The 56574-nt window shown below is 44.4% G+C and carries 63 protein-coding genes and 1 riboswitch (1 of these 64 only partly in view); of the genes, 33 read left to right on the top strand and 30 right to left on the bottom strand.

Going from position 1 to position 56574, the window contains the following annotated elements; genetic code table 11:
- From AMICO_RS00310 to AMICO_RS00290, 5 genes are all read left to right on the top strand, one after another.
- Window positions 1-585, top strand: the 3' portion of a protein-coding gene (locus AMICO_RS00310) for an energy-coupling factor ABC transporter ATP-binding protein (RefSeq protein WP_013047477.1). Its footprint begins 72 nt before the window's first position; only the last 585 of its 657 coding nucleotides appear in the window; its start codon lies off the left edge, out of view; the stop codon is at window positions 583-585.
- Window positions 586-641: 56 nt separating this feature from the next.
- Window positions 642-1022, top strand: coding sequence for an ArsR/SmtB family transcription factor (locus tag AMICO_RS00305; RefSeq protein WP_013047476.1), 381 nt, complete (start codon window positions 642-644; stop codon window positions 1020-1022).
- Complete coding sequence (locus AMICO_RS00300) at window positions 982-1224, top strand: thioredoxin family protein (RefSeq protein ID WP_013047475.1); 243 nt, start codon at window positions 982-984, stop codon at window positions 1222-1224. Before AMICO_RS00305 ends, AMICO_RS00300 begins: the two co-directional genes overlap by 41 nt.
- An 87-nt stretch (window positions 1225-1311) precedes the next feature.
- Window positions 1312-2475 carry a permease gene (locus AMICO_RS00295; RefSeq protein ID WP_013047474.1) on the top strand — a complete coding sequence of 388 codons (1164 nt, stop codon included), beginning with the start codon at window positions 1312-1314 and terminating at the stop codon, window positions 2473-2475.
- 38 nt (window positions 2476-2513) lie between these two features.
- Window positions 2514-4640 (top strand): heavy metal translocating P-type ATPase, encoded by a 2127-nt coding sequence (locus AMICO_RS00290; protein WP_013047473.1) that lies wholly within the window; start codon window positions 2514-2516, stop codon window positions 4638-4640.
- A 132-nt stretch (window positions 4641-4772) separates the two neighbouring features.
- Here the strand turns inward: AMICO_RS00290 and AMICO_RS00285 are convergent, their stop codons facing one another.
- Both AMICO_RS00285 and AMICO_RS00280 read right to left on the bottom strand, forming a co-directional pair.
- On the bottom strand, window positions 4773-5315 hold the full coding sequence (locus AMICO_RS00285) for a phosphoribosyltransferase family protein (RefSeq protein ID WP_013047472.1): 543 nt from the start codon (window positions 5313-5315) through the stop codon (window positions 4773-4775).
- A 7-nt stretch (window positions 5316-5322) separates the two neighbouring features.
- Window positions 5323-6426, bottom strand: coding sequence for a guanine permease (locus AMICO_RS00280; protein ID WP_013047471.1), 1104 nt, complete (start codon window positions 6424-6426; stop codon window positions 5323-5325).
- 192 nt (window positions 6427-6618) lie between these two features.
- Between AMICO_RS00280 and AMICO_RS00275 the strand changes: the two genes are divergently transcribed.
- Window positions 6619-7230 (top strand): FmdE family protein, encoded by a 612-nt coding sequence (locus tag AMICO_RS00275; protein ID WP_013047470.1) that lies wholly within the window; start codon window positions 6619-6621, stop codon window positions 7228-7230.
- A 1-nt stretch (window position 7231) separates the two neighbouring features.
- Here the strand turns inward: AMICO_RS00275 and AMICO_RS00270 are convergent, their stop codons facing one another.
- From AMICO_RS00270 to AMICO_RS00255, 4 genes are all read right to left on the bottom strand, one after another.
- Window positions 7232-7987, bottom strand: coding sequence for an ABC transporter ATP-binding protein (locus tag AMICO_RS00270; protein ID WP_013047469.1), 756 nt, complete (start codon window positions 7985-7987; stop codon window positions 7232-7234).
- A complete protein-coding gene (locus AMICO_RS00265) occupies window positions 7984-9054 on the bottom strand; it encodes a FecCD family ABC transporter permease (protein ID WP_013047468.1) in 1071 nt (356 codons plus the stop codon). The genes AMICO_RS00270 and AMICO_RS00265 overlap by 4 nt, the downstream gene beginning before the upstream one ends.
- Before the next feature lie 10 nt (window positions 9055-9064).
- Window positions 9065-10189, bottom strand: a complete 1125-nt coding sequence (locus AMICO_RS00260; protein WP_013047467.1) for an iron ABC transporter substrate-binding protein — start codon at window positions 10187-10189, stop codon at window positions 9065-9067.
- A 117-nt stretch (window positions 10190-10306) separates the two neighbouring features.
- Window positions 10307-11431, bottom strand: coding sequence for an MGDG synthase family glycosyltransferase (locus tag AMICO_RS00255; RefSeq protein ID WP_013047466.1), 1125 nt, complete (start codon window positions 11429-11431; stop codon window positions 10307-10309).
- A 126-nt stretch (window positions 11432-11557) separates the two neighbouring features.
- On the opposite strand from AMICO_RS00255, the gene AMICO_RS00250 reads away from it, so the two are divergent.
- Window positions 11558-11980: a PaaI family thioesterase gene (locus AMICO_RS00250; RefSeq protein WP_013047465.1), complete on the top strand. Its 423-nt coding sequence runs from the start codon at window positions 11558-11560 to the stop codon at window positions 11978-11980.
- On the opposite strand, the gene msrA is transcribed toward AMICO_RS00250, so the two are convergent.
- On the bottom strand, window positions 11977-12720 hold the full coding sequence (gene msrA / locus AMICO_RS00245) for a peptide-methionine (S)-S-oxide reductase MsrA (RefSeq protein WP_013047464.1): 744 nt from the start codon (window positions 12718-12720) through the stop codon (window positions 11977-11979). The two genes, AMICO_RS00250 and msrA, sit on opposite strands and share 4 nt — an antisense overlap.
- Window positions 12721-12984: 264 nt before the next feature.
- On the opposite strand from msrA, the gene AMICO_RS00240 reads away from it, so the two are divergent.
- The 4 genes from AMICO_RS00240 (at window position 12985) to AMICO_RS00225 (ending at window position 15976) form a co-directional block, all read left to right on the top strand.
- Complete coding sequence (locus tag AMICO_RS00240) at window positions 12985-13740, top strand: transporter substrate-binding domain-containing protein (RefSeq protein WP_013047463.1); 756 nt, start codon at window positions 12985-12987, stop codon at window positions 13738-13740.
- A 115-nt stretch (window positions 13741-13855) separates the two neighbouring features.
- On the top strand, window positions 13856-14530 hold the full coding sequence (locus AMICO_RS00235; protein WP_013047462.1) for an amino acid ABC transporter permease: 675 nt from the start codon (window positions 13856-13858) through the stop codon (window positions 14528-14530).
- A 2-nt stretch (window positions 14531-14532) separates the two neighbouring features.
- Complete coding sequence (locus AMICO_RS00230) at window positions 14533-15312, top strand: amino acid ABC transporter ATP-binding protein (RefSeq protein WP_013047461.1); 780 nt, start codon at window positions 14533-14535, stop codon at window positions 15310-15312.
- A complete protein-coding gene (locus tag AMICO_RS00225; RefSeq protein WP_013047460.1) occupies window positions 15305-15976 on the top strand; it encodes an amino acid ABC transporter permease in 672 nt (223 codons plus the stop codon). The genes AMICO_RS00230 and AMICO_RS00225 overlap by 8 nt, the downstream gene beginning before the upstream one ends.
- Before the next feature lie 141 nt (window positions 15977-16117).
- Here AMICO_RS00225 and AMICO_RS00220 read toward each other — a convergent pair whose 3' ends face one another.
- On the bottom strand, window positions 16118-17035 hold the full coding sequence (locus tag AMICO_RS00220) for a ketopantoate reductase family protein (protein WP_013047459.1): 918 nt from the start codon (window positions 17033-17035) through the stop codon (window positions 16118-16120).
- A 142-nt stretch (window positions 17036-17177) separates the two neighbouring features.
- Between AMICO_RS00220 and AMICO_RS00215 the strand changes: the two genes are divergently transcribed.
- The 7 genes from AMICO_RS00215 to AMICO_RS00190 all read left to right on the top strand — a co-directional run bounded on the left by AMICO_RS00215 (window position 17178) and on the right by AMICO_RS00190 (window position 22561).
- Window positions 17178-18059 (top strand): phosphate ABC transporter substrate-binding protein, encoded by an 882-nt coding sequence (locus AMICO_RS00215; protein ID WP_013047458.1) that lies wholly within the window; start codon window positions 17178-17180, stop codon window positions 18057-18059.
- A gap of 86 nt (window positions 18060-18145) precedes the next feature.
- On the top strand, window positions 18146-19015 hold the full coding sequence (pstC, locus tag AMICO_RS00210) for a phosphate ABC transporter permease subunit PstC (RefSeq protein WP_013047457.1): 870 nt from the start codon (window positions 18146-18148) through the stop codon (window positions 19013-19015).
- Complete coding sequence (locus AMICO_RS00205) at window positions 19009-19851, top strand: PstA family ABC transporter permease (RefSeq protein ID WP_013047456.1); 843 nt, start codon at window positions 19009-19011, stop codon at window positions 19849-19851. The genes pstC and AMICO_RS00205 overlap by 7 nt, the downstream gene beginning before the upstream one ends.
- Before the next feature lies 1 nt (window position 19852).
- The gene (locus tag AMICO_RS00200; protein WP_013047455.1) at window positions 19853-20611 is read left to right on the top strand and encodes a phosphate ABC transporter ATP-binding protein; all 759 of its coding nucleotides are present in this window, start codon (window positions 19853-19855) and stop codon (window positions 20609-20611) included.
- 41 nt (window positions 20612-20652) lie between these two features.
- A riboswitch (Fluoride riboswitch) is annotated at window positions 20653-20719 on the top strand.
- Between the two features lie 2 nt (window positions 20720-20721).
- On the top strand, window positions 20722-21198 hold the full coding sequence (locus tag AMICO_RS10220; protein WP_211204280.1) for a cation:proton antiporter domain-containing protein: 477 nt from the start codon (window positions 20722-20724) through the stop codon (window positions 21196-21198).
- Between the two features lie 38 nt (window positions 21199-21236).
- The gene (locus AMICO_RS10215) at window positions 21237-21569 is read left to right on the top strand and encodes a cation:proton antiporter domain-containing protein (protein ID WP_244392413.1); all 333 of its coding nucleotides are present in this window, start codon (window positions 21237-21239) and stop codon (window positions 21567-21569) included.
- Window positions 21570-21589: 20 nt separating this feature from the next.
- The gene (locus AMICO_RS00190) at window positions 21590-22561 is read left to right on the top strand and encodes a biotin--[acetyl-CoA-carboxylase] ligase (RefSeq protein ID WP_013047454.1); all 972 of its coding nucleotides are present in this window, start codon (window positions 21590-21592) and stop codon (window positions 22559-22561) included.
- Window positions 22562-22698: 137 nt separating this feature from the next.
- On the opposite strand, the gene AMICO_RS00185 is transcribed toward AMICO_RS00190, so the two are convergent.
- From AMICO_RS00185 to AMICO_RS00175, 3 genes are all read right to left on the bottom strand, one after another.
- The gene (locus AMICO_RS00185) at window positions 22699-24312 is read right to left on the bottom strand and encodes a Na/Pi cotransporter family protein (protein WP_013047453.1); all 1614 of its coding nucleotides are present in this window, start codon (window positions 24310-24312) and stop codon (window positions 22699-22701) included.
- A 140-nt stretch (window positions 24313-24452) separates the two neighbouring features.
- A complete protein-coding gene (locus AMICO_RS00180; protein WP_013047452.1) occupies window positions 24453-25235 on the bottom strand; it encodes an inositol monophosphatase family protein in 783 nt (260 codons plus the stop codon).
- A 21-nt stretch (window positions 25236-25256) separates the two neighbouring features.
- The gene (locus AMICO_RS00175; protein ID WP_013047451.1) at window positions 25257-25517 is read right to left on the bottom strand and encodes a hypothetical protein; all 261 of its coding nucleotides are present in this window, start codon (window positions 25515-25517) and stop codon (window positions 25257-25259) included.
- 217 nt (window positions 25518-25734) lie between these two features.
- On the opposite strand from AMICO_RS00175, the gene AMICO_RS00170 reads away from it, so the two are divergent.
- From AMICO_RS00170 to AMICO_RS00150, 5 genes are all read left to right on the top strand, one after another.
- The gene (locus AMICO_RS00170; RefSeq protein ID WP_013047450.1) at window positions 25735-26040 is read left to right on the top strand and encodes a DUF6262 family protein; all 306 of its coding nucleotides are present in this window, start codon (window positions 25735-25737) and stop codon (window positions 26038-26040) included.
- A gap of 101 nt (window positions 26041-26141) precedes the next feature.
- Entirely contained in the window at window positions 26142-27164 is a 1023-nt protein-coding gene (locus AMICO_RS00165; RefSeq protein ID WP_013047449.1) for an ABC transporter substrate-binding protein, read from the top strand.
- Complete coding sequence (locus tag AMICO_RS00160; RefSeq protein ID WP_013047448.1) at window positions 27161-28081, top strand: betaine/proline/choline family ABC transporter ATP-binding protein; 921 nt, start codon at window positions 27161-27163, stop codon at window positions 28079-28081. The genes AMICO_RS00165 and AMICO_RS00160 overlap by 4 nt, the downstream gene beginning before the upstream one ends.
- A 31-nt stretch (window positions 28082-28112) precedes the next feature.
- Window positions 28113-28913: an ABC transporter permease gene (locus AMICO_RS00155; RefSeq protein WP_244392411.1), complete on the top strand. Its 801-nt coding sequence runs from the start codon at window positions 28113-28115 to the stop codon at window positions 28911-28913.
- An 86-nt stretch (window positions 28914-28999) separates the two neighbouring features.
- Window positions 29000-30583 carry a DEAD/DEAH box helicase gene (locus AMICO_RS00150; protein ID WP_013047446.1) on the top strand — a complete coding sequence of 528 codons (1584 nt, stop codon included), beginning with the start codon at window positions 29000-29002 and terminating at the stop codon, window positions 30581-30583.
- A gap of 63 nt (window positions 30584-30646) precedes the next feature.
- Here AMICO_RS00150 and AMICO_RS00145 read toward each other — a convergent pair whose 3' ends face one another.
- Window positions 30647-31081 (bottom strand): MOSC domain-containing protein, encoded by a 435-nt coding sequence (locus AMICO_RS00145; protein ID WP_013047445.1) that lies wholly within the window; start codon window positions 31079-31081, stop codon window positions 30647-30649.
- A 75-nt stretch (window positions 31082-31156) separates the two neighbouring features.
- On the opposite strand from AMICO_RS00145, the gene AMICO_RS00140 reads away from it, so the two are divergent.
- Complete coding sequence (locus tag AMICO_RS00140) at window positions 31157-31588, top strand: thioesterase family protein (protein ID WP_013047444.1); 432 nt, start codon at window positions 31157-31159, stop codon at window positions 31586-31588.
- Window positions 31589-31640: 52 nt separating this feature from the next.
- On the opposite strand, the gene AMICO_RS00135 is transcribed toward AMICO_RS00140, so the two are convergent.
- Window positions 31641-32513: an NAD(P)-dependent oxidoreductase gene (locus AMICO_RS00135; protein WP_013047443.1), complete on the bottom strand. Its 873-nt coding sequence runs from the start codon at window positions 32511-32513 to the stop codon at window positions 31641-31643.
- A gap of 96 nt (window positions 32514-32609) precedes the next feature.
- On the opposite strand from AMICO_RS00135, the gene AMICO_RS00130 reads away from it, so the two are divergent.
- From AMICO_RS00130 to AMICO_RS00120, 3 genes are read left to right on the top strand one after another with little or no spacing between them, the layout of a single operon-like run.
- Entirely contained in the window at window positions 32610-33674 is a 1065-nt protein-coding gene (locus AMICO_RS00130) for a class I fructose-bisphosphate aldolase (RefSeq protein WP_013047442.1), read from the top strand.
- A gap of 2 nt (window positions 33675-33676) precedes the next feature.
- Window positions 33677-34444 carry a polysaccharide deacetylase family protein gene (locus tag AMICO_RS00125; RefSeq protein ID WP_013047441.1) on the top strand — a complete coding sequence of 256 codons (768 nt, stop codon included), beginning with the start codon at window positions 33677-33679 and terminating at the stop codon, window positions 34442-34444.
- Window positions 34445-34484: 40 nt separating this feature from the next.
- The gene (locus AMICO_RS00120; protein WP_013047440.1) at window positions 34485-35360 is read left to right on the top strand and encodes a diacylglycerol/polyprenol kinase family protein; all 876 of its coding nucleotides are present in this window, start codon (window positions 34485-34487) and stop codon (window positions 35358-35360) included.
- Here AMICO_RS00120 and AMICO_RS00115 read toward each other — a convergent pair.
- Window positions 35357-35968 (bottom strand): PHP domain-containing protein, encoded by a 612-nt coding sequence (locus tag AMICO_RS00115; RefSeq protein WP_274531985.1) that lies wholly within the window; start codon window positions 35966-35968, stop codon window positions 35357-35359. The two genes, AMICO_RS00120 and AMICO_RS00115, sit on opposite strands and share 4 nt — an antisense overlap.
- 227 nt (window positions 35969-36195) lie before the next feature.
- The gene (gene iadA, locus AMICO_RS00110) at window positions 36196-37377 is read right to left on the bottom strand and encodes a beta-aspartyl-peptidase (protein ID WP_013047438.1); all 1182 of its coding nucleotides are present in this window, start codon (window positions 37375-37377) and stop codon (window positions 36196-36198) included.
- 189 nt (window positions 37378-37566) lie between these two features.
- On the opposite strand from iadA, the gene AMICO_RS00105 reads away from it, so the two are divergent.
- Entirely contained in the window at window positions 37567-38346 is a 780-nt protein-coding gene (locus AMICO_RS00105; protein WP_013047437.1) for a creatininase family protein, read from the top strand.
- A 125-nt stretch (window positions 38347-38471) separates the two neighbouring features.
- Here AMICO_RS00105 and AMICO_RS00100 read toward each other — a convergent pair whose 3' ends face one another.
- The gene (locus AMICO_RS00100) at window positions 38472-38906 is read right to left on the bottom strand and encodes a response regulator (protein ID WP_013047436.1); all 435 of its coding nucleotides are present in this window, start codon (window positions 38904-38906) and stop codon (window positions 38472-38474) included.
- A 140-nt stretch (window positions 38907-39046) separates the two neighbouring features.
- Window positions 39047-39616, bottom strand: a complete 570-nt coding sequence (locus tag AMICO_RS00095) for a Fur family transcriptional regulator (RefSeq protein ID WP_013047435.1) — start codon at window positions 39614-39616, stop codon at window positions 39047-39049.
- A 98-nt stretch (window positions 39617-39714) separates the two neighbouring features.
- On the opposite strand from AMICO_RS00095, the gene AMICO_RS00090 reads away from it, so the two are divergent.
- From AMICO_RS00090 to AMICO_RS00070, 5 genes are read left to right on the top strand one after another with little or no spacing between them, the layout of a single operon-like run.
- Window positions 39715-40005 (top strand): DUF5320 domain-containing protein, encoded by a 291-nt coding sequence (locus tag AMICO_RS00090; RefSeq protein ID WP_013047434.1) that lies wholly within the window; start codon window positions 39715-39717, stop codon window positions 40003-40005.
- 15 nt (window positions 40006-40020) lie between these two features.
- Window positions 40021-40371, top strand: a complete 351-nt coding sequence (locus tag AMICO_RS00085; RefSeq protein ID WP_013047433.1) for a NifB/NifX family molybdenum-iron cluster-binding protein — start codon at window positions 40021-40023, stop codon at window positions 40369-40371.
- A 9-nt stretch (window positions 40372-40380) separates the two neighbouring features.
- Window positions 40381-41226 (top strand): nucleotide-binding protein, encoded by an 846-nt coding sequence (locus AMICO_RS00080; protein ID WP_013047432.1) that lies wholly within the window; start codon window positions 40381-40383, stop codon window positions 41224-41226.
- Window positions 41223-42101 (top strand): ATP-binding protein, encoded by an 879-nt coding sequence (locus tag AMICO_RS00075; RefSeq protein ID WP_013047431.1) that lies wholly within the window; start codon window positions 41223-41225, stop codon window positions 42099-42101. The genes AMICO_RS00080 and AMICO_RS00075 overlap by 4 nt, the downstream gene beginning before the upstream one ends.
- A 10-nt stretch (window positions 42102-42111) precedes the next feature.
- The gene (locus AMICO_RS00070; RefSeq protein ID WP_013047430.1) at window positions 42112-42429 is read left to right on the top strand and encodes a NifB/NifX family molybdenum-iron cluster-binding protein; all 318 of its coding nucleotides are present in this window, start codon (window positions 42112-42114) and stop codon (window positions 42427-42429) included.
- A gap of 106 nt (window positions 42430-42535) precedes the next feature.
- Here AMICO_RS00070 and AMICO_RS00065 read toward each other — a convergent pair whose 3' ends face one another.
- The 13 genes from AMICO_RS00065 to dnaA all read right to left on the bottom strand — a co-directional run bounded on the left by AMICO_RS00065 (window position 42536) and on the right by dnaA (window position 56434).
- The gene (locus tag AMICO_RS00065) at window positions 42536-43750 is read right to left on the bottom strand and encodes an aspartate kinase (RefSeq protein ID WP_013047429.1); all 1215 of its coding nucleotides are present in this window, start codon (window positions 43748-43750) and stop codon (window positions 42536-42538) included.
- A 17-nt stretch (window positions 43751-43767) separates the two neighbouring features.
- Window positions 43768-44466, bottom strand: a complete 699-nt coding sequence (gene dapD, locus AMICO_RS00060; protein WP_013047428.1) for a 2,3,4,5-tetrahydropyridine-2,6-dicarboxylate N-acetyltransferase — start codon at window positions 44464-44466, stop codon at window positions 43768-43770.
- Entirely contained in the window at window positions 44436-45098 is a 663-nt protein-coding gene (locus AMICO_RS00055) for a 4-hydroxy-tetrahydrodipicolinate reductase (protein ID WP_013047427.1), read from the bottom strand. The genes dapD and AMICO_RS00055 overlap by 31 nt, the downstream gene beginning before the upstream one ends.
- Window positions 45098-45982, bottom strand: coding sequence for a 4-hydroxy-tetrahydrodipicolinate synthase (gene dapA / locus AMICO_RS00050; protein WP_013047426.1), 885 nt, complete (start codon window positions 45980-45982; stop codon window positions 45098-45100). Before dapA ends, AMICO_RS00055 begins: the two co-directional genes overlap by 1 nt.
- A 14-nt stretch (window positions 45983-45996) precedes the next feature.
- Window positions 45997-46977, bottom strand: a complete 981-nt coding sequence (locus AMICO_RS00045; RefSeq protein ID WP_013047425.1) for an aspartate-semialdehyde dehydrogenase — start codon at window positions 46975-46977, stop codon at window positions 45997-45999.
- A gap of 444 nt (window positions 46978-47421) precedes the next feature.
- Complete coding sequence (gene panC / locus AMICO_RS00040; RefSeq protein ID WP_013047424.1) at window positions 47422-48273, bottom strand: pantoate--beta-alanine ligase; 852 nt, start codon at window positions 48271-48273, stop codon at window positions 47422-47424.
- Window positions 48274-48306: 33 nt separating this feature from the next.
- Complete coding sequence (locus AMICO_RS00035; RefSeq protein WP_013047423.1) at window positions 48307-49185, bottom strand: YitT family protein; 879 nt, start codon at window positions 49183-49185, stop codon at window positions 48307-48309.
- Window positions 49186-49227: 42 nt separating this feature from the next.
- A complete protein-coding gene (locus AMICO_RS00030) occupies window positions 49228-49980 on the bottom strand; it encodes a hypothetical protein (RefSeq protein ID WP_013047422.1) in 753 nt (250 codons plus the stop codon).
- Window positions 49981-50280: 300 nt separating this feature from the next.
- Entirely contained in the window at window positions 50281-50754 is a 474-nt protein-coding gene (locus tag AMICO_RS00025; protein ID WP_013047420.1) for a DciA family protein, read from the bottom strand.
- The gene (mnmG, locus tag AMICO_RS00020) at window positions 50732-52630 is read right to left on the bottom strand and encodes a tRNA uridine-5-carboxymethylaminomethyl(34) synthesis enzyme MnmG (protein WP_013047419.1); all 1899 of its coding nucleotides are present in this window, start codon (window positions 52628-52630) and stop codon (window positions 50732-50734) included. The genes AMICO_RS00025 and mnmG overlap by 23 nt, the downstream gene beginning before the upstream one ends.
- Before the next feature lie 38 nt (window positions 52631-52668).
- Window positions 52669-53730 (bottom strand): DNA replication/repair protein RecF, encoded by a 1062-nt coding sequence (gene recF / locus AMICO_RS00015; RefSeq protein ID WP_041459283.1) that lies wholly within the window; start codon window positions 53728-53730, stop codon window positions 52669-52671.
- The gene (dnaN, locus tag AMICO_RS00010) at window positions 53727-54878 is read right to left on the bottom strand and encodes a DNA polymerase III subunit beta (protein WP_013047417.1); all 1152 of its coding nucleotides are present in this window, start codon (window positions 54876-54878) and stop codon (window positions 53727-53729) included. Before dnaN ends, recF begins: the two co-directional genes overlap by 4 nt.
- A 227-nt stretch (window positions 54879-55105) precedes the next feature.
- Window positions 55106-56434: a chromosomal replication initiator protein DnaA gene (gene dnaA, locus AMICO_RS00005; RefSeq protein ID WP_013047416.1), complete on the bottom strand. Its 1329-nt coding sequence runs from the start codon at window positions 56432-56434 to the stop codon at window positions 55106-55108.
- Window positions 56435-56574 lie beyond the last annotated feature (140 nt).

Raw genomic sequence — 56574 nt, 5'->3', positions numbered from 1 at the left:
TCTTTTGAAATTTTTGAGAAAGAAAAAATTTATATTCGAGGGGAAAATGGTGCGGGTAAAACAACTCTTTTCTCTCTGATAATGGGCCTGCTTCGCCCACAGAAGGGAGACATTATTGTTAAGGGGAAAGTTATTAAAAACCAAAAGGATCTTCGATATTTACGTCAAACCATAGGCTTTCTTTTTCAAGATCCCGATGACCAGCTCTTTTGCCCGACCCTGCTTGATGATGTGCTCTTTGGCCCTCTCAATGGAGGAATAAATAAAGAAGAAGCCTATGAACAAGCTATAAATGTTTTGAAAACCCTTAACATAGACAACCTCGCTCATACCCCTCCTTACGCCCTTTCCGGAGGACAAAAGAGACTCGGGGCCTTAGCTGCTGTTCTTGCAATGAAACCAGACCTATTGTTGCTCGACGAACCTTCAAGCGGTCTCGATGAAAGGGCCTGGCAAAACCTTGTAGACGTTCTAAATCAACTTGACATGGCTCTCATCATTGCCTCACATGACATTCCCTTTCTAGAACATGTAACCCGCCGGGGATATGAGCTCTCCTCTGGAATGCTTACATTTGCACAATAGGCATTGACAGGTACCCCTCCTTATGTGGTAATATCGCCACATAAGGAGGGGTTGACTTGGACGCAAGCCTACAACAGGAAAAAGCAGCTATTTTCAAAGCCCTAGGTCATCCTGTTCGTCTTTCTATTGTGGAAACTCTGGAAAAGGGTGAGATGTGCGCCTGTGAAATAGCGGAACTTTTTCACTTTGACAGGACGACGATCAGCAAACATTTAGCCATACTCCGCGATCTCCACATTATTGAAGACCGAAAAGACGGGCTGCATATTTACTATTCTCTGAAAATGCGCTGCCTCGCTTCAATGCTTCAATGTGTTGAGCGCGTTATCCAGGGGCATCCAGTTTATGAGGAACATCACTTACAGTGTTTTTGTGCGGCGAGAAAGGAGAGGGAAGATGAAAATACAGATATTGGGAACAGGTTGCCCAAAATGTAAAAAACTTGCTGAAATGGCAGAAAAAGTGGCTCAGGAGCTAGACCTCGATTACGAAATTGAAAAGGTAACAGATATTAAAGAGATTATGTCCTTTGGAGTGCTGGGAACTCCCGGCCTTGTTGTAGACGGGAAGGTTCTTTTATCCGGTCGGGTTCCAACAGAAGCAGTTCTGAAAGACCTTCTTCGCGAGAAGGCAAAATAAAAACATACCCCCGATTAGCCGTCGGGGTTTATTTTAGGCCCTTATGTGAACTATCCGCCACCTATAAGTGAAAGGAAGTCTTTTGTTATGAGTGACCGCAAAAAATTTATATGGATCGTTGCAGCTTTCCTTTTCTTTTATTTTTTACCAGCCAACAATCCCCGAGTACATGGAGCCGCTATAGAAGCCTTCGCCATGCTTCATGAATATGCCAGGGAGCATGTACTGCTTTGCCTTGTTCCCGCATTTTTTATTGCTGGAGCGATTTCTGTTTTCGTCAGTCAGCAGTCAGTGATGAAATATCTTGGAAACCAGGCGCAAAAAATCGTTTCATACTCTGTCGCTGCTGTTTCAGGCACTATCCTTGCGGTCTGTTCATGCACCGTCCTTCCCCTTTTTGCGGGAATTTACAGCCGTGGAGCCGGTATTGGCCCTGCTTCTGCCTTTCTCTATTCAGGCCCGGCCATCAACATCCTCGCCATTATATTGACAGCCCGAGTTCTCGGTTTTGAAATGGGGCTCGCCCGTGCCATTGGCGCTATCTCTTTCAGCATACTTATAGGACTTGCAATGGCTTTCATTTTTAAAGAAGAAGAAAAGAAGCGGCAAGAAGGGTTCGCTTCTCTACCTATTGAAGAACCAGCCCGTCCCCTATGGAAAACCCTATGGACTATGGCCAGCATGGTCTTCTTTCTTATATTTGCCAACTGGGCCGCCCCCAAGGTAGAGTCCGGAACATGGGCCGCGATATATGATGCAAAGTGGATCTTGGCAGGAACTGCCCTTGGTTCTACTCTTTTGACAACAATGAAGTGGTTTTCCCGTGATGAGCAAACTGAATGGCTCAGCGCTACATGGGGATATGGGCTGCAAGTATTACCCCTGCTTTTTTCGGGGGTTCTTCTTGCGGGCTTCTTGTTGGGCCGTCCCGGCTACGAAGCCCTTATTCCAAGTCATTATGTTGCGGCCCTTGTCGGAGGGAACTCAATCTTTTCGAACTTTTTTGCCTCCGTTGCCGGAGCTTTCATGTATTTCGCCACATTGACAGAAGTCCCCATTCTCCAAGGGCTTATGGGAGCCGGTATGGGCAAAGGCCCTGCTCTTGCGCTCCTTCTGGCAGGACCTGCCCTTTCCCTTCCCAACATGCTGGTGATCCGTAACATTATGGGAACAAAAAAAACAGCAGCCTACGTTGCCCTTGTTATTTTTTTATCCACTGTGGCAGGAAGCATTTACGGCGCTTTCTTTTAGCATTGTTCTAAAACTGGCCAAAAAGGATGTGAGTACCGATGCCGCTCTATAGAATTAAGAAACTGAACTGTCAGAGTTGCGCTTCTCGAATAGAGGCAGACATATCCGCCCTTCCAGGAGTAAGTGGGGTATTGTTTGATATCGATACAAAAATATTGAGAGTTGAGAACGATGGAAGTGACCTTGAGGAAAAGATCAGGGCCATTGTAACTCGCATAGAACCAGGGGTAACAGTAACACCCGTTAATAATGTGGAAAATGCTTCTTCAGAAAAGCCCTCTTCAGGCAAGAGTTTTTTAATAAAGAGATTTAAGGAAGAAGGAAAGGGCCTTGGAATTGCCGCCATCCTCTTTATCATAGGACTTGCTTTTAGAGAACAGCTGGCAGCAACACCTTATAGCCTAGGTGAATATTCCATCTTCCTCGCCGCTTACTTTCTTAGCGGACAGGAAGTGCTCTGGAGTACCGTTAAAAATCTAAAGGGCCTGAAAGGCATGGACGAGTTCTTCCTAATGTCTATCGCCACAATCGCTGCCATTCTTATTGGGGAACTTCCAGAGGCTGTAGCAGTTATGCTTTTTTATAGAACTGGAGAACTATTCCAGGAATTATCAGCATCAAGGTCCCGCAGCTCTATCCGCGCCCTTCTTGCTGCTCGCCCTCAATTTGCCAGACTCCTTAGCGGCGGAGAAGAAAGAAATGTCAAACCCGAAGATGTTGCCGTAAACGACCATATCCTGGTTCGGCCGGGAGAAAAAATCCCCCTGGATGGAATTATTGAATCGGGAATTTCCCAAATTGATCAATCCCCCCTCACCGGGGAATCGATACCTGTAACGGCAGAACCTGGCAAAAGGGTATATGGCGGAAGCATAAACCTACGAGGGGCTCTCACCATTCGTGTAACATCTGCCTTTGAAGAAACAACTATTGCGCGAATTCTTGAAATGGTCGAGTTCGCTGTAGCGCGGAAATCGCCAACTGAACGGTTTATTACAACCTTTGCCCGCTACTACACTCCTGCAGTAGTTATGGGAGCTTTAGCAGTAGCCGCCATTCCACCCCTTCTCGGAAATGGTTCGTTTATGAATTGGATTTATCGGGCGCTGGTCCTTCTCGTTATTTCATGCCCCTGCGCTTTGGTGATCAGTATTCCTCTTGGATATTTTGGAGGAATAGGGGCTGGATCGCGCCATGGCATCCTCATAAAGGGTGGAAATGTCCTTGATGCTATGAATTCTGCGAAAGTGGTGGCTTTTGACAAGACAGGAACCCTGACACAAGGGGTTTTCTCTGTAACAAAGATTGTGCCCCAGCAGGGAGTTTCAGAAGAAGAGATACTTTCCCTAGCCGCCTCGCTGGAACAAGGCTCGAATCACCCCATCGCCCGTTCAATTACTGAGGCGGCGGGAGGAATAGAACTTTTACCTCCAAAAGATCTCGAAGAAATCTCCGGAAAGGGCTTACGGGGCATTGTTGAAGGTCATCGGATCCTTGCTGGGAATAAAAAATTCTTAGAGGGAGAAGGTTTCCAGAACCTTTCAGACCCGGAGCGGGGAACCGTAGTCCACATAGCAAAGGGCGGTCAGTACCTCGGTTATATTATTGTTTCTGATGTGATCCGTCCTGACGCGCACAGCACATTGAAAGCCCTCAAGAAGGCCGGATTGGCGGCTACGATCATGCTGACAGGCGATACCGAAAAGGGAGCGGAGTGGGTAGCTCGTGAGATAGGCGTAGATCAATACGTCGCCAGCCTTTTGCCCCAGGATAAGGTTGCGGAGCTGGCCAGGCTGAAATCAGGGCTGTCTGCCAATGAAACAACCATCTTTGTGGGTGATGGCCTCAACGATGCCCCTGCTTTAGCCGCTGCCGACATCGGCATAGCTATGGGAGGCCTTGGCTCAGAAGCAGCAATAGAAACAGCTGACGTGGTCATCCTCGACGATAATCCATCCAAGGTTGCGGATGCCCTTGTTCTGGCTCGCCGAACCCGTAAAATCGTCTGGCAGAATATAATCCTGGCCCTTGCTACAAAAGGCTTTTTCATCGCCCTTGGAATAGCTGGAATGGCAGGAATGTGGGAAGCTGTATTCGCCGATGTAGGGGTTGCCTTGCTTGCTGTTTTGAACTCTATGCGTACGATCCGGTTTGAGCCGGCATAAGTGCTCCTTCCTCTGAATTATCTCTGAGCGACACCCTATTTTCCTGGAAAGAGTGTTTCGAACAGACGTTCGAACAGCATAAAAGCTCAGCTTTTTCGAAAAAGCTGAGCTTTTATGCTGTCTAAAAAGTAACTATTCTTTAAATACGGGCAACCTCGCGAGATAGACCAGATCCTTACTTTCGTAACCGCCTTCCTCGAGAAGAACGGCAACCTTGGTCACCACTGTGCAATTAACGTGGGAAAGAAGGCTCTCAAGGGCTTTGAGGGATCCCCCTGTGGAGACCACGTCGTCTACAATACACACCCGCTTGTTTTCCAGCTTTTGGGCATCCAGGCCGTCGAGAACTATAATCTGCGGCTCACGGGTAGTAATGGACTGCACCTTTTCTATCACGGGATTTTCCATATATCCCTTTACAGACTTACGGACTATAACGTAATTAATGCCTAAACGTCTGGCAATAGCATGAGTAAGGGGAATTCCTTTTGCCTCAGGACAGACTAGATAATCAATGCCATCTGGAAGTTTACGATAAAGGTCCTCAGCCGTCCGTTCAATGAGTTCTGTATCTCCAAGCATTACAAACGATGCTATAACAAGGTCATCTGCGACTCTCACCTTTTTTAGATTCCTGGTTAATCCAGAAATATGCAGTTCGTAGGTGTCGTTCATTTTTGCATCACACTCCAAAATAAAATTTTATCGCCAACCCGGCCAAGAGGCCAAAGAATGGGTTCCACCGGGCAGAGACAAGGGTCGTCGCCCCAATCACCATGCCCCAGGGACCAAACCCGTAAGGACCGGCAAATTCCGGAGCGGAAGCAATGGCTCCCTGAATGTTGGTAGCAAAAGTAACAAAAGTACCAAGAATAAACAGAAACCCGGCAATAGACGAACGATGGACGTACTGGCCAATAATGGGAAGAAGTTTCATAAGAAGGATCACGGCCATAATGCCCATCATAAGCACAGAAGCTAGAATGGGCTTAGGTGCTGTAGCTGTCCCAGAGATAATAGCTTCCACAGGACCGCCGCCAAAAAGAGAAGACCCCATATCGGCCAGACTGGAGTAAATGGCAAGGTGGTCGATATTTGTCTCGGCCCCGGCAATGCTTCCTGTGATCTTTCCAAAACTGATATTAGCTCCGATGTTAAGACAAGCGAGAGCAAGGGCTCCTACAAAAACACGGGGGTTTTTCCAGAAACGCCACTCAATGTCACCAAAGTTAAAGCGCTCTCTGGAAAGGTCAATTTTTGTTTCCTCAATAGCAACTTTTTTGCTGACTCGAAGGTAGTTATAGACGGCAGTAGAAACAAGAACAGATATAATAATTGTCCATGCCAGATCTTTTGTTACAAGCCAGACAGCAAGCCCCGAAATCATAGAAGCAGTTCCAGACCACCGTTCAGCATTGAAAAGTTCAATGGCCACATAGGCCAGCATAATTCCAACGCCTGCCATCATAGATGTTACGATGGTAGGGCCAATAAAGGCAACAATGGCTTCATTCAATCCGAAAACAGAGGGGATAAAAAGAAAAGCCGCGCCCCAGAAAACAAGGCTAAGGCGTTCGCGGACGTTACGTCCCATTGTTCCTGCCAAAGTGATCGTTTCTGCCTGGAAAGAGATGGTGGCAACAGAGTTAAATGCAAGAGAGCCAGCAATACCAATAATAAAAGCGATAGCCGTGGGGAAGGCAGCAAAACCAAAACTGAGTGCCAGCAATCCCTGAGGGATACCATTCACAACAACAGCCAAGGCGGTGAGGATATTAGTAAGCATAGGGGTCACATTCTCCTTAATTAATTTTTTAATTTCTTTTCAGGTCTTCCCTGAACGCAAACATTTTTACCTAAAAATCTTTTTTTGTAAAGTTTTAAAACTCAATAAAGGGTTTTTCTTTTCACTGCTTGATATATAATAGTGTTATGATTTTAAAACTTTGTAACACGAAAGAGGAGGTTCGCTGTGGCCATGCCGTCAATAACTTCTGAATGCCTTGAACAAATTATTCATTTCCATGGACATTGGTGTCCTGGTTTAGCCATTGGCATACGTGCCGCCCAGATAGCTCTCGCTGAAGTAGGGCACAGTTCTGACGAAGAAATGGTGGCTCTATGTGAAACAGATATGTGCGGAATCGATGCTATCCAGTTTCTTACAGGATGTACACTTGGAAAGGGAAACCTTATTATTCGTCCCTACGGGAAAATGGCCTTTTCCTTTTATAGGAGAAAGGACGGGAAGTCCATTCGCCTTGTATTAAAAAAAGAATCTGGAAAAGGGACTGGAAGTCCTGATTATCGGGAACTTCAGGCCAAAGTTAACACTCATACCATAACGGAAGAAGAACGTCGGCGTTTCGCTGCCCTTCGTCAAGAGCGATGCGATGCTATTATGACCATGCCAGTGGAAGAGCTTTTTGAAATTGGAACAGTGAGAGAGGCAGTTCCTCCTCATGCCCCTATGGCACAAAGCCTGACGTGCGCCCTTTGCAGAGAAGGTGTTATGGAGACAAAAGCCCGGTGTTTCAAAGGAGAATACTATTGTGCCCCCTGTTTTGAAAAGATTGTTCCCCGGCCCTGAATCACCATGCAGGAATAATGACAGGAGAACCGTGAACAAACTCAATATCCACTGAAATATCGTAAATATCGGCAATAACCTGGGGAGAGATTTCGTCTCTGGCCAGAATATAGCGGATCTCTCCTTTTTTCATAAAAACGAAACGATCTCCATATCTCAATGCCATGGTAAGGTCATGAAGGGACATAACAGCTGAAAGCCCATGGCCTTTAATAATATGTTTCATTGTTTCCATAATTTCAATCTGATTCTTTACGTCGAGACTGCTGATAGGTTCGTCAAGCAATAAAATGCGAGGCTCCTGAACTAAAGCACGAGCTATGGTCACCTTCTGAAGTTCACCACCGCTCATCTCGTCAAGATACCGCAAGGCTAACTCATCAAGGCCAAGGGTATGGATGATTGCGTCAACCTTCTTAATATCGCTCTCTGCAAGGCGCCAACCTACGTAGGGGCGGCGGCCGAGAAGAATGGCATCAAAAGCGGTGAGCCGTACTTTCTCACTGCTTTGAGGAACATACCCTATGCGTCTGGCTATTTCACGTCCTGACATGCGGCGCATGTTCTTGTCTTCTAGAGTAATGGTGCCCTTTTGAGGGCGGTTAATTCCATTCAGACACCGTAGGAGGGTTGTCTTGCCCGAACCGTTAGGGCCAAGAATCATAACCATCTCCTGATTCTTCACTGAGAGGGAAATATTTTTCAGAATAGGTGTTTCCCCATAGCTAAAATGAAGATCGTCTACTGAAAGGATCATAAACGTCCCCTCCGCAAAACAAGCCAGATGAAAAGAGGCGCTCCCAGAAAAGAGGTGAGCACTGAAACGGGCAGTACTCTCGGAGCCAGAACAAGCCTCGCCGCTGTGTCTGCACCGAGGAGCAGCAATGCACCGAAAATAGCCGTTCCCGGAATAAGAAAACGGTGGTCATCACCAATAATTAAACGGACCATGTGAGGACACACAAGGCCCACAAAGCCAATAACCCCTACAAAAGCAACAACCACCGACGAAATGAGTGACGCACAGAGCATTCCCACAAGACGAATACGCTGCACCTGAACACCGAGACCAAGGGCCGCTTCTTCTCCTGCATCAATAGCATTGTAATCCCACCTGTGAGCAAAGAAATAAATCAACACGACCCCGATAAAAACACTCATTATCTGTAACTCTCTCCACCCTGCCCTGGCCACATCGCCGAAGGTCCAGAAGACCATGGCCGCCAGTTGGGCGTCATCAGCAAAATACTGCAGGAGCATTGTCGCCGCCGTAAAAAGAGAGGCCAGTGCCACGCCTGTTAAGACCATGGATTCAGGTGTTGCTCCTCTCATTCGGGAAAGAAGCACAATGATCCCGGTAGCAATTAGACTTGTTGAAAAGGCAGCGCCTGTGGCAGCGAGTGGATTAAAGAGAGTCACTGCACCCACCTGGCTGCTCTGCATTTGCCCTGCGCCAAAAACCATAACAGAAAGAGCAGCGCCAAAAGCGGCCGCATTTGAGATTCCCAAGGTAAAAGGCGATCCCAAAGGGTTTCGCAGTATGGACTGCATAACAACACCAGCAACAGAAAGGCCTGCCCCGGCCACTAAAGCAGTAAGTGTCTGGGGAAGGCGAACGTTCCAAATAATAAGCTGCCACTTAGATGTCTCGCTCTTTCCTAATACAGTAGCAAGGACTTCCATTGGAGGGATACGGACCGCGCCAAGGGAAATAGACAACATGGCCGTTATAGCAAGGAGGACAGCCCCTGCACAAAGCCACAGCGCTTTTTGGGCTTGATATTCTTTGTAAACCGGGGAAAGGGTTCCTTCTTCCAAATGCATAACAATTTCCCTATTTTAGAGATATTTTTTGAAAAGCCATATTCTCAAAAAGAGCGTTCATTTCATTGAAAACTCCCTTTCCAACAAGGAATGTGTAAATTTCATCGGCCTTTTGTGGAGGGTCAATATCCTGAAAGCGTTCAGGATACAGAACCTTGCCAACAAAGTAAGCGTCGGCAAGAATGGAGCCAAAATTCTGTGTATACCAGTTGTAAGGAAGAACTCCGTAGACTTCGCCACTCTTTACGGCCTGGAGTTCCTGGTAAACGGGGTCATTTTTCAGTTCTGACAGAGCGCTTGCCTGCCCGCCAGCGTTAAGAGTGGCAAGATCTATAAAAATAACCTCAGGATCCCATTCCAAAAGCTTTTCCCGGGCTACATCCGCATGAGTATTTTTTGCCCCAGCGTCATGATCAGCAGTTGCCACATGTCGAGCCTTGGTAAATATAAAGGGCGGATAAGCCAGCTCCGTGGATCGAAAACCATGAGCTCCTCTCGACGCGACCCCTCCAACGTAACATGTTCTTTGCTCGGCTTCTGGAACATCCTGTACTCTGCTTTTAAGATCCGCAATGCTCTTCTCAAAGAAATCAACAATAGCCTCTGCTCGCTCTTCCCGATCAATGACCTTTCCCATAATGCGCAAAGAGGCATAAAGATCTTCTCGGAGGTGGGCCAGGTTGCCATAATTAAGTCCTATGACAGGGATACCTGTTTTTTCATTCAATACATGAGCTGGAATTCCATCATTCGGGTAGGTTTTAAATATAACCTGAGGCAAAGGGTTGAGACCGAGGATTAATTCGGGGTTCGCATTGCCTCGAAATTCTCCCATAAGAGGCATATCTTTAAAATGAGGGTTGGCCAAAGCATAAGGACGGGGACCGAAATCTTTTCTTTTCTCATTGTCTTCCACTGCCACGACAAGGTGCTGACCTTGCAAATAAGTAAGAAGCCTAAGACACCCCGAACCAGAACAGATGGCATACTCTATTGGTGCTGGAACTTCTACTTGCTGTCCTGTACCATCTGCGATTGCCATTGAAGTGCCGCTTTTTTCGGAAGCAAGACCTTGGGTGGGGAAAAAAATTGAACATAAAAGAAGAAAACTCCATATCCCGGTACGCCATTTCATTTACTGACACCCCTTTAGAATAGAAACATTTTTAATAACACGAACGTGTTGAATCGTAGCACATTTAAAAGAAAAGCGCAAAAGGTATTTATGTGGCGTACTCTATTTTTCCCATTTTTATAACATGGAATGCTTATTCAGTGAAAGCAGCACTTTATCAGCAATAACTTGCGCTGAGTGGGGGTGGGCCAACTTCCGCGCCGCCCCTCTTATTTTTTTCAAACGCTCAAAAGAGGTATAGAGCCCCCGTACGTGATGAACCGCATCTGTTGCAGATCTTGCCCAGATCCCCGCCCCATTTGCTTCAAGATATCTGGCATTGTTTATTTCCTGCTTGGGTATGGGGTTTATCATAATCATGGGAACCCCGACGCATAGCGCTTCGCTTACAGTGAGTCCCCCTGGCTTGGTAATCATGAGATCTGCCTCCTCCATATAGTCGTTCAGATTATCCACGAAACCAAGCACTTTAAAATCGATCCGGTGAGGAATATCCACCCCTTCCAGCTGGTCTATAAGATCTTCGTTTCGACCTGCAATGATGGTGAGGGAGAGGTTGATCCCTGTTTCGATAAGACCTTCGAGAATATCAAGTACTATTGAGTTAGGCACACTACTCGCCACAAACAATAAAGAGAAGGGAGTTTTAAGAGGCTTTTCCTCTGTATATCTTGAATAACTCTCAGCATACTTCCTTAATACTGGAATGCCGGAGATTAATACTTTATCATTGGAAATACCTGCTTCGACAAGATCTTTCTTTACCGGCGCGCCGCCAACGAAATATGCGTCTACGTGGGGACTTACCCACATTCGATGAAGGCCATAATCGGTGACAACACCGTATATTTTACCTTTGTAAAAACCCTGTTCTTTCATATAGGAAAGGACGGAAAGGGGGAAAAAATGGGTTCCCACGCAAACATCAGGCTGATTTTCGGCAAGGTAACGCATGAACTTCTTTACGTTCTCCATATTTATTTTTTCAAGAAGACGAAGGGCGGCGCTTTCTTCTCTATCCTGATCAGTCAGTTCATACATGACCTTGCACGCCAGGTGGGCGTGTTCACTTACAAAAGCATATACGTCACTATATGACCATTTAAAGAGATCACTCGAAAAATCGAGTAAATCCATTATGACATTCGGTATTCTGCGACTATCAAGTTCTTCCTGAATCGCGCGAGCCGCTATTCGATGCCCACTGCCTGCCGATACATAAACAAGATGGACCGGTCTCACAGTATCCAACCTCCTTGTTTAATATTACTTCATTGCGCAATCAAATACCTTTTATGTATTATTATAGCGTTTTTCAAATCCGCTTTTTCTAAAAAATCTACCTCTATGCAAAGGAGTTGAATAGAAATGATAGAGAAACTGGAAGGGTCGCAAGGGTGTTTTGTTTGTGACACCACTAACACGAACCCTCGATCCCTTAAGCTCGCAATCTACTGGGATAGTGAACGGAGGAAAACCATTATCCGATTAACCCCCGACTCCTCCCACTGCGGGTATGAAGGAATTGTGCATGGCGGGATTATCGCCTCCATTTTCGATGATGCCATGGCATGGGCAGTAAAGAAAGAAACTGGTATCTGGGCTGTAACAGCTACTTTTGAAATACGGTACAGACAACCAGTCAAGATAGGTGAAGAATACACATTCTATGGGAAAATTGATTCTGTCCTAGGCAAGAGGATTCGCACATCAGCTCTCTTAAAAAATAGCACCGGTCAAGAGGCAGCCAGCGCTTCAGCTCTTTTCATCTCTATGGAGCCTAATAGTTAACGGCTAAAAACAATGTTTCTAAGTCTCCTTTGTCCTTCCTCAGAAAGACCAAGGAGGAGGAGTTCCGCCTCAAGCTCTTTTAGGGTACCGTAGCCGCCAAGGTATCCGTTAACCCTTGCAACGGCCGTAGACTGCAAAAGTTTGTCCAGAGAAGGATAGATCTTCTTATATTCCTGGAAAAAAGCGCTGTCCATACGCAACCAGTATTTCTGATGATAGGCCTCAGCCAGATAAAATGTTTCAAGAGGGAGGATTTGCGTTCGCACTGGACGGCCTGTTTCTTGCTGCAAATGTTCTTTCCAGCCCTCAGCCCCTGCCTTCTGCTCTTCGTTCTCATAGAAGATGGCAGACATATATTGCCGCGAAAAGATAGGAAGCGTGGGGTCATGTCCTTCTGTAAAGACCTCTAAAAGGTCCTCGTAAGAAATAACATCCGGATCATATACGACTTGAATGCTTTCCGTATGATTCCCTAACGTATGATAAGTGGGATCTGGCCTGTCCCCTCCGGTATACCCTACTTTTGTACTGATAACACCTGAAAGAAGCCCGAACTGGGCGTCTGGCCCCCAAAATCAGCCAAGGGCAAAGGTCGCTAATTCAGTTCTTTTATGCTCTACGCTATCTATGGCGGGAAGGATATTTTCCATAAATGCCATCTCCTTTTCCATATTAGATTCTTCGGCAAAAATAATACCCGGGTAAATAGCAAGGAACACCCCTATGACAATGATGGTCATACCGTTAAAAAGACATTCTCTTCGTTTCCACATTCCTTGCCCTCTCTTTAATGCCAAACATCACTTTATCTTTTTAATCTTACCCCACATCCCTATTTTTATTATGATACACTAAAAAACTTCGTATATCTAACCCACACAAGAATACATGGTCAAATCTGTTGACAGCACCCCTTTATTTCACTATAATCTTTACTCGACTGGCGCTTTAGCGTGATGAATTATTATCTAGAAGAATTATTATTTCACTGAGGGGGTAACATTATGAAAAAAATTGGTGTACTTTTGTTGTGCTGTATCTTTGTTGTTCTTGGGGCAAGCAATGTTCTTGCCGCTGACAAGAAAACGTATATAGTAGGAATTGACGGCGACTACTATCCTTATTCTTTTATTGGCCAAGATGGCAAACCCGCAGGCTTTGACGTAGAGTCCATTCAATGGATCGCTAAAGAAATGGGTTTCGAAGTCAAGGTTCAGCCCATGGCGTGGGATGGAATTATTCCAGCCCTTCTCGCTAAAAAGATCGATATGGTTTATTCTGGCATGACAGCCTCTCCGGAACGCCGCGAAGTGGTAGCTTTCAGCAAGGTCTACTGGATCATTAATCAGGCTGTTTGCGTTCGAAACAATACCGACACAAATATGGGAAACCTTTTTGATGGAAAGCACACCATTGGAACCCAGCGCGGCTGCACTGCAGCTATGTGGCTTGAAGATTATGTGGTCAAAACGGGAATAATTCCCAGTCAAAATCTGAAACTTTATGATAATTTCCCACTGGCGGCAAAAGACCTGGAAAATGGCCGGATAGACGCTGCTATGATGGATGATGTGATTGTGGCAAAGGCTGTTGAAGGTAAGGATATGAAAATTATCGGAACAATCTCTACAGGCGAGGAATATGCCGTAGCTATGAGGAAAGAGGACAAGGAACTTCACGACCTCATCAATGAAGGCCTTGACCGTCTCATGACATCCCCAATGTGGAATGAATTAAAATTGAAATATAAGATGTTTTAAACCAGTTCACCTTGAGGTAGAATTACCTGAAACATGAGGGGAATGAGGCTCATTCCCCTTTTTTTCTGTTACAACTTTGATTTTGTTATGATTTTGACAAGGGAGATTCAAGAAGATGGAAAACATTGAGGTTGTTGTTCAGTCCTTACCATATTTGCTGCAGGGGACACTGGTCACGCTAAGAATTGTAGCCCTGGCCCTGGCCCTTGGTCTATGCATGGGGCTTCCTTTGGCCATTGGTCAGGTATATGGTTCTGCTTCCATACAGAAAATGGTAAAAGCCTACGTATGGATTTTTAGGGGGCTTCCCAATCTCGTATTGCTTTTCCTCTTCTTTTTTGGAATTTTTCCCTCTCTTAGGATAGATGCTTCGGCTTTTTCTACTGCTGTGGTTGTTCTCGGATTACGAAGCGCCGCCTATCAATCTCAGATTTTCAGGGGCAGTATCCTCTCCCTTGGGGAGGGTCAGATGCTAGCGGCCCGATCACTGGGGATGAATAAATTACAGGCCATTATATGGATTATTCTGCCTCAGGCATTGCGCATTGCTCTGCCGGGTTGGTCAAATGAATATCCTATCCTTCTTACAGATTCTTCGGTAACCTATGCAATAGGCGTTCTTGAAATTCTTACAAGGGCAAACCTTGTGGTCTCAAGAACCTATAAGCCTATGCCTATATTTTTAACCTGCGCCATTATCTTTATTCTTTTAAATTATGGCGGTATGCGCTTGCTTCACATGATAGAAAATAAAATGAGAATTCCTGGCTATGGAAATGGAGAACGGTAACAATGAGTGATAAAACAAAGGACATTATTTTGCGAGTTGAGGATATTCATAAATCCTACGGCGGCGTTGAAGTTTTAAGAGGGATTTCCTTCACCGTTCGCAAAGGTGAGACCAAGGTCTTTATTGGTCCTTCAGGAACGGGCAAAAGCACGTTGCTTCGCTGCATCAATCAGCTTACCATTCCTGATTCTGGCCAGATCTGGCTTCACGGCGAAGAGGTTACTCATTCGAAGAAAAGTATCAACGTCTTACGCCAGAAAATGGGGATGGTCTTTCAAAACTTCTACCTTTTTGATCACCTGACAGCCCTTCGTAATGTGGAAATTGCTCTTTTAAAAGTAAAAGGCATGGATAAAAAACATGCCCGGGAAAAAGCAATGCTGGAACTTGAGCGTGTAGGTATGGCGGCTTTTGCTGATCACTATCCCACCCAGCTTTCCGGAGGGCAAGCCCAGAGAGTCTCTATAGCCAGAGCTTTAGCCATGGATCCTGATGTTATGCTTTTCGATGAACCTACATCTGCCCTTGACCCAGAGCTTATTGGAGAAGTACTTGAAGTTATGCGCAATCTCGCTAAAGGCGGAATGACAATGCTAGTGGTAACCCACGAAATGGGTTTTGCCTGTTCTGTAGCAAACGAAATTATGTTTATGGAAGAAGGCAGAATTCTTGAAAGCGGGTCTCCCGACAAATTGCTTAATACCCCTCAATACGAACGAACCCGTCAGTTCCTTCGCAAATTGATGGATCTTTACGGAGAACTGGGGAAGAGCAATGAATGATCTGCTTTTTATTCAGCAGGATGTGCTGCCAGCATTGCTGACAGGCATAATCATGACTTTAAAACTCATTGTGGTGTCTATTCCTTTTGGAATAGCTGCAGGTACTGTCATAGCCATAGGACGGGTGTACGGGAACAACACTATTTCATTCCTCTGCAGACTCTATGTTATTTTTTTTAAGGGAACGCCTCTTTTGATTCTTCTTTTTATGCTCTATTTCGGCCTTCCCTCTTTTGGCATCACTTTAAGTCCCTTTGCTGCTTCTGTATTGGGTTTTATTATCTGCAATGGAGCTTATAACTCAGAGTATATACGAGGAGCCATACAGTCCGTTAAAGGTGGACAGCTCATTGCCGCTCAGGCTCTGGGCATGACGAAATGGCAAGCCATCCTGAATATTATTCTTCCTCAGGCCTTTCGACGGGCTATCCCTGGCTGTTCTAACGAGATGATCTATCTTATCAAGTATTCCTCTCTCGCCTACATGCTCACGTACATAGAACTGACCGGCGCCGGGAAGATTGTAGCGTCCCGTTCCTTCAGATATACTCTTGTCTTTACCGTTGTCGGCGTTATATATCTCATAATGGTAACCTTAGCCAGTTGGCTTCTTTCTCTTCTTGAAAAAAAACTTTATATCCCCGGATGGAGCCAGGAAAGCTAGCGGGGTTTCGCTGCAAAAGAACAGGCAGGATAGATGCATGAGGCACAATTGCGGCAGAGGCCTCCCTCCTACACCCCACCAGCGTATCGTTTCCTGAGTGGGAACAACCCCTGTCTTCCGCTCTGGCTATCTGTTCCTCCTCTATTCTTGCAGGAGCGCCTTGTAAACCTTCTCATAAAGAGGCACGGAGATCCCTGCATCTTCTGCAAGACGAACCACAGCACCTACAAAAGTTTCAAGTTCTGTAGGACGCCCCTTTGAGGCATCGAGCTCCATAGAAGAACGAGTTTCTGGCGGGAAAGATTGAGCCTTCTCAAGAGATACCTCAACAATATTTCCAGGGAGGGCTATCCCCCTTTTCTGAGCAAGGGATTCAACCTCTTTCATGAGATTTAATACCATGTCTCGGGTTCTCTTTTGAGAAAGAACCTCCCCAAAAGACGCTCTCTTGAGGGTTGTTACCGCGGCCATAGGGCTCATGAAAATAAATTTTGTCCAGACAGCCAAGTCAATTTCTGGAGTGAGTTCGAAAAGAATGCCTCCTTCTTTCATCACTTTTTCAAAGGAACGATGTTTCTCGATGTGGTCATTCACGGGACCTACAATCATTTTACAATTTCCTCCAACCTGGCGAATTTCGCCGGGGGAGGCAATAAAGGCAGAAATGTAAACGCAACCATTGAAAAGAATGCCTGGAATTTTTTCTTTACAAAGGATATCCGCATTATCTACGCCATTTCCAAGAGGAATTAGAAGGGTCTGATTATGGCATAGAGGACGGGCAGCCTTGGCAAAGGCCTGCAAGTCATATCCCTTGACTGCGAAAAAGAGTACGTCAACACAACCTATTTCTGCTGGCGAATCTGAAACTACACGGGGGTGAGCGACAAATGTTTCCCGGGGGGTTGTAACTACAAGTCCCTTTTCCCTAATGCGGTTCATATGTTCTCCCCGGCAAAGGAAAGAGATTTCATGTTCAGCTGATGTTTCATAGGCAACTGCAAGGCGGCCTCCAAAGTAGCCGCCCACACCTCCAAGTCCCGCGATGCAAATGCGCATAGAGAAACACTCCTTTCGTTAATTTGCCTTTTCTACTTTATTATATTCGACATTATTACGACCACATAGACAAAAATTCTTTTACAGGTTACAATGTTCGGACATAAATTATTGGCATACAACTTATAGGAGGTAGTTATAATTGCATAGGTTTTTCCGTTTTTTATTCGCTTCTATCATGATTATGAGTCTTGTTATTGCAGGAAGTCAGCTTGCTATCGCTGCAGACGGTCAGATTTTCTTTAAAGGATCATCTACCCTTGCTCCTGTTATTTCACAAGTGGCACAGCAGTTTATGGAAAAATACGGCACGTGGAATAAAATTGATGCCTCTCTTCCTGACGCCAAAATTGAAATTTTTGTCTCTGGGGGCGGTTCCGGAGAAGGAGTAAAGGCCGTTCTTGACGGGACAAGTAATTTTGGGATGACAGCACGTACCGTTAAAGAAGAAGAAAAAAAAGCTATCGGAGATTACCACGAGTTTCATATTGGAACAGACGCTCTGACCATTTCGGTTAATCCTGACAACAAAGTATGCCAGGTAAAACCCAACCTCACCAAGGATGAATTAGTTAAGATTTTTAGTGGCGAATATAGAACGTGGAATAATCTTGATCCTGCGTTGGCAAAAGAAGAAATTGTCGTCGTTATTCGAGACATTGGCGGCGGGGCTCACGAAGTGTTCCAGAAGAGCGTTATGAAAAAAGTGGATGTAACTCCTAGCGCTATTCAATCTCCCTCGATGGGCGCCCTTGTCACAAAAGTTATAGAAAATAAAAATGCCATCGGTTATGCTTCTTTTGGCATGGTTAATGTGCACAAGGGAGAAATTGTCCCTCTCAAAGTCGATGGAGTGGAGCCTACCGTTGAAAACATTCTCGATGGAACATATTATGTGTCACGACCACTTCTTGTCGTCAAGAAAGGAAATATGTCCCCTATAGAAAAAGCGTTTATTGATGAGTTGCTTTCTGCTGAGGGCATGAAAATAGTGGAACAGATGGGGTTCGTACCTGCAAAGTAGGGTATACCTTTGATTAAGGTTTGCTCAAGGCCGGGGAGAATCCTCTCCGGCCTTTTTCATAGCTATTCGAGGAGGATTTCGGAAACGTGAAAAAAGAATTGATTTTCGTATGGGCTTGCAAGGCCCTTACGTTGCTGGCTGTTTCTTTCTTATTCTTTATATTTCTTTTTATTGCAAAAGAAAGTTTTATGTTTTTTCAGAAGACGCCACTTCTTCATTTTTTAACGGGGTCACGATGGAATCCTATGGCCGACCCGCCTGCTTTTGGCCTTCTGCCGATGATATTCGCCACTGTTTATGTTTCCCTTCTTGCAACAGCTATTGCTCTTCCTATCGGGGTCGGAATGGCTATTATTCTATCGGTTTTAGCTCCCCCAAAAATTCAATGGTTACTTCTCCCTCTTATTGATCTCATGGCCGGTATCCCGTCTGTTGTCTATGGTTTTGCAGGCCTTATGATTATTGTAAAATTTTTTGAGACCCACTTTTCGTGGTCTTCCGGAGAGTCTGTGCTCGCCGGTGGAATTCTTTTAGCCATCATGATTTTGCCCTATGTCGTCTCCACATGCTATGAATCTATGATTAAAGTTCTTCATCATTATGAACGGGCATCACGAGCCCTGAGTGTCTCAAAATGGCACATGATGCGTTATTTAGTTATTCCTACAGCCAAAAAAGCTATTTTTGCTGCGCTGATTCTTTCCCTTTCAAGAGCTATGGGAGAAACGATGGCAGTTATGATGGTTATTGGAAACAGCCCCATATTTCCCCATCTTTTTCGCAAGGCTGAGACGATCCCCGCTCTCATTGCTCTGGAAATGGGGGGAGCTGTCGTTGGCAGCTTACACTATCAAGCGCTTTTCGCAGCTGGATTAATTCTTATGCTTGTGCTCTTTACCTTTAATTCCTTTTTCTTTTTTATTCGCAAGCACATTGATGAGGGGATAAAATGGTAAACGATAAAGGGAAGGCTTCTCTATTTCCCCTTCGACTATGGCTTTTTTCAAGTGCATTTTTTGTTATAGCATCTTTGTGCGTTCTTTTTGGATATATTTTTATTCAAGGAGGAAGGGAACTTTCTCTTTCTTTCCTTACAAACACGCCACAGGGTTTTCCTTTAGGTGTAGAAGGAGGAATCTGGCCAGCTATTGTGGGAAGTTTCTGGTTTACTACAATTGCTTGCGCATTCGGCTCCTTTTTGGCTCTTCCTACAGCAATTTTTCTCGCCTTTTATGCTAAAACAACATGGATTGTATCTCTTTGCCATTTTTTAATCCATTCAATGGCGGGAATACCCTCGATTATCCTGGGGCTATTTGGCTATACGTTCTTTGTCGTTACACTTGGTTTTGGCGTGTCTCTCTTGTCTGGAGGGCTTATTCTTGGAATTATGATCTTTCCCTTTATTGAGGTTCGAGTTGAAAAAACTCTTTTGGAATTTCCTAATAATATTACGCAGGCTTCAATCAGTTTGGGCATTACAAAAACGTGGACACTTTTTCATCTGATTCTTCCGGGGTGTATGGACGACATTGCCAAAACCATAGCTCTCGGAGGAAGTTTTGCCATGGGTGCAACAGCCCCTATTCTCTTTACAGGAGCCGTTCTCTTCGCACCATCCCCGCGTTCCGTTTTTTCTCCAGCAATGGCTCTGTCCAACCATCTTTATATTCTTGTAGGACAGGGGATTTCGATTTCCAAAGCATATGGAACCGCTCTCGTGCTTATTGTTCTTCTACTTATTCTCAACGTAGTGCCCCTTGTTATAAATATGTGTAGAAAGGAGAGGTAAAATGTCCTCTATTCTTGAAATTCATCAGCTTGCTGTCGCTTTCAACAATAAAAAGATTCTTAAAAACATCAACGCAAATATCTATCCTCATCAAATTACAGCCATTATCGGCCCTTCAGGATGTGGAAAATCCACATTTCTTAAAAGCCTCAATCGTCTTGTAGAGGATGAACGAGGGGTGACTCTGAGCGGGCAGATTCGTCTTGATGGAGAGGATACTTTTACGCTAAGTCCTGAAGAAGTGCGCCGTCGTATCGGCATGGTCTTTCAATCACCTACGCCCTTTCCTTTCTCTATTTACGACAATATGGCGTATCCTTTACGTTATTATGGATACGGCTCGAAAAAAAAGAGTAAAAACCTTGACGTCATAATTCGTAACAAACTTGAGGATGTAGGGCTTTTTGAAGAAGTCAAAGATAGTTTGTCGATGAACGCAACTCTCCTTTCAGGGGGACAGCAACAGAGACTCTGTATTGCACGAGCTCTCGCTGTAGAACCGGAAATACTGCTTTTGGATGAACCATGTTCTTCCCTTGACGTTAAGAACACGCAAAATATAGAGATGATGCTTCGTGCTCTATGTCAGCAATATTCTATTATCATCGTTACCCATAATCTTTTTCAGGCACGTCGTATTTCACATCGGACGTTTTTCATACTTGACGGAGAAATTATTGAAGCAGGCCCCACAAAAGATCTTTTTGAAAATCCTTGCGATAGCCGAACCGCGGAGTATATTTCTGGCATTTACGGCTAAAGTGTTATAAAATGTTTGTTCGTGATAATCTATTCTCAAAATAAATAGCGGGTGATGGGGTTCACCATAAATACTATAAATGCGAAAGCTGATGACTCCTACAAGTATTAATGCTTGTAGGAGTCATTTTTGTATTCCATGTGAAAGGGTGTTTTATTATGGCTTTTAGTCTTGCTATTATTTTACTATTTGCCCTGCCAACAAATAAAATTTTTGAAACTTTGAAAATGCCTGGTTTATTGGGCACCTTGCTTTTAGGAATAGCTATAGGCCCGTATGGTCTGGACTGGCTTCAACCTGAGCTTTTAAATGCTTCAAGCGATTTAAGAAGAATCGCCCTCATTATTATTTTGTTACGTGCAGGATTGGGAATAAATAGAGACGACTTGAAACAAAATGGGATCATAGCTTTAAAGATGAGTTGTCTGCCTGGTTTGTTCGAAGGAGCAACCATAGCATTTATATCAGTAAAATTATTAGGTTTTTCCTTAATTCAAGGCGGAATACTTGGTTTTATTCTTTCTGCAGTATCTCCCGCCGTGGTTGTTCCTTCCATGCTTGATTTAATAAAATTGGAGAACGCTTAGCCCAAAAACTTAACAAAATATGGATTTTCGCCGAAATCTTGCTTTTTGTTCTTGTTGGCGCCCAAGTAGACGTAACATTGGCATTTAAAGCAGGGGGAGTAGGTATTGCTATAATTGGAACTGGATTGATTGGTAGAAGTATCGGCGTTCTTTTTTCTCTTGTAGGAACGAATTTCAATTGGAAAGAACGACTCTTTTGTATCATTTCCTATTCTCCAAAAGCTACTGTACAAGCAGCCATGGGGGCAATACCTCTATCATTAGGGGTCGAGTCAGGAGATGTTATTTTAGCTATAGCTGTATTATCTATACTTGTTACAGCTCCATTAGGAGCTATTGGCATTCGATATTCCGCTAAAAAACTATTATAAATATTGAGGGAGAGATCCTTTTGAAAAAACACATCATCAATATATTGAAACAGACTCAGGGAACCTACGTTTCAGGTCAGGATCTCTGTGAACAGCTGGGAGTAAGCCGAACAGCCGTGTGGAAACATATCAACCAGCTTCGAGAGGAAGGATACACTATCGATTCTTCAGCTCGAAAAGGGTATCGCCTTATAGATGTTCCTGACCTCCTGAATGAATATGAAGTTGAACCTCTTCTGACGACAGAAGTTCTAGGCCACCCTATTATTCATTTCAGAGAGGTGCCATCCACAAATATTGAAGCCAGGAAATACGCACGGGAAGGGACCGCTGAAGGAACGGTTATTGTAGCTGAACATCAGACGGCAGGGCGAGGCCGCTCAGGACGTTCATGGTTCTCTTCACCGGAATGGGCCATTCAGATGTCCCTTATTCTCCGCCCGAAAGTTTCACCAGCCCTTGCGGCATCAATTACCCAGATTGGAGCAGCCGCTGTGGCAAAAGCACTGGAAAGCCTCGGTCTATCTCCTCAGATCAAATGGCCAAACGACGTGCTTCTTTCAGAGAAAAAGGTCTGCGGCATCTTAACAGAAATGAGCTGCGAATTGGATCACATCAATCATATTGTCATTGGCATCGGCATTAACGTAAATACTCCTCATTTTCCTGACGATGTAGCGTCCGTAGCAACATCTGTTCGTATTGAGAAAGGTGAAACATGGAACAGAAAAAAACTGATGGCTGCCGTTCTCAACTCTTTTGAGCCCCTTTATAAGGAATTTTTGGAAGGAAAGGAACACCCAGAGTATCTTCGCATCTGTCGAGCACTCTCAAATCTTATTGGACAACATATCACATACGAAACAACAAAGGGACGCCTCTCTGCCAAGGCTATTGATATCGATAACATCGGGCGGCTTATCGTTCAGCACAGCGATGGTTCTACAGAAACCCTGCTTTCTGGAGAAGTTCATATCGGAACCCAAGAATGAAAAAGGAGACTCCCCGGGAATACCCCCGAATTTGCATCCCCGGGGCTGCAGCCGTCCCCGTACCATAATAACAGCATCCCGTTAGAATGGAAGGGAAAGAAAATTTGGGGCTCCCTAGGAAGCCCCAAAAAAGAGTTCTAGCGATGGGTTTTTGCTATATCCAGGGCAATGAAGGATAAATTATGGGCGTGGTCCCCAATTCGCTCGAGGTTGCTGAGAATATCAATAAAAATAACTCCCGCGGAGGGGTTGCATTCCCCCCTGTTCAATCGGCGAATATGACTCTTTCGAAGGGTCTTTTCCTTACGGTCAACTTCTACTTCCAAAACATCTATGACCTCATGAGCTTTACTCACGTCCTCTTCTGCTACCGACTCCAGGCTTAATGTAACAGACCTGAATACAGTATTGAACATGTCTTGGAACTCCTGCATAGCGACAGGGGAAAAGGTTAATCTATGTTCAACTTTATAGTCATAGAGCTCTATAAGGTTTTGGCAGTGGTCTCCAACCCGTTCTATATCGCTAATGCCATTAACGTAAGCGGAAAGGACAACTGACAATTCACTTGAAATGCTTTCCTGCCATATTTCAGCCGAATACTTCGCAATGGCATGGGTCAGCTCATTCAAGATCTTTTCTGATTCATTCACCTGATCGATCATCTTCGGGTCGTCATTGACAAAAGCGTTTTTAACATCCTGCAACATGGAGAGAGCGATGGCACCCATGTGGGAAATTTCTTTTTTTATCGCGTCTATTGCTGCCGCTGGGGAAGCTGTAACGAGCTTAGGGTCAAGAAACTGGGGGCCAACATTGATAGCGCTGCTTTTTCCTGGGACAATAGCTTGAATCAATTTGACAAAGACTGATGTAAAGGGAAGGAAAATGAGGGTGTTCGTTACGTTGAAGAGGGTGTGGGCATTGGCAAGCTGTCTCGCGATATCCGATGACGTCATAGAGATGACCGTCTTAAAAATTGGTAGTATGGTCATAAATATGACCACACCGATAACATTGAACATAACGTGTGCCGCCGCCGCTTGTTTGGCAGACCTGTTTGATCCTAAAGAAGCAATGACTGCCGTAATCGTTGTACCAATGTTATCACCAAGGAGTATGGGGACAGCCGCATCCAGGGATAAAAGTCCCTGACTGGCCATGGCAATAGTAAGACCTATTGTCGCTGAACTCGCCTGAACAACCATTGTCACAAGGGTTCCTACAAGAACACCAAGAAGAGGGCTTCGGCTGAACATCATAAAAAGGTCTTTCCGTCCCTGAAGGAAATCCATAGCCCCTTCCATTGTTTGCATACCTAGAAAAAGAAGGCCGAACCCAACCAATCCATTGCCTATATATTTTTGCCGCTTAGATTTCCCGAAAACAGCAAAAAGCATTCCTATACCAATGACTGGGAGGGCAAAATTCTTTATCTTAAAAGCTATAACCTGGGCAATCACAGTGGTGCCGATATTAGCCCCCATGATCACTCCCACTGCTTGTTTTAAGGTCATAAGGCCAGCATGCACAAAACTAACGGTCATAATAGTCGTTCCGCTACTGCTTTGGATAAGAACTGTCACTAACGTACCTATAAGGACCCCACGAACAGGTGTGCTCGTAAGGGATCCCACCAATTGTCGCATTCTATCGCCTGCTAAGTCCTGCAGGGCATCGCTCATTAGTTTGATGCCAAACAAAAAGAGCCCTACGCCCCCCAAAACCTGAAGTGCATTTGAAAGTGGCACCGCACAGATCCCCCCGGAAGAAAAAATATATAAACTTGAAAAGAAAACCTTTAGTGAAATGTTCCCACTAACTGTAACACACTCTACTTAAGGAATGCTAGTTTTTTTGCCCAAAAAGACATGTCAAAAATTACTTTCATTTATAATTCCCTTACAAGATTGAACAACTCCTGATGTATTAGATTATTAGTACAAAGAAGGTTCTGATTAACAAGGTCCTGAATAGGTAAACCTTTCCAGTTGCAGGCCTTTCCTCCTGCCTCTTCCAAAATAAGAAGGCCCGCATAAAAGTCCCAGGGCTTCAATTCCATTTCAAGATATCCGTCAAGACGGCCGCAGGCAACATAAGCGACATCCAGGGAAGCTGCCCCCCGCCGTCTGACATCATGACAACGTTCATATATTTTTGTAACGATCTCTATTTCTTTTTTACCGAGCTCTTTGTTGTAAGCTGTTCCAAAACCTATAAGACTTTCTGAAAGGGTTCTCGCTTGTGAAACCGAAATGAAAGAGTCATTCAAAAAGGCCCCTTCATTTTTAGCGGCAAAAAAGAATTCGCCATTCGCTGGATCATAAATATATGCCTGTCGTATGGAATAGTTCTCCACATAGGCAAGAGAAATGGCAAAAGCAGGATATCCATGGAAAAAGTTCACTGTTCCGTCAATAGGATCAAGAACAAAAGCACTCCCTTTCAACTGGAGGGAATTGCGTGATGACGAAAACTCCTCCCCAATAATGACACTCTCAGGAAAATATTTCTGAAGATGTTGAGTAATGAAGGCCTCTACTCTCACATCAGTAACCGTCGTATAATCCGACATTGACCTGCGAGAGGCAATTTGAGTATCACGCTGTTCCATAATAATTTCCCCTGCATCCCGCAAAAGATCTGTTAATATTTTTTCCATAGAACCCTTCACCGGCGCCAGACTCCTTTATATTTAATTTTCCATTATGAAGAGAGAAACATATCTATTAACATGCTTTTCCGTTTTTTTAAGATACTCGGTTACCACTTCAAAAGGCAAATCATATTCTACAGCAAGATCTGTCAGTTCATCACCTATCTGCTGCCAAACAATACGGGGCTTGTCCCCTCCCTTTTTTTCTTCTTCAGAAGGAATAATAGAATAGATCAACACCCATTCTTCATGTGGGTGAGGAGACTCTTCCGTAGCCGTAATCTTCCATTTACATTCCATTGTTATCTTCCTCCCTAACTTTTTATTGGATATTTGTGATATTTTTTGATCATATAATGAATTCTCAGTGAAAGAAAGGGACAAAAATCGTTAAAAATGAACTTCATTTTTGTAAATTCGAGCAATTTGTCTTGACGTCATTTCCATACCGTGTTATTATTTCCCCGCTACTTTTGTAGCACTTTTGACGCATCGAATACACTATAAAAGGAGGAAGGTGCTAGGTCTGAGCGATAAACAAACTACAAAAAAAGAGAGAAAAGAGCTTATAGAAGCTGTTCACACAGCCCTTGAAGAGCTGTTAATGTCACAACAGCATATTGATTTTAAAGCAGTTGCGCGAAAATTGGGCATAGCCCGCTCTACCCTTTATCGAAATCCCATCGTTCGGGAAGAAATCGCTGCTGCTCGAGAAAAATCTCGAGTCTCGTCAATATCCTTACCGCAACTTCAGGAAGAAATTAGACTCCTTAAAGAAAGAGTTCAAAAGTTAGAAGACGTTTCTCACCAATGGGAGCCTTGAGAAACTCCCTTTCCTTTTGCTTTTTGTGCGTCTAAGGCACCACTGTCAGAATTTGTTCTGATGTTTAATTTTTTACATTTCTAAAGGAGGCAGGAGTTTAAATGAAAACTCATCTCTTGAAAAAACAAATCATAATTACCCTTTGTGCACTGTCTACTATGTTTTTAGGTGCGATAGCGGCAGAAGCTGCCCGGCCTATAACCTTTATTGATTTCAGCTGGGATAGTGTACAGGTACACAATCGAATCGCGGGCTACATTATTGTCCACGGGTACGGGAAAAATGTAGATTATATGTTTGCTGAATCTCTTCCCGGCCTTATGGGAATAGAACGGGGCGATGCCGATATTTCTATGGAGTTATGGGCCGATAATGTACATGAATGGTGGGAAGAAGCCCAGAAAAAGGGAAACGTTACGAGCCTCGGCATGAATTTTCCTGATGCCCCTCAAGGATGGTATGTTCCCCGCTATATGGTAGAAGGAGATGCTGAAAGAGGCATTGAGGCTACTGCCCCTGATCTTAAAAGCGTTTACGATCTTCCTAAGTATTGGGAGCTTTTCAAAGACCCGGAGGAACCTAATAAAGGTCGTCTTTACAACGGTCCCGCCGGATGGAAAGTCAGCTCTATTAATACAGAAAAAGTAATAGCGTACAGGCTGGATAAAAATTACACAGCTTTCGATCCGGGCTCCCAAACGTCCTTAGCTACCGCCATAGCTTCCGCCTACGAAAGAGGCAAACCTGTTCTAGCCTATTATTGGGAACCGACAGAAGTTATGGGTATGTACAATATGGTCAAACTTGAGGAACCGCCTTACAAAAAAGATATTTGGGAAACAACCCGCGGCTGTGATTTTCCTTCTGTGAAAGTTCTCATCATCGCCAACACAAAGTTTGCTCGCGAAAACCCTGAAATCACAGAGGTCTTCAAAAAATATACCACCACTCTCGAGCAAAATAACAAAACCCTTGCCTACATGAAAACAAGAGTGGTCGATGCAGAACAAGCGGCAGTATGGTTTCTTAAAAACTATTCTGAGGAATGGAAGGGTTGGATAGAGGATGAATCCGTTATCGCAAAGATTGAGAAGGCCCTAGAGAAGGAAGTGATAAAAGATTGATCCATACAACGAAAGCCTCAAAAGCATTAGAAATAAAAGACCTGTGGAAGGTCTATACAAAAAAGGATATTGACATAGACGTTGAAAATGGTGATCTCATTACAGAGCTCGATAAATCTGAAGATGCTGTTGTAGCAGTAAGGGGCGTTTCTCTTGCAGCCCGTCAAGGCGAGGTTTTCGTTATTATGGGACTTTCGGGAAGCGGAAAGTCTACACTGATTCGATGCGTTATTCGCCTTATTGAACCTACATCTGGAGAAATATGGGTCAATGGGCAAGAAGTAAGCTCTCTCCCTAAAAAAGATCTGACAGAGTTTCGACGCAAACAGATAGCCATGGTTTTTCAGCATTACGGTCTGTTGCCCCATAAAACCATTATAGATAACGTGGAGTTCGGACTTAAACTTCAAGGGATATCAGAAAAAGAACGGCGAGAACGATCAAACGTCGCTCTCGAGAGAGTTGGCCTTAAAGGGTGGGAGAACTATTATCCCAGCTCCCTCAGCGGTGGGATGAGGCAACGGGTAGGCATAGCCAGGGCTCTTGTGATGGATACGCCTATCCTTCTCATGGATGAGCCGTTCAGTGGCCTTGACCCTCTGATCCGTCGTGAAATGCAGGATGAATTGATCCGCCTGCAAAAAGAATTGAAGAAGACAATTTTCTTTGTTACCCACGACCTTGATGAAGCCATGCGCATGGGAGACCGAATGGCCGTCATGAAAAACGGAACCATCGTCCAAATGGGAGCTCCCGCTCAAATCCTTGCCAACCCAGCTGACGAGTATGTGGCCCGTTTTGTTCAGGATAAACGGCGTCAGATCCAGATGGCTGATGAAGGCGCATTTGTTAACGGGGAAAGCATGGATGAAATACCTGGCGAAGGAGTGATGGATCATATTTCCAGAGAATCTTGAATTTCATATAGCAAGTCACGTAAATAATGGGGTGAACTGGCTTCTTCAGGCGATGGCTCCCACTTTCGACAGCATTTCTAACGGAATCCTTGCTATGCTATTAAAAACAGAAAACCTGTTGCATATTATTCCGTGGTGGTTTTACATTATCTTTGTTGCTTTTCTCGCGTGGAAGGCAACACGATGCCTTAGTACAACGATTATACTGCCTCTGAGTCTAATTCTTATTGGAAGCTTTGGTCTCTGGAAGCTGGCTATGGGAACTCTTGCAATCGTCATAGCCTCTGTATTCCTCTCTCTTCTTATTGGTATTCCAGTTGGGATTCTCATGGCAGAAGCAAAGGGAGTGGAACCAATTGTAAAGCCAATCCTGGACGCTATGCAGACAATGCCAAGCTTTGTGTATCTTATTCCGGCCATGATGTTCTTTGGTCTTGGTAAGGTTCCGGCTGTTCTTGCCACGCTTATTTACTCTCTGCCTCCAGTGATTCGCTTGACGAATCTGGGGCTGAAGCAGGTGCCTCAACCTGCCCAAGAAGCTGCTATAGCTTATGGAGCGACAAAGTGGCAGCTTTTAAAAGAAGTCCGGGTGCCTTTAGCTATGCCTACCATTATGGCCGGTGTAAACCAGACAACTATGATGGCCCTTTCTATGGTGGTCGTTGCTTCAATGATCGGAGCAAGGGGCCTTGGTCAGGAAGTTCTGCTTTCCATCAACCGCATCGACGTTGGCCGAGGATTTGAAGCTGGCATCAGTATTGTTATTATGGCCATAGCCATTGACAGAATTACCCAGGGATTTGCCCGTCGATGGGATAAAGCCCAAAGATAAAGGCCCTATATGAGCTGCCTTCCTTAAAGGAAGGCAGCTCATATATAATAAGTACGGAACATATATTTTTTAAAAAGAGGTAAAGGATGGAGCGCTCCTTTTATAATTGGCAACTGAAAGCGTATAAAAAAATTTATGAAAAGAATGCCGTTCTCTCTGCGCCTACGGGAGCAGGGAAAACTCTTGTTGCCTATCTTTGGGCTGGCTTGCTCACAACGGAAGGCAAAGCCCAGATGCCGGAGGGCATTTCTCGCATTATATTTACAGCTCCCATAAAGGCTCTGAGCAACGAGCGCTACATGGACCTGAGGCGCATGGGTTTTGACGTAGGAATAGAAACGGGGGATTTTAAAAGAAACGAAGAGGCACCCATTATTTGCTGTACCCAGGAGATCTATACGCTCAAATATACAAAAGAACCCCATCAAAAACTGATTATAGATGAATTTCATTATATTTTTGAAGACCCTGACCGTGCGCGAACCTATATTGACGGCATAAGAGGAACAGCCCCAACAACATCAATTCTTGTCATGTCCGCTACCTTTAGTCAGCCTGGAGTCATTGGGCGTTATCTCGAAACCATCACTGAGCGGTCTTTTACAGTCTATGAAAGCCAGGAACGGGTCACTGATCTGGTGTATGTTCCCAAAAAACCCGCTCAACTTTTTTCTGTTCACGACGCCCTTGTATTTGTCTTCTCTCAGCGGGGGACTATGGATTTGGCCTATACCATCGCCAGAACCCGACGCCGGCTGCCCAGAGAACAGCGCAGCCGCCTTTATGAACTTGCAACGATCCTAGATGTTCCTAAAGTGCAAATGCCCCTTCTCTGCGGCATAGGCATCTATCATGGAAGCATGCTGCCAAAAGAAAAGCTCTTAGTGGAATCAGCTTTCCGGGAACGAATCCTTGATGTAGTTGTTGGGACAAATGCCCTGGCCTTAGGCGTCAACCTGCCAGCAGAATCTGTTATTTTTGCCCAACTGGTGCAGTTCCACGATAATGCCCCTATTAGCAAGAATGAATTTCTTCAAATGGCAGGAAGGGCTGGAAGAAAGGGCCTTTTTGATACAGGCTACGTTACGTGGCTATCCAAGTCTCCTTGTGAACATAGAGGTTACGACACTGGAGATGAATTCAAGAAACTGCTTTCCATCCCTCCTGAAGCTGCAACTGTTTCCCTAAGACCAGCATGGGGAGCTCTCTTGCGGAGGGAAGTTCACATTAATGAGGAAGCTGACTATATCAGCAGGTTTTCTCTGCCAGAAATCGACCCCTTCATTCTAAGAACCGAGTTAAGGCAAGGCCTCAATCGTATCGACAGGGCCATGCGCCGTATGGTGAGACCTCAACAGCGAAAACGATTCCGGACCTTGCTGGCCGATATATGGTATGAAGAAATGAGCGCGGATGAAAATCTTGAAATGGCTCGTCTCTTTTTTGCTGAAGAACGGCCGGAAGCCCTCTTTGCCGCTCAGCTGATCGCCCCGTATGAACGAAACTATCTGCAATCTCTTCTTAAAATCAAACGGTATGCTAATCATTTGCCTGAGGGATATTATTTTAAAAGTATGCAAATGCTCAATCAGACAGTAGATGATATTGACCCCACCATCTATGGATTTGAAGAAAAAATAAACGAGATCGAAGGGTCTTTAAAAAGCTAAAGACCAATTTTTCCCCCCACGAGAGGGTAGATGGCGGATATTTCAAGCCGGTTTTGTTCCCTGCTAATTCGTCTCTAAAAAAGAAACACGATCCCCAGGGACAACTTCTCCCCCCTGCACAACTCTGAGAAAATAACCCCATATGGGAAGCAAACACCAGCCCTTATAGTCATAGGTATGGGGTTCTCCTGGTTTTTTCCCTTTTTCTATAACTTCAAGTTTCACAGTAGGCCCGATGGCGAGAATAGTACCAGGGGAAAGGTCTTCCGGAAGACCTTTTACAAGCAAATTTTCTGCGAGGGATCCCGGGGGGAAAAGGATATTTGCCTGTTGCTCTGTTTTTTCTACGTCTTCGCGGCGAAGGAGGCTGACTTCTCTTTCATTGAACCCAAAATGTGAATCACCTTCTATTCCGCCAGAAGCAAAAAAAGCTTTTTCCACAGTCCTTTTCGGACTACTTCTCTTGGAGCTTATACATACGGCAAGAACTATTGCCACGTTATCACTCCCTTTGTCTATATAGTCCTCAAGTGTTAAAATAATATAACATTAGTGATTAAAGGGGGGCTGACAATGTTCAATGTGAAAGATATTCTTCAACCCGGTCTTACCGCCACAATCAAGAAAACTGTCGAAATTGATGATACTGTTGGTAATATGAACATCCATCTCAACCAGCTTCTTTCTACTCCGGCCTGTGTTCAGGCCATTGTTGGAGCATGTATCAAGGCAGTGGATCATTTTCTGCCGGAAGGATACATCACCGTTGGTAAATCTATTGAAGTAATTCACGAAGCAACGTCTATGTTAGGTGTTACCGTTGAATTCAAGGCTACTCTAACATCCATAGAAGGGAACCGTCTCTTCTTTGAGATTACAGCCTCCGATGCCATCGGAGTAACCCTCACTGCCCGTCATGAGCGAGTGATCGTCAATCATATGGCCTTAATGGATCGGGCTATAGAGCGAGTAAACCAACTTAATAAAATACGGGAAATGCCCTAACATTAAAATATATAAATATAGGGGGCAGTCTTTGAAAACTGCCCCTCATCTTTTAATCCTTTTGAGCACTGTAAAGTCTGAATAAGGCCTGAGTTCCTTCGTTATCATGCCCATGAAGGGCTAATTTTTTATACATGGAAAGAGCCATTTCCAAGCCGGGGGTATCCAACCCCATCCTATCTGCAGATTCAAGGGCTATTTTCATATCTTTAATAAAATGTTTCACATAAAAACCAGGATCGAAATTTCCTGCGATCATCCTTGGAGCAAGATTTGAAAGAGACCAGCTTCCTGCAGCCCCCTGAGCAATGCTAGCCAATACTTTATCGGGGTCGAGCCCCGCCTTAATGGCGTAAGAAATAGCTTCACAGACTCCTATCATATTTGAAGCTATAGCAATCTGATTGGCCATTTTTGTATGTTGTCCGCTTCCGGCCTCCCCTTGATAGACAATGTTCTTGCCCATCACTTCAAAAAGAGGTCGAACTTCATCGAAATCTTCAGGGTCACCTCCCACCATAACAGAAAGGGTCCCTTCCCTTGCGCCCTTATCCCCTCCTGAAACAGGAGCATCCAATGCCTTAAGCCCTCTCTTTTTAGAGGCAACATAGATTCGCGCTGCCAGCTCCGGACTGGAAGTTGTCATATCTATCAGATAGGTTCCCGTCCGCGCATTTTCAATAAGACCTCTCTGTCCCAGATAGATCTCTTCGACATCACGGGGGAAACCGACCATAGTAATAATACTGTCACACTTAGAGGCTAAAGATGGCACGTCTTCTTCCCAAGAGGCTCCCTGTTCAATCAGTTTTTCCGCTTTTACCCGGGTTCTATTGTAAACATGGAGGGAATAACCTGCCTTGAGCAAATGACCAGCCATACTGGCCCCCATAACTCCAAGACCAATAAATCCGATGTTTTTCATGAAGCAACTTCACCCCTTTCAAATTTTACATTCTGAGTATAACGTATGGTACGATAGTTGTGATATATCTATCAACCAAGAAAGAAGGGATAGACCATGTCGCAGTATCTTGAAGAAATAAAAGAGATTCTTGGAGACGATGGGGACTCTCTTCTCAACTACACGTGCTGGGGAATCCCATCGGAAATGCTTATCCCCCCGGCAGCTAATTTCGTTGATCGCCTTTCCGCAGAAACAGACCGTCCGATTCCTGTATTACGCTCGTTACAAACGCTTTTTAACACAGGCCGGCTAGGAGGAACAGGATATCTTTCCATTCTTCCTGTGGATCAGGGAGTGGAACACTCTGCGGGAGCAAGCTTTGCTCTCAACCCTATTTATTTTGACCCTGAACACATAGTGAAGCTCGCTATTGAAGCTGAGTGCAGCGCTGTGGCGAGTACCCTTGGCGTTCTTGGCTCTATGGCAAGAAAATATGCCCATCGCATTCCTTTTATTCTTAAAATTAACCATAATGAACTTCTCTCTTATCCCAACACATACGATCAGGTTCTTTTTGCTTCTGTTAAACAGGCTCAGGATATGGGAGCTTTAGCTGTAGGAGCTACTATCTACTTTGGAAGCCCTGAGTCACGGCGGCAAATCCAGGAAGTTTCTATGGCTTTTCATATGGCCCATGAAATGGGTATGGCAACCATTCTTTGGTGCTATCTTCGAAACAAGGCTTTTAAAACGAAAGAAAAAGACTATCATCTCGCCGCCGACCTCACAGGGCAGGCAAACTACTTAGGTGCGACCATCGAAGCGGATATTGTAAAACAGAAGCTTCCTGTCGTTAATGGAGGATTCCGTGATCTGCATTTTGGAAAAACATCCTCTGAAGTATATGAAAAGCTTGTCCCCGAACATCCCATCGACCTCCTTCGCTATCAGGTCGCCAATTGTTACATGGGGCGCGTTGGACTTATCAGTTCCGGCGGAGCTTCTATGGGCACTGACGATTTGAAAGAAGCGGTAAAGACAGCGGTCATCAACAAAAGAGGAGGAGGCATGGGGCTCATTCTTGGTAGAAAGGCTTTTCAACGCCCCTTCAGAGAAGGCATTCATATCATTCAAAATGTACAAAATGTCTATCTTGAAAAGGAGATCGCTTTGGCATAATTATGATAAGACAAATCTTTTCATTCCTCTTTACATTGACATGTATCTGGAGCTGGTGTTTCGCGGGGGGAATTGGCCACGCATTCGCTCCTTCCCCAGCCACTCCCCAATTATGGGGAGAGGACATTCCAGGGGTCAGAACCCGTCTTAATACCCAAGAGCCTGTTATTGCCCTTACCCTTGATGCCTGCGGAGGAAAAAGGGGAAACGGCTTTGATAAAAAGCTTATAAACTGGCTTCGCAAACATCATATTCCAGCAACTCTTTTTATTACAGGGCGGTGGATAAACGCCAACGAAGAAATTGCCAAAGAACTGGCATCATCTCCGCTTTTCGAAATAGAAAATCACGGTATGAACCACTGCCCCTGCTCTGTTTCCGGCCGATCCGCTTACGGCATACCGGGAACAGGCAGCGTAGAAGAAGTTATGAGAGAAGTTTCTGACGCAACGGTAATAATAGAGAAGGTGACGAATCGGCAACCTCGCTTCTTTCGTTCCGGTACAAATTATTATGACGAAGTAGCTCTTGCACTTATTGAAGATCTCGGATACAACGTTGTTGGATACTCCATTGCTGGTGATGAAGGAGCGACCTTATCAGAAGATGCAATTATGAAAAAACTCCTCCAGGCAAAGGCAGGAGACATCATACTATGTCATATGAACCAACCAGAAAGCGACACGGCGGAAGGATTGATCAAGGTTATCCCTATACTCCAAAAAAAAGGATTTCGTTTCGTCACGCTGCAAGAATATCCGTTGCGATAAAACCGGGAACTCTTACTGACACTGAAGAGGAAGAGAAAAAATGATAGGATCAGCAATTTTGTTAGGGGGCGTTTCCTTTGTGTTGCTTCCTTTAGAGATGGCAGCAGGCCTTTTCGCTGCCATCACTTTGTGGCTGACCCTTTATAGCGCTCCTTTTCTTTGCGCCTACATAGGTTGGCTTTTCGGCATGTTCCTTGGGTTTGTTCACGCTGAAACCCACCTTTGGGGCGTTCTTTCCCTTATTCCTGTGGGCATTTGGTTCGTCATAAACTGGCGTTTCACCTTGGCAAAAGAAATACCTTCATTTATAAAGGCTTTCCGCAATCCTCTTGCCCGTAGAAAAATGTTCAGGTACTGCGGCTTAATATTCCCGTGTATCATCTACCCCTTATGGGGGCCAGGAGCCCTAAACAAATCCCTTATGGTCGCCACTGCCATAGCATTTATCAGCGAAAAGACCGTCAGTTACGTTCCTATTTTAGGGCGGTTGTTTAAAACTATTGCTCCTGCCAGTTATGAAAGAAGAAAAAAATCCATATCAGGGACAACATGTTATCTCCTCGGCGCTTTTGTCGCTTCCCTTTTCCCAGACCCCGCATCAGTGCAGGCTATAGTCATGGCTACTATAGGAGATGCCTGGGCTGTTTTGGTGGGAAAGCGCTGGGGAAAACTGAAATGGTTTGAGGGAAAGACCCTTGAGGGAAGCCTGGCGTGTCTTGCTGGAGCTTTACTTGGTAGTTTTATTTATGGCCTCATGGTGCCAGAAGCCCAGATTCCGTGGCTTATACTCCTTTGGGGAGGGCTCGCTACGCTTTTCACTGAGGGAATTTTTAGATTTGAACTGGATAATCTTTTTGTAGCCCCGGTAAGTGCAGCCATAATGACCGCTGTTATTTGGATTGCCTATTTCTTTTAAACTTTGACGAACCGATTCACATCATAAACAACAGGGTAAACATTCCCCGTACGAATAGCCCCTATAAAATCATTTTCGTTTTGTATAATTCCAGGAAAAGCCGTTGCATATAGTCCCACTCGCTCGACAAAATGGGCATCGCTTCCGCCAAGACGAGGGAGCTCAAGTTCATTTGCAAGGGCATGAGCTTTAAAATTATGGGTAAGACGAGTACTCCCGTTGAAAGCTTCTATGCCACTGAGACCAGGAAGAGAGCGGATAAAATTCCCCATGCCTCGCCCGTTATCACGAAAAGGATGGGCACTTACAGCTACACCGCCCTGCCGGTTCACGAGTTCGAGAGCGTCAGATGCATGCATTTTTTTCTCTGGGACTGATTCAAGTCCAAAAACAAGAAGGTCACCTTCATAGGTTAAGAGCTCAAGACCTACGAGTACAAGAAAATCATATTTTACAGAAAGCTCGCGAGCAAAGGAGCGCATCCCCATACTTTCGTGGTCTGTAACGCAAATTCCATCAAGCCCCATGCTCTTTCCCTTTTGAATTGCTTCTCCTATGGGTAAAAAACTATCGGAAGAAAACTCTTCAGAATGTAAATGTGTGTCAATAACCAGCGCAGCTTCCTCCTAAAAAATTATATCTATTATAATATTGAGTTATAACATAAAGAATTATAGGGCTGCTTTCTAAATTGTCAATAGAATTCATAAATTCAAACCATGGTTGACTTGAATTTGGCACAATATGCTAAATGGTTTTCAATGAATTTGAAATTGAAAAAGCCACGGGGCTATTTTTCTCTAAAGACCCTCCGTGGCTTCTTCTTTTTTATTTATTATACCTCTTCAAAAATTCCTTTTTTAATGACAGACCTTTCCTTCATCATAAGGACGCCTTTTCCGATAACATACTCTAAGGTCAAGGTATCTGGAGAAATAATGAGCACATCGCCATCAGCTCCAGGAACAAGTCTTCCTTTTTTAGTAAGTTTAAGGCGTGCTGCTACATTTTTCGTTACCAACGATAGAGCCTCTTCCATGGGAATACGCTCTTCAAGAACAGTGTCTCTAAATTCAGCGAACAGAGATAAGGGCTCCCCAATTCCCATTTTCACGAGTTCCCCTTCAGCGTTGAATTCAGGCATGCTTCCATTTCCGTCAGTACTCATAGTAAGGCGAGAGAGAGACACTTGATGGGCTACTGCGCGGCCTATCCCCTCACTCGGCTTTACAGTATGCCCCCCACTTCCCATACTTGTTGTAAGATCGGCCACGCCGCCGTTGCTGCAATAGTTCAGGGTTTGAGCATAGAGCTTTTCATTTCTGTTGACATGGGTGGGAAGAATCTGGCTTTTGGGGATTTGAGTTCCTGAAAGAGCCTCCTCAATAATATCCAGCCCCCAGTCTTCTGACCCCATATGGGCCTCTACGATGCCCGCTTTTCCAGCTAGCATACCGCCAATACGAGCATCGGAGATAAGCCGTCTAAGCTCTTCCACAGTAGGATGAGAGGATCGATGATCCGAAAGAGCGACTTTGACGCCAATCACTTTGTCAATAAGTACAATATCAGACACGATATTCTCAGTAATGGTAACAGAGGGCATACCGTAAGCACCACTATAGATAAACGTTGAGATGCCTTCATTTTCAAGGGAGTGAGCTTTTGCAAGCAGCTCTCTTAAAGACCGAGAAATACCATCTGTTCCCAGAGGCGCAGCCGCAGTGGTAATGCCTGCCCGTATAAAACTGCTCAGCTGAAGGGGAGGAGTCCGAAATTGAGGACCGCCTTCTCCACCTGCACCATTAAAATGAACATGACTATCAATAAATCCTGGAACGACAAGAGCTCCCCCGGCATCAATGATGATGGCGTGAGGGGCAATGCTTTTGACAGCATCTTCCGAAATTGACGACTCCACAGAAAAAATAGAGTCTCCCGCTATGAGAAGATCGCTTTTTCCCAAATATTCTGGGCTATATATCTCTCCGTTTTTAATAAGTATTAGATTCATCATTCATACCATCTTTTCCTCAAAATTTTTTTAACTTACGAAACAACATCTGCGCACATGTTAATGTATCCACTAATTCTTTATAAAACATACTTCCTGGTGCAAACCAAAAAAGACCCGGTTGGGCTTTGGGATCCAGTCCCCCTATAGTATACTAAACTTATATCATGCTTTTATAAAGGAGTGTGCCCTATGTATCTAGCTTCTCTTACCTGGAAAAAGCTGGAAGAAAAAATTACGGAAGAAACTGTTGCCCTCATACCCCTCGGAAGCGTTGAACAACATGGCCCCCTAGCTCCCCTTGGTACAGATTACTTCATTCCCGAAGAATTTGCCAAGAGAGTCGAAGCCGCCTACCCGGATAAAATCATGGTGCTTCCTACCATGCCTTATGGGGTTTGTCCCTACCATGCTTCCTTTCCAGGAACAATTGACATGGGCATTGAAATTCTTTCAGAAGTAATGACACGCATCGCCATGAGCCTCATGGACACTGGCATTAAAAAAATGATTTTTCTTAACGGCCATGGCGGGAACGGACCTTCTCTCGATAAGGCAGCCCTTGCTGTCTATAAAAGGGGCGGACTCGCCGCTATTGTGGACTGGTGGACTCTTGCCGGTGAGCTGAACGCAAAGTGGGCAGGTGGGCACGGGGCAGGACAGGAAACATCGGTAATGATGGCTTTGAAACCTGAATGGGTCAACATGAAGGATTTTTTCCCCGCAAATATTCACCATGTAAGTGACAGCCTCCAAAATACTCATATCAGCATCGTTACCTTCGAAAAAGGAAGTGTCAGGATTATTCGAGATGTTAAGGACGTCACATCAAGCGGCGCCTATGGAGGAACAGATGCCCCAGAAGACGCGAACAGGGAATGGGGAGAAGAAATTCTCAAAGGTGTCACCGAGTACCTGATTCGTTTTATTGCAGAATATTTTAAAGTTTCTCTTTCACGAGAAAAAAATTAGATAATACATAGTCCTGCAGAAAAGAAAATCTGACTTTGCATCCTTTAAAATGTGGATAAACTAACCACAGGTGTGGAAAGATACGACACGTGGAGTGGAATTTTATGTTCCCGCTCCACGTATTGTTATTCTGCTTTAACAACAGCCATACCAAAGCGGTCAAAAGACATCAGGGCTTCGAGTATATTGCTTCCTGAAAAGGGTTTTTCTACAAAACGCGCCATGTAATCAGACGTTTCAAAGGGAACGGATTCGCCCTGGGATGTTATAAAAAGAATTGGGATATAGCAAAGAGCAGGATCGTTACGCATTTCAAACAAAAGTCCCTCACAACAATTGCCTGGAAGATCGCAATCTGCCATCACAATATCAGGTTTCGGCCTATCCCAATACTTTCCAACCTGGCGGAGGTACTCTAAAGCCTCATATCGACTCCTAACAACATGAATAGTATTGAGGATCTTCAACTCTCTAAGACTCTGAAAAATATCCTGTTCCACTTTTTCTTTTCTTTCCACGAGCAGGATCTTCACTAGTCTTATGTTTTTTTCTTCTAACACAATGTATCTCCCCTTTCTGCAATAGGTAAGGGGCAGAAAAAATAGTGGAGAATGAGTGGTAACTATACTAGCATAATTTCACGAATTTTGAGAAATATTTGGGGTAAAAACAAAGGAACTGCCCGAAAAAATCAGCTCCTCTACAGTGTCGTGTTATTCTGTTGACGGAAACACCCCTGTCTACGGCCACAACGCCCTCTTCCTCTCCCCCTGCCTTCCACTTCCAGGGTACACGGAAGGTCTTTCATTTTTTTGTGATCTTTTACTTTAGAAGCGCAATCACTACACATTCCAGCAAACTCGAGGCTTTGCGGAATAGGTTGAAATCCTGCCTCTCCAAGCCATTCCGTGATAATTTCTTCTTTCTCCCTTTCATGTTTAAGATGAAGCACTTTTCCGCAGCAACGGCAATAAAGATGAAAATGTATGGAAGAAGAAGGAAGTTCAAAACGTTCAAATCCTTCATCGAGAGAAAAACGATAGAGCAGTCCCATATCAGAGAGCAACCCCACCGTTCTATAAACGGTAGCAATACCTATGGAGGGATCTTTCTCGTGGGCTTTTTCCCATATAAGCTGGATGTTCCCATGCTCCGCTTCACCTTCGATAAGTACGTCTATAATCGTCTGCCTCTGATTTGTAAGGCGAAATCCAGCTTTTTTAAGGATATCAAAAAAATCTTGCCGCTTTTTCTTTTTATTGTGTTCCATAGAATGGAAACTCCTTCTCAATATAGGGCTTGACAATTATTTTATCAGAGAATAGTATATATGCAAATGATAATCATTATCAATAAGGAGGGATATATATGCCTGGTTATGATGGAAGTGGACCACGAGGGCAAGGTCCAATGACAGGGCGCGGTTTTGGTTATTGCCGATTTGGTGGATATGGTTATAGAAGGTTTCCACGTCGGGGAAGGCGTTTCTTCGGTTTCGGTCGTGGAATGGGAGGATGGGGGGCTCCAGTTTATCCCGGTTGGGGATACGAACCTTCCATAGAAGAAGAACGAAATGTGCTTCAAGAAGAATTATCAGTGCTTGAGGAAGAAATGGAAAATATGAGAAAGCGTTTGGCGGAACTTGAAGAAAATAAATAATGAAGGAGCTTTCCCATGAAAATCGCTATCGCTAAAAATGGAGATACCGTATCTGAACACTTTGGACACGTTGAGGAGTTTCTTGTTGTTCACGTTGAAAATCAAAAAGAAGTGGAAAGAAAGATTTATGCAACACCTAAAGGAGAACATGTGCCTGGGGCTATGCCTCAATGGATTGCAACTTTAGGCGCGGATGTGGTTATTACTGGGGGTATCGGAGGAAGAGCTTCAGCAATGCTTCGAGCGCAAGGAATAGATGTTCTCTGCGTTAAGCCGATGTCTATAGAGTTAACAATAGAGGCTTTTCTCAATCAAAATCTTGAGGTTCTTTCTGATCAATGCAGCCATGACCACTCCTCTCTTTAGGAGCTCGCCATGTTTCGATTGACAGTCGCAAGCGGCAAGGGAGGCACAGGCAAAACGTGTATCGCTGCCTCCCTTGCTCTTTCTCTTAGTAAGGGGACAGCTATTGATCTCGATGTTGACGAACCCGACCTTGGTTTGGTTCTTCAGATCAAAAATCCGAAGAAAGAAAATGTTTATAAAGTTGTCCCCCAGATAGAAGCCGCTCGTTGTAAAGGATGCGGAGTCTGTGCTGATAATTGTGCTTTTGGGGCACTCAATCAATTCGGTACTCATGCGCCAGTTGTCAATATGCAGTTGTGTCATGGATGCGGTGTATGCGAACTTGTATGCCCTCAAAAGGCTATTAAAGATAGTAAAGCTTCCATTGGTATAATGAATATCAAAAATCAGGAATCCTTTTGGTTTCTTGAAGGGATATTAGATATTGGGGAACCCAATCCTGTTCCATTGATTCACGCTGTTCTAAAAAAAGCAGATTCTCTTCCTTTTCCCCAGATTGTCGATGGGCCTCCAGGAAATGCCTGTCCCATGGTTGCCGCAGTGGAACAGTCCAATTTTGTGATACTGGTGACAGAACCTACACCTTTTGGACTCTCCGACCTCGCCCTGGCCACAGAAACAGTTCGCGAACTTCATATTCCTGCAGGCGTAGTTATTAATCGCTCTGATCTTGGCAATATTGAAGAAGCTGAAATATTTTGCAAGAATTTGGCTCTGCCTATTCTTGCTCGTTTGCCTTTTTCAAAAGAAGTTGCTCGTGCTTATGCTAAGGGAATCGCTCCCATTTTAATTGATAAACAATGGCAGGAAGCCGCATCGGATATTCTTAACCATGTCAAAGAGGTGCTGTCATGACTCCAAAAGAAATAGTTATCATAAGCGGCAAGGGGGGAACAGGAAAAACATGCATTATGGCGGCTTTATGCTCTTCCTTTAGTGGAAAGGCTGTGTTTTGTGACGTGGATGTGGACGCTCCCAACCTTCAACTTTTACTTAATCCGCAAGACGAGCAAGCCTTTTCCTTTACTGGAAGAAAGATTCCTGAAATAGACACTGAGCGCTGTACTGTTTGCGGAGGATGTGTCGGGTTTTGCCGTTTTAATGCTCTCGAAAAGGCAAATAACGGGATCACATTATTGCCATGGAAATGTGAAGGGTGCGGGGGCTGCGCCCTGGTATGTCCCCATCAGGCGATATCCATGCATTCATATGAACAGGGGCAATACTGGCGAGGAACAACAACGTATGGTCCACTCTGGCATGCCCGTCTTCATGCTGGTGAAGAAAATTCAGGCATGCTTGTAGCCCGTTTAAAAAAGGAGAGCAGAAAGGAAGCTCTCAAAGAGGGGGTCCCATTTATCGTTATCGATGGGCCTCCGGGAATCTCTTGTCCTGCTATCTCGGCTCTTACAGGAGCAACTTTGGCCGTTGCAGTGACGGAACCGTCGCTGTCCGGACTTCATGACCTTCTTCGTCTCAGTAAGCTTTGCGCTTCTCTAGATGTTCCTCTGGCCATTGTTCTCAATAAATCTGATCTCTCAGAAGCAAAGGGAGAGGAGATAAAGAATGAGGCTAAAAAAGAAAATTGGCACTTTCTAGGTTCGATTCCTTTCCGACCAAATGTTGTGGAAGCCATATCAAAAAAAGAGATTCCTTTAGAAGCGCTGAGCCCGGAGATAGACTCAATTTATAACAATCTAACAAATTTGATTAACATAATAAAAAGGTGAGGTGAAAAGTATGCGGATTGCTGCTGCTGTTAACGAACCTTCTCTTACAAGCTCTATTGCTGAACGCTTTGCTCGGGCTCCCTATTTTGTCATTCTCGATGAGGAGGGAACTCTTCTTGAGACGATACAAAATCCTCTTTTAGAACAAGGACATGGCGCAGGAGGAGCTGCTGCTCGGCTTCTCTCAAAATACAATATTGATATTGTGATTGTTCCCCATGTCGGCCCCAATGCGGAAAATGCCTTAAAACTCGCTGGTATAAAGTATATAAAAGCTGAAGGATTGACACTAAAAGAAGCTCTTATCAGAGTAAAAGAGCTTTCGTAAAGGAAAAATAGAATGGCAGAACACACTACAGAATATATTGCAAAGAAGTAAAACACGTCATTGCTTAGGGAATTAGCCAGAGCCGCTTCATGTGAAGCGGCTCTGGCTAATTTTCAACCTCTGTTAAACCAAACTCATGCACTAGAGCCCTTACTGCCCTATTGGCATCAGTCTTCGCTACAAGAGTGGATATTTTAATTTCTGAAGTACTTGTTCCATACATTCGAATCTGTTCCCTGCAGAGAGCGGAGAAAAATCTCGCAGCTACACCTGGAGCCGATTCCATCCCTACGCCCACTGCTGATACTTTTGCAACCTTATCATCTTCAGTGACGCGCCAGCCATCATAGGAGGCCATTACTTCTTCCACCGTACTGCGTACCACTGGACCTTTTCCTTCAACAACTGTAAAGGTAAGGTAAGAATGGCCATTATCGTTTACTGTGGATATCATATCCACATTTATTCCTTTATCAGCCAATGCCGTGAACAAAGCACTCATTGCCTGTATTCCCCCAGGCATAGGGCTGATTGTAACCTTTCTCTGATTGGGATCAGATGTAACTCCTGTAACAACAGGCTGTTCCAACCATTCAGGCAATGTACCCACCACAAGAGTCCCCCTTTCATCTGAAAAAGTCGAGGCACAATACAGTTCAACGTTATATTTTTTTGCTATTTCCACAGCTCTCGAATGAAGGACCTTTGCCCCCATGGACGAAAGTTCCAGTACCTCGTTATAGGTGACATAGTCGAGTTTCTGAGCGTTTGGGCAAATTTTAGGGTCACAGGTATAGATTCCGGCCACATCACTATATATTTCACAGCGGGCTCCTGCTTTTGCCGCAATAGCTACAGCAGATGTATCAGAGCCCCCTCGGCCCAATGTAGTGATCTCCCCTTCTGGAGTGATCCCCTGAAAACCTGTAACAACTATTACATCACGCTGATTGAGCTCTCGTTCAACTTTTTTCATGTCAATATCCACGATGCGGGCATTACAAAAAGTTCCTGTGGTGATCATGCCAAGCTGAAAGGCATTATATGATACTGCTTGCACACCAAGATCGTTCAGCGACATTGAAAGAAGAGCCGCAGACGTCTGTTCCCCTGTAGCTAGAAGCATGTCAAGTTCTCGCGGAAGGGGATCTGAAGAAACCTGGTTCGCAAGGTCAATGAGGTTATTGGTGGTTTTTCCCATAGCTGAAACAACCACTATAAGCTTTTCCCCTTCTTCCACACGCTTCTTTATTTTTTCTGCTATGGCTCGAATCATTTCTGGTGTCGCAACTGACGATCCGCCATATTTCTGTACGATCACTTTCTAAAACCTCCCAATCAGAGGTTCCTCAGGTCTTGCACGATCTGAGTTTTATCAGCAGTTTTAGCATCGACCATTTTTATGATGCGGGCTGGAGAACCAGCCACCACAGCTCCTGGGGGCACATCTTTCGTTACAATAGCCCCTGCAGCCACAACTGCCCCAGCCCCAATATGCACACCCTCAAGAATAACAGCATTGGCTCCCACTAAAACATTGTCATCTATCATGACTGGTGTAGCGCTTGGAGGCTCAATGACCCCAGCTACCACAGCCCCTGCGCCGATATGGGAATTGGCGCCAACAACAGCCCGCCCACCTACAACAACGTTCATATCTATCATGGTGCCTGCCCCGATAACAGCGCCAATGTTAATAACGGCACCCATCATCACAACTGCGCCCTTGCCTATTTCCACCATATCGCGAATGATGGCTCCTGGCTCAATACGAGCATCATATTTTGTCAAATCCGCAAGGGGCAAAGCGGAATTTCGTGCCTCCACTTCAATATGAGTCCCATCAATATGGGACGCATTGGCAGAAAGGGCCAATTCTATTTCTTTGTGGTCGCCTATAAGCATGCCAAAATGGTTGCTGCCAATAAAGGTCAACTCTCCCCAAACACACTTCTCAAGGTTTCCAGAAAGATAGGCCTTGGCAGGAGTCCGCTTCTTTGATTCTTTTATAAGCTTGATGATTTCCTCGGTGCGCATGCGATAACCTCCTCGAAAGAATAAAATCCTGGCTCGGCGTTAACAACAAACTGGGCCGCACGATACGCTCCCAAGGCAAAAACTGAACGGGAAAGGGCGCGATGGGTAAATTCAAGGACTTCTCCCTCATTCGCAAAGAATGCGGAATGATCGCCAGGAACTCCCCCCATTCGAAGAGAATGGGTGGGGCAATTACGCCCTGTTACCTCCCTCATCAAAATAGCCGTACCTGATGGGGCATCTTTTTTCTTGTTATGATGAGTTTCACATATTTCCAGATCCCAGTCTTCAAGGTACGGAGCAAACTGTCGTAATACCATTTTTAGGATATTGACACCAACGGAAAAATTAAAGCTCTGGACAACTGGAACCTCCTCCCCCAGTTTGCGAAGGAGTTCAATGTCTTCCTGCACAATAGCTGTGGTTCCAACAACCAATCCAGCTCTGTGCAAACGGCAAAGCTCAATAGTACGCGGCAATGCCATGCGATTAGAAAAATCAACTATAACCTGAGGAGTATCGTCACATGTTTCACCGTTTATATCCACTGTGAGACAGAGGGTATGCTCAGCAAAAGCCTTCTGAATTTCCTGCCCCATCCGGCCGGAAGCTCCCACAAGTCCGTAACGCATTAGTAGATGCCGCTCTCTTTCAGGGCTTCATCAACCACGGCCATAGCTTTGGAGGATGCAGGAATAAGAGGGAGACGAAGCTCATTCTCACAATATCCAAGGCGACTTACTCCATACTTGACGGGAATGGGGTTGGTTTCGCAAAAGAGCCCCTTCATCAAGGGGAAAAGCCGCAAGTGAAGTTCTCTGGCCTTCCCTATCTCGCCATCAAGGGCGAAACGAATCATTGTTGACGTTTCTCTGGGCGCCACATTGGAAAGTACAGAAATAACCCCGTCTCCTCCGGCATTGACAAGGTGGAAAGCCTGGTCATCGTTGCCTGAAAGAATAAAGAAGTTGGGACGCTGTTTCTGCATTTTTCTAATGAGGTAGTCAACCTGAGCTTCATCGCCGGAAGCTTCTTTAATGCCAACGATATTCTCTATCTCAGCTAAACGAAGTACTGTCTCAGGCAGTATGTTGACCCCTGTGCGACCCGGTACATTGTAAATGATCAGCCGCCCTTTATTAATGCGGGAGGCAATGGTGCGGTAGTGCTGATATAAACCTTCCTGGGGAGGCTTATTGTAATAGGGGGTCACCACAAGAACACCGTCTACGCCCAACGAGAGAGCCTGATTAGAAAGTTCTATGGCTGCTTCCGTGGAGTTGGAGCCGGTTCCTACTACAACAGGAACCCTTCCCTCAACTGTTTTTATTACAAAACGGACTATTTCTTCCCGTTCCTTAGCCGTTACAGCCGGCGCTTCTCCTGTTGTCCCAAGAACAACAAGAAAGTCTACGCCTCCGTTGATTTGAAAGTTCAAAAATCTTTCAAAACTCTCGTAATCTACCTTCCCACTTTTAAAAGGGGTCACCACTGCTGTTCCTGTTCCGCTAAACATAGACCACACACCTCCTATTCAAAGCTGCGAGCATTAAGAGCTCGATGTTTCTTTAAGATGCGAACGGCGTTTGTTGCCGCTCCAACACGAATATTATCCGCTACATTCCACATTAAAAACCGTGTATCATCAAAAGCTCGAAGACGGGAAACATAGACAAGATCTGTTCCAGCGCCATCAAGAGGAGAGATCACCTGATCTGTCAATTCTACGTTTTCGCTCGCCTCTATGGCTTTTCGAACCTCATCAAGAGATGCCGGCTTCCTCGTTTCCACCCAAATTGTTTCCGAGTGGCCGTAAAGTACTGGAACACGTACCGTGGTGGCCCAAATGCCTATAGAATCGTCCTGCAAAATCTTATGAGTTTCATCAACCATTTTTATCTCTTCTTCCGAGAATCCATTTTCCAGAATTGCCCCAATCTGAGGAATTACGTTGAGATGAATTTGACGAACGAATTTTTTAGGCTCCACATGGCCTGAAATTTGACTCTCGAGTTCATTTATTCCATTTTTTCCCGCTCCAGATACCGATTGATAGGTGCTCACAACTATAGATTTTATTCCAAAACGACGATGAATTTCATAGAGCCCAAGAACCATTTGAATCGTGGAGCAGTTTGGATTGGCCACAATACCTCTGTACCCTCGCAAGAGATCCCCGTTAATTTCAGGAACTACGAGAGGGATATCAGGAGTCATTCTAAAGGCGGATGAATTGTCAATAACGACTGATCCCGCTTCTGCAGCTATGGAAGCATATTGTTTCGACACATTGGAACCAGCAGAGAAAAGAAGGTAGTCAAAACCTTCTTTTAAGACTTTAGTCCCTAGCTCTTCAACTGTACAGGAATTTCCACAAAAGGACAAAGATGTTCCAGCTGATCTGGCAGAAGCAAAAAGTCGAAGTTCGTCCGGTCTAACTCCCTGCTCTTCAAGTACCCGAACCATTGTCCGTCCCACTTCACCTGTCGCGCCTACAACTGCTACCCTCATTATTATTACTCCTCCTTTGCCTGACAACCAATAAAAAAAGAGACCCGTCCCCGAAGGGACGAGCCTCTTGAAATCTAAATGCCCGCGGTACCACCCTGCTTGAACACATTTTTACATGTGTCCCAACTCGGTCTTCGTTACGTGAAGACAATTTCGTGAGTGTACTCCAGTTCATTCACCTTTCCACCCCAGCTCCACAAGCTTTTGGCTTTTCCTGTCCCCTTAAGGGTGCCTCTCAGCCGCTGAACACCCATCTCTGGTAAGGTTTCGACCTGGAAAAGCGCCTTGTTTCATCGCCTTTAACAATGTAGAATTATAAAGTTCCATTTCACATGGATTGGGTCGGATTATACGAAACAAAAATAAAACTGTCAAGAGAAAGAAAAGATTTCGCATTAGACGAGGGTAACGTCATCCCGCAATTAGACTAAGATTCCTTCTTCCTTATTGAGCTACCGTTACCATTATATTATCAATAAGACGGGTAGCCCCAAATTTTACAGCCAACGCAATGAGGCATTTGCCAGAAAGAACTTGAACAGGTTTCAAATTATGGGCGCTTACAATTTCCACGTAGTCTATACGGGCTTTGTCTTTGCTGAGTATGAGCTCTTCCATTGCTTTTCTAATTCTTTCGGCATCTCGTTCCCCATTTTCAATCATTTGCTGGGCCATTTCAAGGGATGCGGAGAGAACAGTAGATTGTTCTCGCTCTTCAGGCGTTAAGTATGTGTTACGAGAACTCATCGCAAGGCCGTCTTTCTCCCTGATTATGGGACAAACGCAAATTTCAACATTCTGATTGAGATCTCTCACCATCTGCTGGATAACGATAGCCTGCTGAGCATCCTTTTGTCCGAAATAAGCTTTGTCCGGAAGAATAATATTGAAAAGTTTTGTAACTACAGTGGTTACCCCCCGGAAATGTCCTGGCCTGGAACGTCCACAAAGTTCCTTTGTCAATTCCGTTACTTCTACAAAGGTTTCATATTTCTGAGGATACATTTCTCCCACTGTTGGGTAAAAAATAAAATTCGCGCCAGCCTCCTCGGCTAGAAGGGCATCACGCTCAAGATCACGGGGATAGCTCTCAAAATCTTCTTGAGGCCCAAACTGGGTTGGATTGACGAAAATACTCACCACAACTATATCGTTTTCTTTCGCTGCCCTTCGGACAAGAGAAAGGTGCCCCTCATGGAGAAACCCCATAGTAGGAACCAAACCAATGCTTTTTCCCTGCCGTCTGCTACAAGCTAGTTTTTGCCTTATTGAATCGATATTGTTTACAATTTCCATTTGTTTCGTCTCGCCCTCCCTTTCTGTGCCCTATTAAATGTTTTTCCAATGTTTGAATCCATCTCCAACCACTTCAGCCACATCCGAGAGAATAATAAAAGTCATGGGATCAATTGAAACAACGTGTCGTTTAAGTTCCATGGCCTGTCTTCTGGTAAGCACCACCATTATCATATTCTTAGGTTCTCCTGAATAGGCACCTCGAGCATCGATAATTGTGGCACTTCTATCGAGCTCTTCAATAATGAAACGCTTTACTTCTCCCGGCTTTTGAGTAATGATCATCAGCTGTTTTCTGCGATCAAATGATTTTAGCACGTTATCAATGGTGAGGCTTTCAATATAGAGAAGAACCCCACCCATGAGAAGCTGCTCCAGATCCACTACAAACCACGAGGCAAGAAGAATCCCCATATTTATATAAAAAGAGTACATGCCTACATCAATACCATATTTTTTTCTCGCCGCCATAACAATAATATCTGTTCCCCCGCTGGAGCCTCCGCCCAGAAAAATGAGCCCCATTCCAAGGCCTCCTAAAACTCCGCCGAGGATAGCCGCGAGAAAAACATTTTGAATTAATGGATATGTAAAAAGTTCAAAAAACATAACAGAAACGGTCATTAAGATCGACACATAGAAAGTCCAAATTACAAAACGGGGGGACAGAACTTTCCAGCCCCAAAGCAATAAAACAGTATTCCCTATGGCAATGATCCACGCCGGAGAAATATTCAAGGCATAATGACTTATAAGGGCAATACCTGTCAGCCCAGCACTGGCAAATCTATATGGCATGATCAAAGCGACAAGTGCAAAGCTTATTATTATAGTGCCGGTAGTAGTATAGATTGTTGTTAGCCACTCGCGTTGAAGAAACTGCTTCAGTTTCGACGGCAAAAAAGTAAGCATGTTGAGAAGATCAGCCCCCTGGTGTAGTGTATTTAAGGATCACTAATCCCAGATAATAAAAATACGTCTCCGATTGCTGGTTGACACCTGATAAACATATCCCCTATCACGGTCCCACGCATAATAACCATTTGAGGCAGGCTGACCAGCATTGTTAAGAAAAACCATATTTTTAAAAAGAACGCTATCGTAGCCAATCCGTCCCCTAAAAGAGCGAATGAGTGGTAATGAGCCTCTCTCCTCAAAATCAAACCAGTTATCAGGCAATGGAACACCACGAGCTTTAAGCTGTTTGAGTATCACGCCGTACTCATGGGGAGCCATTTCAAGAAAATAGAGCTTCCCCCTTGAAGAAGAGCGCAGGTCTTTAATAAGAGTAAAGGCAAGCCACGGCGAGGCCTCGTCAGGCAGCTCTGACAGCGACCAAAGCGAAAAATAAAATCCTTCTATCAATGCCAGAGGCTTAGGCATGAGCCCTGGATACCAAAACCCTTTCACTTCTTCCCAATTCTGTAGATTTCCAGAACATAGCCTTTCGATAAGCAAGAGACTATTTGCGGCTTTCTGCCTCGGTGTAAGGTCTTGCCGCAAGGAACGCCAAAGTTCTTCTGAAGAAATATTATAAGCTTCCTGAAGCAGCTTTTGCCGAAGAATGCGGGCTTCATATGTCATTCTTTTATCGAGATCGTAGAAACGTACTAGATCATCCCAACTATTGGCCCATACTCCACTGCACAAAAGAATAAAAAACAAGGAGCTTAGGCTTATCATCCAAAAGAATTTGTATTTTTTCATAGTTTCACCACCCTATTTACAATTTCTTTTGTTTAATGATACATAATCCTTGTTTAAATTGTATTATATATCTATAATACTGTGAATTTCTTATATTCTGTTAACAGTATTCTCCTCTTAACAGGAGATATTTCCGATTTTAAATAAATTTAACAGGAGGAATATATAATGTTCAATCAAATCTCAAAATTAGTTGCTAAACATGAGCAGGTGGGTGTAGTTGCTGAAATCACTGGCACACAACACACGCTAATTAAGTTACAGAATAGATAAGGCCCTGGATAATTTTCCCAGAACGTTTTATTTGCCAAATCTGCGATTCCACGTTGCCATCAACGTTGCAAGAGAGATAGCTATATCAGGGTCATCAATACGATCCCTTAAACGTTCCAGATTCTTAGAAATATCATCTGCTCTAGGTGTTATAAGGACCTGTTTTTTTCCTATTATTTTTGGAATCCTACGAGGAAAAATCTTCCCAATAACGACCTTAACGCCGGAAACAGGCAAATCCCACTCTTTACTGACTTTTTGAGCAATTGTAGCTCCCATCATAGAAAGACGCTGAGCCGCTGCAGGGCTTTCGGCTCGAATACAAAGCAAAGTACCTTCAATGGCAAAAGGCTGACTTCGTTTCGAGAGAACGTTGCCTACTATCTTTTGCCAGTGCTGGGCCACATGAGAGAGAAGAATATGCTTTTTCCCATTCGATGAAAAGATGCTCTCGAGTAAAGTTTCAACAGAACTTGCCTCATGACGATGGCGTAATGCCACGCTCCTTCCGCCTCCTTCTGGTTTCAAGATAAACAGACAGAAGCTGTATATCTGCCGGTGTCACCCCTGATATTCGGCTTGCCTGAGCAAGATTTTGAGGCCTGATCTTTTCGAGCTTCTGTCGGCTTTCCGAAAGTAGACCGGGAACTTCATCATAACTGAAATCTTCAGGAATATAGACCTTTTCACCTTTACTAAGCCGGATAACCTGACGCTGCTGGCGCTCAATATATCCAGCATACTTTACTTCAATAGCAAGGCTTTGGGCTTCTTCATCCGTTAATGGCCGCTCTATTGAAGGCAAAAAAGGTCTCATGGCGCCATAGGTCACTTCTGGCCTGCATAAAAGATCTATCGCCCTGACACTTTCTTCAAGGGGAGAAGAGCCTGCGCGGACTAACCAATCATTTACTTCTTCAGATGGGTTTATCCTCAGGTTTGAAAGTCGCTCTTTTTCATGATCCACAGCCGCCCATTTCTCCCGCAATATCTGCCACTTGACATCATCGATAAGGCCCATTCGTCTTCCTATAGGGGCGAGACGACGATCAGCATTGTCGAAACGGAGAAGCAAGCGATATTCACAGCGGCTTGTAAGCATGCGATAGGGCTCGTTTGTGCCTTTTGTCACCAGATCATCAATGAGTACGCCGATATAGGCATCTGACCTCTTAAGTACAACAGGAGCTTCTTTTCTCGTATAGAGTACCGCATTCATACCAGCGATTAGCCCTTGTGCTGCCGCCTCTTCATATCCTGATGTTCCATTGATTTGTCCCGCGCAGAAGAGTCCCCGTATATTTTTTGTTTCAAGGGAAGGAGCAAGCTGGGTTGGTATAACATAGTCATACTCAATTGCGTAGCCAGCCCGTGTAATTTGGGCTTTTTCACAGCCAGGAAGAGCATGAACAATCTCAACCTGAATATCGTAGGGCAAGCTTGTTGAAAAATTTTGTACGTAGACTTCCTTATTTTTTCGTGATACAGGCTCTAAGAAGATAAGGTGACTGTCCTTATCTGGGAAACGGATAATTTTGTCTTCAATGGAAGGGCAATATCGAGGGCCAAGACCACTCATGCGCCCTGTCCAAAGAGGAGATCGCTCAAGGTTTTCGCGGATAATATTATGAAGATAACTGTTCGTCCGAGTCAGGTAACAGGAATATCCGGTGTATGTCTTTTTCTCTCCCCAGAGGTCGAAGCAAAGGGGTTCTTCAGCACTTTTCTGTTCAATGAGAGATGATGTATCAATAGTGTCTATATGAAGTCGGGGGGTCGTATCTGTTCTCATGCGCCCCATTTCAATACCACTCTCAAGAAGAGAACGACTCAATTCGGTAGATGGCACTTGTCCCATGGGACCTGATGAGTAGTTTAAAAGACCAATGTGAACCTGGCCTCGTAAATAAGTACCTGTCGTTAAAATAACTGCGCCTGCTTCATAGGTGAAACCGTATTTCGTCTTAACGCCGCGAATGGAACCATTCTCGATCCACAGATCTGTCACGATATCCTGATGTACTTCCAAGTTGGGGGTTGTCTCTATGGTCCATATAAAATGATCATGATAATCGCGAAGGTCACACTGGGCCCGTAACGCTTGGACTGCCGGCCCTTTTGATGTATTAAGCCACCGTACGAGCATTGTAGAATAATCAGCTGCCCGGGCCTGTTCTCCTCCCAAGGCATTTCCTTCTCTTACAAGATGGCCTTTCGCGGGCCCTCCGATAGATGGATTACAAGGCATAAGCGCCGTATTATCAAGATAAAGGTTCAGCATGAGCGTTCTCGCTCCCATGCGTGCTGCGGCTAAAGATGCTTCGCATCCTGCATGGCCGCCGCCAACAACAATTACATCATACTTTTTTTGCTCCATTTGACTCGTCTCACCTTTTCTATCTTGATCTCTCAAAATTATCTCGGTGTAATATTTCCCTGACGTACTTGCCAGACTGTTCCTGGCCAACCATTCATTGAACTTTCAGCTGTAGCGGCAAAAACCTGCCATGAAGACTCTACTAGGGCATCAATGAGAATATTTCTTCCTCTGTCATCAAGCTCTGCCGCTATTTCATCAAGAATCAAAAGAGGTTTACGACGCAGCTTTCTTTCTACAGCCCAGCCTGCTGCCAACATGAGGGCCACTGCTGTCCTTCTTCTTTGCCCACGGCTCATCACTATCGATACAGACTGTCCCTTTGTTGTTATTATCATATCGTCCCTTTGAGGCCCAACTTGCGGAACTCCTGTTATATGTTCTTTTTCTCTCCATTTTCTTACAGATTCCCAATAGTCCTGCATGGGATCCTGCAAGTCTAAAGCGCCTCCTCTTTCAAATGTAAGCACTATATCAGAAGGCAGAAGAATGCGAAATTCCTGAATGCCTATTTTTAGCAGATCGACGGCTGCGGCTCGGGTCGACCAAATCCATGAAACAAGAGGAGCGAGGACTTTTGATGTAAGGGAAGGATCTTTTCTTTCTCGAAGCAGAATCACACGATGGCGCAATGCTCTGCGGCAATCGCTCATTTTTCTCACATAGAGGGGAAAAAGAAGAGCGCAAAGGCGATCAAGAAACTGACGGCGCACAGACGGAGCTCCGTCAACAATAGCGAGATCTCCAGGCAGAAAAGCTAAGGCTGGGATGAGTGAACGTACATTTCCATGGGTTATTCGTTTTCCGTCACACTGGATAATGTTTTTCTCGCCTACAGTCGCAACAATATCCAGATTTGTCTCACCGCTAAAATACCCTCGTAAATAAGCCTGTTTTTCTTCTGTATCCCAATTAACGAGAAACGATTTACGAGAAGATCTGAAAGGTCCCCATCCAGAAAGAATATGAATGGCTTCCAAAGCATTAGTCTTTCCAGAACCATTGTTTCCAACAAGCAAATTGAGCCCCGCAGCCCATTCAAGACGGCGGGGCGTCAAATTCTTAAAGTTGTGCCAAGACGTAAGCTTGCAATGAGCTATTCCTCTTCGTCCCTTTCATGTATAAAATCAGATTCACTCAATTTAATGGGCATCAGCATATAGAGAAAATCGTCCCTGCCAGGACGGAGCATGCTCATCTGTCCCTCTGGGCCATTAAAGGTTATAAATACACTTTCACCATGAAGGGCCTTCAATCCATCTAATAGATACGCTACATTAAAAGCTATGAGAAGGGGTTCTCCGTCAATTTGAGCGTCAAGGATTTCTTCTGCTTCACCTATCTCAGGAGCACGTCCCATCATACGAAGATCTCCATTGGGAGATAGTTTAAAGATAACCATCCGGGTATGATCCCTTACCACAACATCTACCCTTTCAAGCGCTTCTGTTAACGCACTTCGTTCAATGGTCAGGGTAGTAGTGCTCTGAGGGTTCAATATTTTTTCATAATTTGGGAAGGAAGATTCTATTTTCCGAATAGAAAATTCAATATCACCCATTTGAAAATAGGCAAGTGCATCATCATGAAGTATCTGAACAGGTTTATCTCCTTCAAGGGAAGAGAGTTGGCGAAGCAGCTCTTTTAATCCTGCTAAAGGAAGAAGAATCTTCTCAGTATCTCCATACTCATCGAGAAGGACTTTCGATAGGGAGAGACGCCGTCCATCAGTGGAAACAATACGAATGTCATTCCCTTTCAATTCAAAAAGTGCTGCTCCTAAATATTTAGGAAACTCTTCTCCTAAAGTACTTGCCACTGTTCCTTCACTAAGTATTTGGGCTAGCGTTTCAGCTTTGACGGTACAGAAGAATTTTGCATTTTCAGAAGATGGCAGATGAGGAAATTCCTCAACGGGATATGTAGAAAAACGATAGGTATTTCTTCCTGCGAAAATAATCCCTTTTCCTTCCTTGACTGAAACTGTAAATGTATCAGTGGGAGCTTTTTTAAAAAGTTCTCCAACAACTTTAACTGGAAGGATAGCTTCTCCGCCTTCTTCAATCTGTACTCCAGAAGCAATACATTTTATAGATGTTTTGAGATCTGTCGCTTCAAGGGTTAAAGAAGCATCATCGGTTCGGCATAGTATACCGGCGAGAGAAGTAATTGTGCTTTTAGTACTCGTAACTCGTTCTGTCGTTTGCCAGATTTTCATAAAATCCGGTTTGCTCACCTGGAGTCTCATAATCTATTCCCTCCCCTTGTTATTGTCTTTATTATTTTAGTATCTAAGTAATAATAATAGTAATAAGGTCTGTGGATAATGTGGAAATCGTCGTGGGCCGTTATGAAAAGTGACTTTTCTCTGTGGATAGGCACTCACAAATAATTCCTAAGTTATACACATTGTCCACAGTGAAATTGTGAAAAACTTACATTATTCCACTATTCACATCCTGTCCAACGCTATTTTCACAGCTTAGCCTCTATGTTATCCACAATTTCCTTCATTCTAGGTTGTTCTTCTACAAGTTTTGATATTTTTCTCTGAGCATGGAGAACTGTAGTATGGTCTTTCTTCTTAAAAGAAAAGCCTATCTGCTGAAGACTTATATCAGTGAGTTTTCGACATAGATACATAGCAACCTGACGGGCAAGGGCAATATCTGATGTGCGCCTGTTCCCTACAAGGTCTTCAACGGTCAAACTGAAATTTTCCGCTACAATTTGTTGAATAGTGTCGACACTTACAGGCCCTTTTGAATTATGGCGAATAATATCTTTAAGCCATTGAGTGGCGTTTTCCTCGGTAATGGGCTCACTATTGAGTTCGGCACAGGCAATGATTCTATTAAGGGCTCCTTCGAGTTCTCTTATATTGCTGGGCACATTCTGGGCAAGAAAAGAGATAACGTCTTCAGGCACCTCATAATTTCTAATTTGGGCTTTTTTCTGAAGGATCGCAATACGGGTCTCAAGATCGGGCATCTGTATATCAGTGACTAATCCCCATTCAAAACGGCTTACAAGACGATCCTCTATGTTTTGGATCTCCTTAGGAGGGCGGTCAGAGCATATGACGATCTGTTTTTTACTTACATGAAGCTGGTTAAAGGTGTGGAAGAATTCTTCTTGGCTGCTTCCTTTGTTTCCAAGAAACTGAATGTCATCGATGAGAAGGATATCCACACTTCTGTATTTAGATTTGAATTCCTGGGTCCTGTTATTTTTTATGGATTGAATAAATTCGTTGATAAACTTTTCAGAGCTCACATAGGTTACTTTTAAAGAATTGTTTTTATTGAGCACGTAATGCCCTATTGCGTGCATCAGGTGGGTTTTGCCAAGGCCTACGCCTCCCCATATAAAAAGAGGGTTATAGGCTTCTCCCGGCGTTTCTGCTACAGCCAGACTGGCAGCATGGGCGAGACGGTTTGATTTTCCCACAACAAAACTATTGAAGATATAATTAGGATTAAGGCCGCTTCGGGGAAGAGTTCCCGTATGCTGGGCGGCTCGTTCTGCTCTTTGCTGTTCGTCCTTTCTTGCCTCGGAGGCAACTTTAAGCTCCAGTGATTGAGCGTATCCCTTATCCATAAGAACATCCTCAATTACATTTTGGAACCGTTTGGAGATCTGTTCTTTTACAAAAACATTGGGAACATCAATAACAAGTACATCGTTCATAACAGAAAGGGGAACACATGTCTTAAGCCATAAATCGGCTGTTCCCTCTGGCATCGTCTCCTCGATGTTCTTTAGGATGTCATCCCATAGTACATTAATATCTTTATCCACCAATTTATTCACCTCTGCCGATGGATTTACTTCATCTTACCACAGCTCATCCACAAAAGTTATCCACATATCCACAGTGTATCCACGTTCTCATAAAAAAGATAAAGCCCCTCAGGGTCATATATAGCGGGATTATAAAATTA

This window comes from Aminobacterium colombiense DSM 12261 (assembly GCF_000025885.1).
GTDB classification, from domain to species: Bacteria; Synergistota; Synergistia; order Synergistales; family Aminobacteriaceae; genus Aminobacterium; species Aminobacterium colombiense.
This window is presented reverse-complemented; position numbering and strand designations above follow the sequence as displayed.

What these genes read in the sequence shown, in the direction of transcription:
- AMICO_RS00230 (WP_013047461.1), top strand. Translation starts at nt 14,533, where the DNA reads ATGAGTGATAAAACAAAGGACATTATTTTGCGAGTTGAGGATATTCAT.
- AMICO_RS00095 (WP_013047435.1), bottom strand. Translation starts at nt 39,616, where the DNA reads ATGGAACACAATAAAAAGAAAAAGCGGCAAGATTTTTTTGATATCCTT.
- dapA (WP_013047426.1), bottom strand. Translation starts at nt 45,982, where the DNA reads ATGTTTAGCGGAACAGGAACAGCAGTGGTGACCCCTTTTAAAAGTGGG.
- AMICO_RS00290 (WP_013047473.1), top strand. Translation starts at nt 2,514, where the DNA reads ATGCCGCTCTATAGAATTAAGAAACTGAACTGTCAGAGTTGCGCTTCT.
- AMICO_RS00270 (WP_013047469.1), bottom strand. Translation starts at nt 7,987, where the DNA reads ATGATCCTTTCAGTAGACGATCTTCATTTTAGCTATGGGGAAACACCT.
- AMICO_RS00085 (WP_013047433.1), top strand. Translation starts at nt 40,021, where the DNA reads ATGAAAATCGCTATCGCTAAAAATGGAGATACCGTATCTGAACACTTT.
- AMICO_RS00175 (WP_013047451.1), bottom strand. Translation starts at nt 25,517, where the DNA reads ATGGAATGTAAATGGAAGATTACGGCTACGGAAGAGTCTCCTCACCCA.
- AMICO_RS00285 (WP_013047472.1), bottom strand. Translation starts at nt 5,315, where the DNA reads ATGAACGACACCTACGAACTGCATATTTCTGGATTAACCAGGAATCTA.
- AMICO_RS00055 (WP_013047427.1), bottom strand. Translation starts at nt 45,098, where the DNA reads ATGCGTTACGGACTTGTGGGAGCTTCCGGCCGGATGGGGCAGGAAATT.
- AMICO_RS00265 (WP_013047468.1), bottom strand. Translation starts at nt 9,054, where the DNA reads ATGCATTTGGAAGAAGGAACCCTTTCCCCGGTTTACAAAGAATATCAA.
- AMICO_RS00090 (WP_013047434.1), top strand. Translation starts at nt 39,715, where the DNA reads ATGCCTGGTTATGATGGAAGTGGACCACGAGGGCAAGGTCCAATGACA.
- AMICO_RS00165 (WP_013047449.1), top strand. Translation starts at nt 26,142, where the DNA reads ATGAAAACTCATCTCTTGAAAAAACAAATCATAATTACCCTTTGTGCA.
- AMICO_RS00030 (WP_013047422.1), bottom strand. Translation starts at nt 49,980, where the DNA reads ATGAAAAAATACAAATTCTTTTGGATGATAAGCCTAAGCTCCTTGTTT.
- mnmG (WP_013047419.1), bottom strand. Translation starts at nt 52,630, where the DNA reads ATGGAGCAAAAAAAGTATGATGTAATTGTTGTTGGCGGCGGCCATGCA.
- AMICO_RS00075 (WP_013047431.1), top strand. Translation starts at nt 41,223, where the DNA reads ATGACTCCAAAAGAAATAGTTATCATAAGCGGCAAGGGGGGAACAGGA.
- AMICO_RS00225 (WP_013047460.1), top strand. Translation starts at nt 15,305, where the DNA reads ATGAATGATCTGCTTTTTATTCAGCAGGATGTGCTGCCAGCATTGCTG.
- AMICO_RS00235 (WP_013047462.1), top strand. Translation starts at nt 13,856, where the DNA reads ATGGAAAACATTGAGGTTGTTGTTCAGTCCTTACCATATTTGCTGCAG.
- AMICO_RS00240 (WP_013047463.1), top strand. Translation starts at nt 12,985, where the DNA reads ATGAAAAAAATTGGTGTACTTTTGTTGTGCTGTATCTTTGTTGTTCTT.
- AMICO_RS00295 (WP_013047474.1), top strand. Translation starts at nt 1,312, where the DNA reads ATGAGTGACCGCAAAAAATTTATATGGATCGTTGCAGCTTTCCTTTTC.
- dapD (WP_013047428.1), bottom strand. Translation starts at nt 44,466, where the DNA reads ATGCGCACCGAGGAAATCATCAAGCTTATAAAAGAATCAAAGAAGCGG.
- AMICO_RS00220 (WP_013047459.1), bottom strand. Translation starts at nt 17,035, where the DNA reads ATGCGCATTTGCATCGCGGGACTTGGAGGTGTGGGCGGCTACTTTGGA.
- dnaN (WP_013047417.1), bottom strand. Translation starts at nt 54,878, where the DNA reads ATGAGACTCCAGGTGAGCAAACCGGATTTTATGAAAATCTGGCAAACG.
- AMICO_RS00120 (WP_013047440.1), top strand. Translation starts at nt 34,485, where the DNA reads ATGATAGGATCAGCAATTTTGTTAGGGGGCGTTTCCTTTGTGTTGCTT.
- AMICO_RS00035 (WP_013047423.1), bottom strand. Translation starts at nt 49,185, where the DNA reads ATGCTTACTTTTTTGCCGTCGAAACTGAAGCAGTTTCTTCAACGCGAG.
- AMICO_RS00260 (WP_013047467.1), bottom strand. Translation starts at nt 10,189, where the DNA reads ATGAAATGGCGTACCGGGATATGGAGTTTTCTTCTTTTATGTTCAATT.
- AMICO_RS00150 (WP_013047446.1), top strand. Translation starts at nt 29,000, where the DNA reads ATGGAGCGCTCCTTTTATAATTGGCAACTGAAAGCGTATAAAAAAATT.
- iadA (WP_013047438.1), bottom strand. Translation starts at nt 37,377, where the DNA reads ATGATGAATCTAATACTTATTAAAAACGGAGAGATATATAGCCCAGAA.
- AMICO_RS00250 (WP_013047465.1), top strand. Translation starts at nt 11,558, where the DNA reads ATGATAGAGAAACTGGAAGGGTCGCAAGGGTGTTTTGTTTGTGACACC.
- AMICO_RS00300 (WP_013047475.1), top strand. Translation starts at nt 982, where the DNA reads ATGAAAATACAGATATTGGGAACAGGTTGCCCAAAATGTAAAAAACTT.
- panC (WP_013047424.1), bottom strand. Translation starts at nt 48,273, where the DNA reads ATGGAAATTGTAAACAATATCGATTCAATAAGGCAAAAACTAGCTTGT.
- AMICO_RS00140 (WP_013047444.1), top strand. Translation starts at nt 31,157, where the DNA reads ATGTTCAATGTGAAAGATATTCTTCAACCCGGTCTTACCGCCACAATC.
- AMICO_RS00125 (WP_013047441.1), top strand. Translation starts at nt 33,677, where the DNA reads ATGATAAGACAAATCTTTTCATTCCTCTTTACATTGACATGTATCTGG.
- AMICO_RS00080 (WP_013047432.1), top strand. Translation starts at nt 40,381, where the DNA reads ATGTTTCGATTGACAGTCGCAAGCGGCAAGGGAGGCACAGGCAAAACG.
- AMICO_RS00130 (WP_013047442.1), top strand. Translation starts at nt 32,610, where the DNA reads ATGTCGCAGTATCTTGAAGAAATAAAAGAGATTCTTGGAGACGATGGG.
- AMICO_RS00280 (WP_013047471.1), bottom strand. Translation starts at nt 6,426, where the DNA reads ATGCTTACTAATATCCTCACCGCCTTGGCTGTTGTTGTGAATGGTATC.
- AMICO_RS00275 (WP_013047470.1), top strand. Translation starts at nt 6,619, where the DNA reads ATGCCGTCAATAACTTCTGAATGCCTTGAACAAATTATTCATTTCCAT.
- AMICO_RS10220 (WP_211204280.1), top strand. Translation starts at nt 20,722, where the DNA reads ATGCTTGTAGGAGTCATTTTTGTATTCCATGTGAAAGGGTGTTTTATT.
- AMICO_RS00045 (WP_013047425.1), bottom strand. Translation starts at nt 46,977, where the DNA reads ATGAGGGTAGCAGTTGTAGGCGCGACAGGTGAAGTGGGACGGACAATG.
- AMICO_RS00200 (WP_013047455.1), top strand. Translation starts at nt 19,853, where the DNA reads ATGTCCTCTATTCTTGAAATTCATCAGCTTGCTGTCGCTTTCAACAAT.
- AMICO_RS00105 (WP_013047437.1), top strand. Translation starts at nt 37,567, where the DNA reads ATGTATCTAGCTTCTCTTACCTGGAAAAAGCTGGAAGAAAAAATTACG.
- AMICO_RS00070 (WP_013047430.1), top strand. Translation starts at nt 42,112, where the DNA reads ATGCGGATTGCTGCTGCTGTTAACGAACCTTCTCTTACAAGCTCTATT.
- AMICO_RS00135 (WP_013047443.1), bottom strand. Translation starts at nt 32,513, where the DNA reads ATGAAAAACATCGGATTTATTGGTCTTGGAGTTATGGGGGCCAGTATG.
- AMICO_RS00205 (WP_013047456.1), top strand. Translation starts at nt 19,009, where the DNA reads ATGGTAAACGATAAAGGGAAGGCTTCTCTATTTCCCCTTCGACTATGG.